Below are 57,671 nucleotides of genomic sequence, written 5' to 3'. Positions count from 1 at the left end.
GCGCGAGAAAGAGCTTGAGAGCGAGCATCGCGCGGAGCAATATGTCCGCGCAATCCGGCTGTTCTACAACAAGAACAAGACCTATCCGCCCTCCATTGACGCACTCGAGAGCACCAACAACGTGCGCTATCTGCGCAAGCAATACATCGATCCCCTTACTGGCAAGAACGACTGGCGCATCATTCATGTCGGCGAGAACAAGACGACGGTTAAGGGCTTCTTCGGCCAACCGCTCGGCGGGCTGAACACGACCGGCGCAGGCAGCCTGGGTTCTGCATCTTCGATGGCCAGCGGCGGAATGGGATCAAACACCGCCGGATCGGCGAGCAGCACAGTTAGCGGAGGATCTCCGCTCTCGGCTGGCTTCTCCGGCGCGACGATTGGCGGATCGACCTCAGGTTCTTCAACGAGCGGGGCATCCAGCTCCACAACTTCGTCCAGCGGGTCGGGTGGGATTGGTCAGATCATGGGTGTCGGTACGTCCAAGACCGGCCAGAGCATCCTGAATCCGAACGGGCAGAGCACATATGAGACCTGGGAGTTTATTTACGATCCCAGGATCGAATTGCTTTATAAACAGGCGAACATTCTCGGCGGTGGCTCCAGCGTAAACTCGACGTCTCCGTCGAGTCTCGGATCACCGGCCGGCACAACGGGGCAGCCGAATACGCAGGGCGGGTCGAGCGCGACGCCACCGGCTCCCACGGCACCGCAGTAAATGTTCTAGTTAGTGCTTGATGGCGTACATCAGCCAGCTTGCGACGATGACTGCACCCACAAAGAGCACGAAGCAATAAGCTCCGAAGCGGATCATCATCTTCGGTTCCGCGCGCATCGTGATGCCGAAGACCACGGACGTGAAGAGCGAGAAGAGCAGCACTGCGCTGAAGTGGCTGAGCATCACAGAGATGCCTTTCGTCCGTTGGCGAGCGAGTGTGCATCGACGGCTGCGATGTAGTTCAGCAGACCGGCGCAGACGATGAACTTCGTTCCGTAATCCGCAAGCGTGTTCACGGCCGAACTAGCGCCCCAGCCAACCCAGTGCGCTAGACCGCAGAGTAGACCGAGGCCGAGCTGTGCGGCGAAGCCGAGGATGTCCAGGATGTCGCCGGTTCCGGGCTGATAGATCTTGCCCTGCAGGCCAAGGCCGATCAGGAACATACCGGCAATCGAGATGAAGAGCAGCAGAGCGCGGATCCACTTGCCGAGGATCAGGTGACCAAGACCAGGAATAAGCCAGCCAGCGACCAAAACCATCGCGGGCAGGCTGGATTTTTCTCCGGGAATGCGCTGGGAAATCTGCTGTGCGTCTGCAGCCATTGCCTCGATTGTATCAGCGCGCCGGTGCCGACTATTGCCGGCTCAGATGCGCAGGAGCTCCGTCTGGCGCGGGCCGGTGACCACCGCTTTTCCCGGACGCGTGATCATATTCACTTCGCTGCGTATGCCGAACTCGCCGGGGAAGTAGATGCCGGGCTCGACGGAGAAGCAGGTGTTCGGCAACAGCAGGCGCTCGTCGTGCGTTTCGAGGTTGTCGAGATGCGCTCCGTTGCCGTGCAGCTCGGTCGCGATGTTGTGGCCGGTGCGGTGCGTGAAAAATTCATCGAGGCTGGCGCGGCGGACCACGTTGCGGGCGGCGTCGTCGGCCTCCCAGCCGCAGATGGGGCGGCTGGCGGCATAGGCCTGCTCGACTGCGGTGATCGCGGCGTCGCGGGCTTCACGAACGACCGAGAAGATATGGCGCTCGCGGTCGGTGGGTTCGCGGTTGACGACGCCGGTCCAGGTGATGTCGTACCAGACGGCGCCGGGGCGGCCACGGCTGGTGTCGTGAGGCTCGGAGAGCTTGGCCCAGATGTCGATGAGGACGAACTCGCCGTGCATGATGGGGGCGTGGCGCTCGCGCGTGGGCTCGTAGTGGGAGTCGGCGGAGTTGGAGCCGGCGGAGACGTTGGGGCCGTGGTCGGTCCAGAGGCCTTCGCGTTCCATTGCGTGCTTGAGGAACGTGACGACCTCGAACTCGTTGGTGCGGTCGTCGCGGCGGATGCAGTCGGCGATGTGCTTCCAGCCGGCGGCGAGGACGCGATCGAGGCGTTCCTGCGCGGCGTAATGGGTGGCGATCTGGTCCTCGGTGAGGACCGCCTCGAAGAGGCTGACGAGGTCGGCGGAGCTGACGACATCCTTGCCGAAGGAGCGGATGAGCTCGACGGTTCCGGCGTCGACCATCGCGACGTACATGATGGCGTTGCGCGGCGAGTACTGCATGGCGATGTTGGTCGCGCCGTCGAGCATGTCCTCGAGATTTTGTTCGAGTTCGTGCCAGGAGGAGTACTGGGTGGTGGCGCCGGGGAGGGTGTCGAGCTTGCCGGACTCGATGCGGTGGACGAGCTTGCGGGGCGCGCCTTCGGCGGGTACGAAGTAGAACCAGCGGCGCGAGACGAAGGAGTCGGCGGGGAGACCGAGGATGCGGTAGGCGATGGGGTCGCGGTGGTGGTGGTCGTAGAAGAGCCAGCCGTCGAGGTGCTGATCGCGGAGAGCGGACTGGATGGCGGAGAGGTTCATGGCATACAGTATCCCCCCTCCCCCCCTGTTTTTGCGCAAAGTCTTCAGAAGAATGGACTTAGGCCTGGACTTTAAATGCAAAGTCTTGATTCCAGAGACTTTAATTTTCAAAGTCTTGAAAACAAATAACTTGGCGGGAACGGAAACGCGGGCGCTTGAAGTTCGGCCCCTCTGGCGAGGGTCCGCACTGTCAAGTCGCCCGCGTCTGGTGCGCTGTTGCGCTTAGCGAACAAACTCGCCGGCGACCGAGCCCCGTGCGAGCTCTCCGTCTTTGACCAGAGGCTTTGCGGCCAGGATCTCTCTGAAGCTGGCGCGGTATTGCAGGAAGACCAGGATCCAGAGCACGGCTGCTAACAGCGCCGGAGCAATGCTTGCCGGAGCGAGTGTCAGATGAAAGGCGAGGATGTTGTACAGTTCCGCGGCGAGTATGGTGAGTGCGAGCGGCACAAAGTAGCCTGAAAGCAAGAGCAGGCCGCCAAGCAGCTGCGCGGCGAAGAAGAACGCGGCGAAGTGCGAGGCGCCGACGGCGATGAAGAACTGGATGGCCAGCGGGTTCGACGGTGGCGGCTGGTGGATGAAGTTGAGGAAGCCGTTCAGGCCGAAGACGGTGAACATCAGCCCGAGTAGATAGCGTGCAATAACAGAAGCAATTTTCATATGCCTTCTCCTTTAGATCGCCTGCGCGTGCGTTTGAACGGCGTGAAGATGCGGGGCGAGAAATGCCTCGCGGTCCTGGCCCTGGTTGAGCGCCGCGGTGCCGCCTGTCGTGAGGAAAGTCACGTTGGCCACACCGAGGAAGCCGAAGACCGAGCGCAGGTAGGGCTCGACAAAGTTGAACGAGGCCATCTGAGTCTGCGGATCGTAGATCCCGCCGGTCGCGATGATGAACGTGGCCTTCTTGCCGGTGAGCAGGCCTTTGGGCGTTCCGGTCGCATAGGAAAATGTTCTGCCCACGCGGGCGATCTGGTCGATCCAGAGCTTCAGAACGGAGGGCACGCTGAAGTTGTGCATGGGCACGCCGAACACGTATTCATCCGCCTGCTCCAGTTCGTCGATCAGCGTGTCCGAGAGCGCCAGCAGTTGGTTCTGTTGCGGGGTGCGGGAAGACTCGGGTGTGTAGGCCGCGCCCACCCATTCGACAGTGACGGGCGGGATGGGGGTCGCGTTGAGGTCGCGGTCGATGACCGTGCCGTCCGGGTGGGAGGACTCCCATTCGGTGACGAACGCGCCGGTGAGCTGGCGCGAGACGGATCGACCGTAGAGGGGGCTTGAGTCGATATGAAGAAGCTTAGGCATGGCGAAAAATCTCCTATGCGACAATTGATGTGTAATTGACAAATGTCGATTCAAAATAAATCGACAAATGTCGTTTAGACATCTAATGCTGTGGAAGAGCTAATTTTGGACGTGGCTATGGCGACGGCAGTTCAACCCGGCAAGACAGCGGACAGCACAGATCCCCGTGTCCTGCGCAGCCGCCAGATGTTGATGGAGGCGCTGCTCAGGTTATTGAATCGCAAGGAGTTCGACGACATCTCCATCCAGGAGATCACCGATGAGGCGACGTTGAACCGGGCCACGTTTTACCTCCATTACCCGGACAAGAACGCGTTGCTGCAGGCGATGACAGCGGACCGGTTCCGCAGCCTCATTGCGCGACGCGGTCTGTCTTTTACGAACTGCGACGGGGCGCTGCGAGCTATTGCGCTGGGCGTGTGCGACTATCTGGCCGAGACTGCGGGCTGCCCTACGCAACTGGCGAAGATGCCGCTGGAACGTTCGATCATTCCAGCAGTGGAAGGCATGTTCATGGAAGGCGCAGAGAGGCACACAGCGGCGCCTGGAACTGACCCGAAACTGCTGGCGACCGCGGCGGCCTGGGCCGTCTTCGGCGCGGCGCGACTGTGGCACCAGACTCCTGACCGTGTTCCTGCCGAAGAGATGGCTGCCACGATTGAAGCGCTGGTGAAACCGATCTTCCTTAGCGCTTCGGAGCGTTGAATCCCACCCATGACGACGATGGAGCCGCCACCCGAGCGAACAAGGTTCGGAGGCAGTTCAAGCCCATTCATGCCGACGATAAAGCCGTCGTCATGAATGGGGCACCCCGGCCTGCTGTACTCTTGAATTCTTCACCGGGCTCCCGTCGCGATCGTTCCTCCGGAGACCTGTCATGCACGTTCTTGTTGCTGCTCTGCTGCTTGGCGTTATCGCGGGCCTGCGAACTTTCACTGCGCCTACTGCTGTGAGCTGGGCCGCGCGGCTGGGGAGGATTCCGCTTGCCGGAACGCATCTCGGCTGGGTGGGCAATATTGTGACGGCGTGCATTCTGACGCTGCTGGCGCTGGCGGAGATTTTCTTCATCGACCCGAATCCTAAGACGCCCAGCCGTAAAGGGGCGCAGGGGTTCGGAGCGCGCATCGTGATGGGCGGTTTCTCGGGTGCGGCGATCGGTTTGAGCGGGGGATCGTTGTGGCTGGGGCTGCTGCTGGGCGTTGTCGGCGCAGTGATTGGGACGTACGGCGGAGCGGCGTTTCGTGGAAGACTCGCGGCGGCGTTCGGAAGAGATCTTCCTGCGGCGATTACCGAGGACGCGATCGCGGTCGTCGGCGCGTTCCTGATCGTGGCGTATCTCGCATGAAAACTTTCGACGCGATCATCGTGGGCGCGGGCCAGGCGGGACCGCCGCTGGCGGGGCGGCTTACGGCTGCGGGCATGTCGATCGCGTTCGTCGAGCGCAAGCTGTTTGGCGGGACGTGCGTGAATACGGGCTGCACGCCGACGAAGACGATGATTGCGAGCGCGTATGCGGCGCGGATGGCGCAGAGGGCGGCGGAGTACGGTGTGACGCTCGGTAACGCGTCCATTGGTATCGATATGGGGGCGGTGATCGCGCGGCGCGAGGCGATTGTCTCGGGCGCGCGCAACGGTGTGGAAGCATCGCTGCGGAATAACCCGCGCTGCACGGTGTTTACCGGCACGGCGAGTTTCACCGGACCGCATACGATGCGGGTGGGCGAGGATGAGATCACGGCGAAGCAGATCTTTCTCAATGTCGGTGCTCGCGCTATGATTCCGGATTTTCCGGGTGTGCGCGATGTTCCGTTCTTCGACAACTCGTCGATGCTGGCGTTTACCGGGCTTCCGAGGCATCTGGTGGTGGTGGGCGGGAGCTACATCGGGATTGAGTTTGGGCAGATGTATCGGCGGTTCGGCAGCGAGGTAACGATTGTGGAGCGCGCGCCGCGGCTGGTGTGGCATGAGGACGAGGACGTGTCCGCGGCGATTCGCGACATTCTGGAGCGCGAAGGGATCACGGTTCGCGTCGATGCCGAGTGCATCCATCTGGCGCCGCATGCGGAGGGTGTGCTGGTGGGCACGAACTGCAACACTCCGCCGCCGGATATTCCGGGATCTCATGTGCTGCTGGCGGTGGGGCGCACGCCGAACACGCAGGATCTCGGCGTGGACCGTGCGGGAATTGCGGTGGACAGGCGCGGCTACATTGTCGTGGACGATGAGCTGCGCACGAATGTTGAAGGCGTGTATGCGCTGGGCGATTGCAATGGGCGCGGTGCGTTTACGCATACTGCGTATAACGACTACGAGATTGTCGCGGCGAATTTGCTGGATGGCGAAGCGCGGCGGGTTTCGGATCGAATCATGTGCTATGCGCTGTATTCGGATCCTCCTCTGGCGCGTATTGGAATGAGTGAAACGGAGGTCAGGGCGTCAGGCAGGCCGGCGCTGATGGGCACGCGGCCGATGACTCGCGTGAATCGCGCGCGGGAGAAGGGCGAGAGCCTGGGCTTCATGAAGATTCTTGTTGACGCGGAGACGAAGCAGATTCTCGGCGCCTCGCTGCTGGGCGTAGGTTGCGATGAGGCGGTTCACTCGCTGCTGGACGTGATGTACGCGCGGGCGCCGTATACGACGGTGACACACGCGATGCATATCCATCCGACGGTGTCGGAGCTGCTGCCGACGGTGCTGGAGGATTTGAAGCCGTTGCAGTGAACCCACTCTTCCGCTGCGCGTACGAATGGGGCGCCCGGTTTAGTGGTGTTCCGGGACGACGACGCCGTGGAAGAACTGGGTGCCGAAGTGCACGGTGGCTGGGCCTACGAACTGCAGGCTGAGATTGGAGTAGGGGATTTGGGTGCCGCCGGCGAGGCATATCCAGAGGGTGGAATCTCCCATGGATTGGAAGGGCGCGGGGCTTCCGTTGCCGGTGAGGATCTGCGCTGGGCCGGTGACGACGATGACGGGGCCGCTGGTCGCGGGGCTGTAGCTGGAGCAGTGGCTGGTGTCGTTGGAGAGAGAGGCTCCGGTCATCACGATGTTGTGGGTGTGGGCGGAGCGGGTGGCGGTGTTGGTTGGATCGACGACGCCGGTGGTGACGCCGTAGTCAGAGGTTTCCATGGTGAGGACGGCGGTGAAGTCGGCGTGCTGGGTGGCGTTGTTGATGTCGAGGGTCCACTTGCCGCGGACCTCCCAGGGGCCACCTTTGATGTTGGAGGGGGTGTAGTCGTTGAGGATGCCGGCGAAGTGTTGGATGGGTTGTGGGAACCAGGGGAGCTGGCTGTGGGCGGTGGGCAGGGCCGCGAGATTCAGTGCGGCGAAGATGGCGAAGAAAAGCCGGGTGATGCGAGACATGGGGAAGCCTCCGGGCTAGAGATGTTGAACAGCGTGGGCCGGGCTGACGGCGTGGGGCAAGAGGTAAGTCGCTGGAAGGCGGGCGTGCCGTCTAATGCTGTCTATTGCAGTGCGGAGTAGAATCGTGGCGTTCGTGACAGGGCCCGGGCTTTCCAGGAGAGCGCGATGGGATCCTCGGTGCGGGCGCCGGCCGTTGAGGGGAAGCGGCTGGATTCGTGGAAGGAGATCGCGGCGTATCTGAACCGCGATGTGACCACGGTGCAGCGCTGGGAGAAGCGCGAGGGCATGCCTGTCTACCGGCATGTGCACGACAAGCGCGGCTCAGTGTATGCGGTGGCGGCGGAGCTGGATGCGTGGCTGGAGAACCGGCGGCCGGAGGTTGCGGAGCAGGCGGCCGGCGAACCCACGTCTTTGACGAAACCTGCGGCACCCGGTGTCCTTCGTGACCGGGGACGGGTGTGGTGGTGGGTGGTGGTGGCGGTGGTGGTTTGTGCGGGGCTGGCGGTGGCGGGATATATCGCGTGGCGGGCGCATGAGAGAGCGACGGCGGGACCGCAGATACGGTCGCTGGCAGTGTTGCCACTAAGGAATCTGTCGGGGGACGCTTCGCAGGATTATCTGGCGGATGGGATGACGGAGGAGTTGATTGGGCGGCTGACGGGGATTCGCGAGCTGAGGGTGACGTCGCATACGTCGGTGATGCGGTTCAAGGACCCGAAGCAGACGGTGCCAGAGATTGCAAAGGCATTGGGAGTGGACGCCGTGGTGGAGGGGTCGGTGATCCGGGAGGGAAGCCGGATTCGGGTGAGTGCGCAGTTGATTCGGGCGGCGACGGATACGCACATGTGGTCGGAGACGTATGACCGCGACGTGAGCGATGCGCTGACGCTGGAGAGCGAGTTGGCGCAGGCGATTGCGGAGAAGGTGCGAGTGACGGTGACGGGTGAGGAGCAGCAGCGGCTGGCGGCGGCGCGACCGGTTGCTCCGGAGGTGTACGAGAGCTATCTGAAGGGCAGATATGCGTTTGACGGGGCCAATGGGAGGCCGGAGCTCGCGCAGGCGATTGCGTACTTCGAGGATGCGATTGCGAAGGACCCGACCTTTGCGCCGGCTTACGTGGGTGTGGCGGAGTCCTACACGGAGATGGGGACGGTATTTGTGGGCCAGTCGCCGGAGGGGACGCGGCCCAAGGTGATGGAGGCGGCGCGAAAGGCGCTTGAAATTGATCCGACGCTTGCGAGCGCTCACGGGGTGCTCGCGAATGCGCTGCAGCAGGAGTGGCAGTGGGCGGAGGCAGACAAGGAGTACAGGCGCGCGCTGGAACTGAACCCGAATGACGGAGTGACGAACGCGGAGTATGCGCTTTGGCTTTCAGACCAGGGAAGAGCCGATGAGGCGATTGCAACGATACAGCACGCGAGGGAATTGGACCCGGTGTCGGTGTCGGGATCAGGGGTATCGTGGGTTTTGTTTCAGGCGCATCGGTTTGATGAGGCGATTCGGGAGTCGCGTGATTCGGCGGCGGTTCATCCGGAGAACGCGTTAGTGCTGATGGGATTAGGGTTCGCTCTGCTGGGAAAGGACGAGGCGGCGGAGGCGGTGAAAGTGTTGGAGAAGGCGGATGCGGTGTCGAAGGGAAGCCCGGCAGTGGAAGGGATTTTGGTGCGGGCGTATGCGCATGCGGGGCGGCGCGCGGATGCGGAGCGGGTGCTCGGGAATTTGAAGCGGAGAAGAGAGACGGGATATGTGCCGGCGGCGGCGTTCGTGAATGCGTACCTGGGGATGGGTGATAAGGAGCAGGCGTTCGTGTGGCTCGAAGAGGCGTACAAGGAGCGGTCGAACATACTGCAGTTTGTGAAGACGCATCCGTTCTTCGATCCGATACGGGGGGACCGGAGGTTTGTGGATCTGGAGCGACGGATTGGGCTGAAGTAGGGCTGGCTAGAACGAGAAATTGGTGAAGAAGAGGATGGTGCGGTTGCCGGGCGTGGGGCCGGAGTAGGGACCGCCGGCAAGGGACTGCGTCTGTCCAAATAGTCGCGAGTCGATGACGCCGTTGGGGGGCGCCCAGTTCACGACGTTGAAGACATTCAGCGCGATGGCAACGAAGGTGATGTTGTACTTGCGCGGGACCTTTTCGTCGATCTTCACGCCGCCGCCGTTGCCGCTGAGACCGCGGCCGTTGACGCTATTGTTCACGTTCTGGCCGGAGAGATCGCCCTCCTGCTTGATGTGCGGGCCGATGCCGATGGTTTTGCTGGCGCGCATGTGAAGGACGAAGTTGGCTGGGCCGGTGCCGAGGTTGTAGGGGATGATCTTCTCGTTTTTTCCGTAGGGATTGGCGTCGAGGCAGCCGTAGGGGGTGGAGACGACGTTGGCGTTGCCGGGGCTGCAGGTTGCGAAGGTGGGGCGTGCGTTGAACTGGTTGTTCTGGGTGAGGTCGTTGCCGATGGTGATGTTGTAAGGCGTGCCCGATTGCGCTGAGAGCAAGGGCGCGAAGATGACGCCGCCGGGAGCGGTGTAGGTGAGCAGGAGAAACGCGCGGTTGCGTGTGTCGAAGCTGGCGCGGCCGTAATCGAATCCCGGATTTTGATCGATCATGGGAATCGATGTTGCGCCCTGGGTGTCGCTGTTGGCGTAGTTGAGGGTGTAGTTGGAGTCGAAGCTGAGATGCTTGAAGTGGCCTTTGGCTGTGAGGATTAGTTGCTGCTGACGGTAGAAGCCGCCTGATTGAAATTGATAGTTGTATGCGGCGGGAGTGGGGCCGTTCACGGTGTAGGTGGATGGGTCGAAGTCGGGGGAGGTGACGTTGTCGGTGAGGTACTGATGCACGCCCTGCGTGTAGAGAAAGGTGATGTTTCCGGTGAGGGCTTTGGTGAGCTGGCGGTCGACGCCGAGGCCTCCCTGCATATCGAGCGCGGCATGAAAGTGCGGATCGATGGTGTGGTATGTGGGAGTGGATTGAGGGGTGGAGGCCAGCAGCGATGCGGGAATCGGCGCTGGTGCGGAGGCGTTGAATTGATTGTTCGGGAAGGCGGCGTTCGGATTGGTGACGGTGTAGCTCTTCTCGTTGACCAAATTGTCGTGGATGGTTTGGATGACGTAGGGCGTGCCCGAAGACTGAAACGAGTTGGGCACAGTGAAACGGTTGTAGAACCAACCGTAGCCCGCGCGGACGACGGTTTTTGCGGCGCCCTTGCCGGTGAATCCGGGACTCCAGGCGAAGGCGAGGCGCGGGCCCCAGTCGGCGTGATCGTTGATCCAGTTCTGGGCTTCGTAACGGAGGCCAAGGCCGACCACGAGATTATTGCGCGGACGCCAGTCGTCCTGGAGGAAGAGCGCTGCGTCGAACAGGGTGGCGCGTGCGACTGGATTGTTGACGACGGTTTGCGAGTAGAGCGTCGGCGTTTGCGCCTCATACTCGGCCAGCGTGCTGAAACTGTAGGTTCCGTTTGTTCCTGAGGTGGAGGAGTTTACGTCATGCTCGGCGCGGAGGCGCGTGCCGAAACGCAGCACGTGTTTGCCGACTGTTTCGGTGGAGTAATTCTGCAGCTCGAAGTCGTCCTGGTGGTCCTGCACGACGCCTGTAGATGAGCCGCCGTCAGTGAAGGCGCCTTGCACGGTGACAGCGGGCGTTGAGTTTGCGGCGGTTTGATCGTTGCGAATGCGACGCCACTGGAAGTGCGTTTCGTTGACGAGGTGCTCGTTGATGACGATGGTGTCGCCGATCTGGAGCGCATTTTCTGTGTCGTCGGTGCTGGTGGCCTGGCTGGGCAGGTTGAGAATGCCGACGCCTCCGCCAGAGGCAACGGAGCGGAAGAATCCGTCGCGGATGCTGATGTTGTGCGGACCAAGCTGGAAGTCGACGCGCGGGCCGATCTGGAAGATGCTGGATGGATTCGGGAAGGCTTCAAGGATGTTTGTGGATGGATCCGCAGGGTTCAGCGCATTGATGATGCTTTGGGTTTGGCGCTGCATGTCGAAGAGATTGAAAAAGTATGCGGCCTTCTTGCCCAGCGGGCCGCTGACATTGGTCATGGCGGAATAGAAATCGTAGAAGGGCGTATCGGGCACCAGGGGGTTGGCGGTGTTCAGGGGCGAGGCGGTACCAAATCCTCCGAACGATCCCTTGAGCTTTTGCGAGCCGGGTTTGGTGATGATCTCGATGCGGCCGTAGCCGATGCGATCGAACTCAGCGGAGAAGGGATTCTGGTTCACGCGAATTTCAAGGATGGAGGACTTGGGCGGGATCTGTCCGCCCTCGAATCCATCGATGTAGATCTGGCCGCCGTTAGGGCCGGCGGCGGGGCCTGCCAAGGCCTGGAGCTCATTCTGAAGCTCGTCGGGGTCGTCGGAGAGGGCATCGAGATCGCCGCCCTTGATGACCAGGGCGCTCGAGTTCTGGTCGGGGCTGAGGCCGACGTTTTCGCTTTGATCGTCGACGGTGACGTGTTCCTGTTCCACGGCGATGGCGAGGGAAACTTTGAGGTCCTTTGTTGCGCCAGCGGCAAGGATGACGTCAGGAGTTGTGAACGGCGCAAATCCTTTGGCGGCAACGGTCACGGTATAGGTGCCGGGCGGGAGTGAATTGAAGGCGAAGGTGCCGGCAGATCCGGAATTTGTGCGTTGCACGCGGTCGTGGCCGGCGAGCGAGACGGTGGCACCGGGGATGACGGCGCCGCTGGGGTCGGCGACGGTGCCGCGGATCGTTGCGGGCTCCTGAGCAGATGCAGCCGAGGCCAGCAGAAGGCAAGACAATGCCGCAATCGATAGAGCCAGGGCCTTGAGCTTTGCGATCATGTGTCCCTCTGTCAGATCCATCAGCGTCGGCGGTGGTCAGGCGGGCGTTGCGCTTGCTGTTCTATATACGGTCGAGGCAGAGTGCCGGGATGCAAGGAGTTTAGTAGGTCATCGATCCACCGGGGAAGAATGATCGACCGTTCTGAGCACAGTTTGTCAATCTTTTGATTCAGTGAATGACAGACGACTGTGCATTGAGGTCAGGGAACCGGAGAGAAGGGAATCGCGTATGTGAGGGAGGAAGAAGAGTTGGAGAGGTGAGTTGGTTTGGGTGTAGGCAGGTTCTTTCGGGTGCGTATGTGGGCGGCGGGTGGGCTGGTTGTCGCGTTGTTTGGGATTGCAGCAGGGGCCCAGGTGAATCAGGATCGGCAGGGCAAGCCGACGGTAACGCCTGCGGTGCCTCCGCGGATGGAGAGCACGCGAAGCTCTGATGTGACGGTGCCGGAGCTGGATCATGGACTGACGCTGGCGGACTTTGAGGGGATGGAGCCGCGGCCGGATCTGCGCGCGCGGCTGACCCACGTTGGCGGATTTATTCAGAACACGCCGACCGATGGGGCTCCGGCGACGGAGAGGACCCAGGTGTGGCTGGGGCGCACCAGAACGGAGTTGTACGTGGTGTTCCTGTGCTTCGACAAGCATCCGGAGTTGATTCGGTCGCACCTGGCGCGGCGCGAGAACATCACGAAGGATGACTATGTGACGGTGAACCTGGATCCGTTTCAGGATCGGCAGCGCGGGGTGGAGTTCCAGGTGAACCCGGCGGGCGTGCAGGCGGATGCAGCGTGGACCGAGGCGAATGGTGCGGACTACAGCTATGACCAGGTGTGGGATTCGGAAGGGAAGATTACGAGCAAGGGATGGATGGCGGTGCTGGCGATTCCGTTTCGGAGCCTGAGGTTTCCGGCGAGCGGGACGACGTGGGGTGTGGTGTTCTGGCGCAATCTGCCGCGCAACAGTGAGAACGACTGGTGGCCGAGGGTGTCCGCGAATGTGAGCGGAATGCTGAGCCAGGAAGGAACGATGCATCTGCCTGGCATGGAGGGCGTGAGCGGCTCACACAATGTGCAGATCAACCCGTACACGCTGGGGCAAAGCGTGCACACGCTGGAGACGCTCGATCCGATGAATCCGTACTTCAGCACGCGGAACGCTGAGGCGACGGCGGGCGGAGAGGCGAAGGCGGTGTTGAAGGATGCGATCGTGTTCGACGCGACGGTGAATCCGGACTTCAGCGATGTGGAGAGTGATCAGCCGCAGTTCACGGTGAATCAGCGCTACCCTGTTTATTTTCCGGAGCTGAGGCCGTTCTTCCTGGAGAATGCGAGCTACTTCCAGACGCCGATGATGCTGCTGTACACGCGGGACATTGTGCACCCGGAGATCGGCGGGCGTGTGACGGGGAAGGTGGGACATACGAACCTTGGCTTGCTGGCGATTGATGATCGTGAGCCGGGTGAGACGGTGCCGGATGGCGATCCACTGTTTAAGCACAAGGCGCAGGCGTATGTGGGGAGGGTGTCGGAGGATTTGGGTAAGGGATCGAATGTGGGGTTGATGTACACGGATGAGGAGTTTGGCGGCGGGTGGAACCGGATTGGCGGGGCCGATTTTACGTGGAGAGCGAACGATCACTGGACGGTGCTGGGGCAGATGGTGGCGAGCTCGACGCGGCCGACGAAGATGAGCAGTGCGGCGGCGATCTTTCCGGCGAAGTATGGATCGGGACCGGCGACGGATGTGCAGGTGCAGAGGAATGGGCACTCGTTCTCGCTGTTCGACGAGTATCAGGACATCAGCGCGGGGTTCGACAGCCTGCTGGGATTCTTCCAGACCTCGAATATCCGCAGCGACCATCTGCACTCGGAGTATCAGTGGTTTCCGAAGCATAGCGTGGTGCAGAGCTATGGGCTGGAGACGGACCAGCATGTGGCGTATGACCATGCGCACAATCGGGTGTATCACTACTCGACGTTTGATCCGTTCTGGCTGCTGCCGCGGAATGTTGTGGTTGCGCCGATCGGAGGAGAGAACTCGGACACGGTCGGGCCGCAGAATGGGTACCCGCTGGCGGCGAGCGAGAACTTTACGGAGAACTTCGGCGGGTTTGTGGCGCGCGGGCAGCCGTGGGCGCAGTTGAACTTCAATCTGACGGCGCTACGGTCGGGGAATGTGAACTATAACCCGCCGGCAGGGCAGACACCGTTTCTGTTGAATCAGGAGACCGTGTCGGCGCTGGTGAGTGTGAATCCGCTGCGGCAGTTGACGGCAGACAACACGTATCTGCTGGATAGGGACTTCAACGCGCATACGAATGCGTTTGTGTATGAGACGCAGACGTTCCGGACGAAGCTGAACTATCAGTTCACGAGGGCGTTTTCAGCGAGGATGATTGTGGAGTATGACACGACGCTGGCGAATCCGATGATGACGACATTGCAGCGGACGAAGCAGGTGCAGACGCAGGCGCTGCTGACGTGGCTGCCGCATCCGGGAACGGCGATTTATGTGGGTTGGAACAGCGATCTGCAGAACTACAACCACACGCTGTGCTCGCGGATGGGCGGGACGTGCGACCCGACGCAGCCGATTCTGCCGCGCGGGCCTGGGTATTTGAATGATGGACGGCAGTTCTTTGTGAAGGCAAGCTATCTGCTCAGATTTTAGCGGTCGCGGCAAATCATGAGGCGTGTGCCTGTCTGGGACAGTGGGTAGATAATACGAACTCCGCCATAAGTGGCATTGGCGCGGAATCTCCGTAATGCGAAACTGTGGTTGACTGCGGCAAATCAGAAATCGGGGCCACGTACTTGCTGGTGCATCACAGAGAGTTGTTTACGGGGACGGGGTTGGCGGTTCTCGTCCCGCTGCGGTCGCTGGTGTTTGGGGCGGTATTCTTCGGTCTTTGGTGGTGGCAGAGGCGGCTGCGATACCTGTTGTATCTGTCGGTGTCGTTCACACTGTTTACGGTTGGGACGTGTGCGCAGACGGCGGGGATCCCGCGTGACATCGCGTGGAACTTCATGCTCTCGGCGATGGTGTATACGGGTGCCGTGATTGCGTTGTTGAACGGATGCTACAAGCGGGTGAATCTGAGGCCGCGAGTGGCACGGTTGTGGATTGCGGGGCTGGTGCTGCTGGGGATTGCGTACTTCTGCTTCGCGGATCCGAACCTGAAGGCGCGAATTTATGTGATGAACTTCGGGCTCGGCGCGCTGACGCTGATTGATGCGGTGTATCTTGGCCGCGCCGCGAAGAAGCCGATCGACCGCATGGTGTTCGGGGTGGTGCTGGTGCTGGGCATCCAGGGATTTCCGCGTACGCTGTTGTCTTTTGGAACGACGGGACAGAGCCGGGACATGATGGCGTTCGCCCATTCGAGCTATTGGCAGTGGATGAATGCGACGTACGCGGTTCTTGTTCTGGTGGTGGGCTTGACGTTCGTGACCGCGGTGGTGGTCGACGTGATTGAGGAACTGCGCGGACGAGCGATGGAGGATCCTTTGACGGGTCTGCTGAACCGGCGCGGCTTCGAAGAGGCTGCCAGACGGCAGATCGCCAGGGCGAAGGGAACATGCTTCAGCGTCGCGGTGTGCGACATCGACCACTTCAAGGCGATTAATGACTCGTGCGGCCACATGGATGGCGATGCGGTGCTGGTGAAGGTTGCTGAGCTGCTGCGAGAGAACCTTCGTCGCGGTGATGAGATGGCGCGGTTTGGAGGAGAGGAGTTTGTGATGCTGCTCTCGGACATTCATCGCGAGGATGCGCGGGATTTGATTGAGCGGCTGAGACTCGCGATCGAAGCAACGCGATTTGGGAGCGGAAGCCTGCGGCAGCGGCGGATTACGGCGAGCTTCGGGATTGCGGAGTATCGAGTGGGAGAGGATCTGGCGGACGCGATCCGGCGCGCGGATAAGTTGCTGTACGCGGCCAAGCGCAATGGACGGAATAACGCGCTGGTGGACTGGTTGCGTATCGAGCTACAGGTGGAGACGGTGGCAAAGGGCGCGGCAGTGAACTGACGCTGCGGTTTTGAGATCTCCGGGGATTCCACATTCGATATCGCGTGCCTGAGTGCGGGAACAATGAAGGCGGGAACGTATCCTTCCGGCAGCTTCATTCTCGGCGCTTCTGTGGGCCTCGAATTTGATACCAGCAGCGGCAGCCTCACGTTTCTCGGCACACTGGACCCGAATACGAATGAGATTACCGGGAACTACGCTGTCTCCGGCAGCAGTTGCAACCAGACCGGAAGTGCAGTCGTAAGTATTCCAACTGGCTGCCCTGGCTGTTGGGATTATTGAGCTCGGGTTGAGCCGCCCCTGAAACATCACACAGAAGGTAAAGGCCGGGACAGAGTCCCGGCCTTTGGTGTTGCGTGAGTGGGTTGGCGCTAGACGGTAACGGAGGCAGCTGCATCCGCGGCTGCGGCTGCATCGGCGGCGGCGATCTCGTTTTCGCGCTCTTTGGCGACCTTGAGCTCGGCCATCTGCTGGCGCTTGAGCTCGGCGGTGTTCTGGCCGAGTTCGGCGGCGAGCTTCTCGGTGGTGAAGGCTTCGATGACGTCGCCAACGCGGATGTCCTTGAAGCCGGCGAGGTCGATACCGCACTCCATGCCGCTGCGGACTTCGGAGACGTCGTCCTTGAAGCGCTTGAGGCTGGCGATTTTGCCCTTCCAGACCTCGGCACCTTCGCGGGTGACGCGGACCTGGCTGTCGCGCTTGATGAGGCCGTCGCGAACGGTGCAGCCGGCAATCTGACCGACCTTGGTGATCTTGAAGACGTTGAGCACCTCGGCGCGGCCCTGGTAGACCTCCTTGAAGACGGGCTCAAGGAGACCGAACATGGCCTTGGTCATCTCGTCCTGCAGCTCGTAGATGATGGAGTGGAGGCGAACTTCCACCTTCTCCTGATCGGCGAGCTCCTGGGCCTTGCGCTCGGGCCGCACGTTGAAGCCGATGACGACGGCGTTCGAGGCGGAGGCGAGCAGGATGTCGGACTCGGTGATGGCACCGACGCCGGCACGGAGAACGCGGACGCGAACCTTCTCGGTGGACATGCGCTGGAGCGAGTCGGCGAGAACTTCGACGGAGCCCTGCACGTCGCCCTTGAGGATGAGGTTGAGGTCCTTGACGCCAGCCTGCTTGATCTGCTCGGCGAGACCTTCGAGCGAGATGCGGGAGGACTTGGCGAGCTGGGCTTCGCGCTCCTTCATGGTGCGGTAGCGGGCGATTTCCTTGGCACGGTCGCGGTCGGCCATGACGAGGAAGGTGTCGCCGGCGTCCGGGATGGACTCAAGGCCAAGGATCTCGACGGGGGTCGATGGACCGGCTTCGGTAATCTGCTGGCCGCGGTCGTTGAACATGGCGCGGACCTTGCCGAAGGTGTTGCCGACGATGTAGCTGTCACCAGGCTTGAGCGAGCCGTTCTGGACGAGGACGCTGGCGACGACGCCGCGGCCGCGGTCGAGCTTGGCCTCGATGACGGTGCCGACAGCTGGACGCTCGGGCGTGGCTTTCTGGGGCTTGAGGTCGGCCTGGAGGCAGATCATCTCCTCGAGGCCGTCGAGGTTGATGCGCTGCTTGGCGGAGACATTGACGAAGGGTGTGTCGCCGCCCCAGTCGTCGGGCTGCAGGCCGCGCTCGGCGAGCTGCTGCTTGACGCGATCGGGGTTGGCGTCGGGGCGGTCGATCTTGTTGACCGCGACGATGATGGGAACGTTGGCGGCGCGGGCGTGGTCGATGGCCTCGATGGTCTGGGGCATGACGCCGTCGTCGGCGGCGACGACGATCACGACGATGTCAGTGATCTTGGCGCCGCGTGCACGCATGCGGGTGAAGGCCTCGTGGCCCGGGGTGTCGAGGAAGACGATCTCGCGACCGAAGGCGGGCGAGTCTTCCTTGGTGATGCGGACCTTGTAGGCGCCGATGTGCTGGGTGATGCCGCCGGCTTCGCCCGCGGCGACTTCGGTGGAGCGGATGGCGTCGAGCAGCGAAGTTTTGCCGTGGTCGACGTGGCCCATGACGGTGACGACGGGCGGGCGAACGATCTCGACGAGACCTGTGGTGTCCTCGAGAAGACCTTCGATGGCCTCGTTCTCGATCTGCTCTTCGACGGAGATGACCTGGGCGTCGGCGCCGAACTGGCGGGCGACGGACTTGACGAGCTCGGAGTCGAGCGACTGGTTGACTGTAACCATCACGCCGCGGAGGAGCAGGGTAGCGATGAGATCCTTGCCGCGGACTTCCAGCTTCTCGGCGAGGTCCTTGACCGAGATGCCTTCGGTGACGGTGATGGTGCGGGTGATGGGGAGATCACCCTCGGGAATCTGCGCGGCGCCCTGGCGCGGAGCGTAGCCCTTGAGAGCGACTTCCTTGTCCTTGACGTAGCGCTGATTGCCACGGCCGCGAGGGCCGGGACGCGCGGGACGGCCGGGAGCCGCCGGGGCGTCGGTTGGGGGAAGCAGACCGCCGGGGCCGACACCCTGACGTCCACCAAAGCCGGGACGGCCACCAAAGCCAGGGCGACCGGGGAAGCCGGGACGACCGCCTGGGCCGCCTGGGCCTCCGGGACCACCAGGGCCGCCGGGGAAGGTGCGAGTGGGGTGCATGGGCCGGCGTGCGCCGGGGGCGAGGGGACGACTGCCAGGGCCGCCGCCGGGGCCACCGGGACCACCAGGACCACTTCCTGGTGCTGTGGGGCGCGGGCGCTCGAAGATGGGGCGACGGGCGGCATTGGCCGCGCCGGGAGCGGCGGTGTAGGTCGGGCGCGGGCCGGTCTGCGGCATAATGACGCGGCGGACAGGCGGCGCGGGCGCTGCAGGAGCCGCGGGCGTCTCAGGGACTTCAGGAGCGACGGCTGCGGGCGCGGGAGCCGGCGGCGGAGTTGCGGCGGCCGGCGCGGTGGGCGCAGGGCTGGCTGCAGAAGCGGCAGCAGCGGCCGGGGCCGGGGCCGGCGGAGGGACAGCCGAAGGCTTGACCACGACGGGAGCTGCGGGGGGCGTCGATGCGACAGCGGGGGCCGGTGTCGCTGGCCGGACTGCGACAGGACCTGGGGTCGGGCGGGCAGCGCCAGGACGCACCAGCCCAGTGGGAGAGCTCACAGGAGCGCCGGGACGGGGCGTCACGATGTTCGCGGCGGCGCGGGGCTGCGGCACGATGCGGCGCGGCGCCGGCGGCTGATTGGACGTGGTCGCGGGCTGAGGAGTGGCGCTGGCAGCGGGTGCGGAGGCTGGTGTGGAAGCGGCCGGGGCTCCGGGACGGGGTGCGGTCGGCGCAGGGCGCGCGGCGGCTGCGGCGGCCGGGGCGGCGACGGTGGGACGCGCGACGGGCGCCGGCGGGCGGGCCTTGGCGGCGGCTTCGGCCTGCTTGCGCTCGAGGATAGCCTTCAGGGCGTCGCCGGGCTTGGAGACGTGCGAGAGGTTGAACGCAGGCTTCGTCTCGGCGGCAGGCCTGGCGGGCGCAGCCGGACGAGAGCCGCGGGCGAAGTAGCCGCGCACCTGCTCGGCCTCATGTTCCTCGATGGAGGAGGAGTGCGTCTTTTTCTCTGTGACGCCGACGGCCGTGAGAGCGTCAAGAATGGACCTGCTCTTGACCTCCAGTTCCCGTGCAAGATCGTTGATTCGAACTTTGCTCATTCAATCCTTTTGTTGAGGGCGGCGGTTATCCGCGGCCCTGATCACCGCGCTTAGCTGGTCATATCAGCCTCGATCGTAGTGAGAGTTAATCCAAGTTTATTAGAGCATTTTTCCAGATACTTTGCCCTTGGACAATTCATCGAGAGTAGTTTTCTTTGCCGGAAAACGCCGCCCACTGTTGTGTCTCTGCGCCAGACCCTCAGGAAAATGCTGTATCTCCTGAAAGCTTGAAAATTTCAGCCTGTAACCGCAAATTCATGCGGCTACAGGCTGGTAAGAACCGAACGAGCGTCAGTCACGCCCGTGACCGGCGTCGTCGATGCCCTCGTCGGAGAATTCCTGGGTTTCGTCGACAAGGTTGTCGACGGTGTCGTTGTTGAGCTCGATGGCCTCTTCGCGGGCATCGGCAGCGTCGTTGGCATCGGACTCCGAGATCTGCTCCTCAGCTTCGGCGATGTCCTCGGCGGAGTATTCGCCGACCTCGCGGGCGGTGCCGGATTTTGCAGCCTCGCGGGCCAGTATCTCTTCAGGTGTGAGTGTCATAGAGTGTTCCTCGTCTCCAGCCACATCTGATGCTGCTCCTGCAGCGACCGCTTCTTCACCGAGGGCGAGCGCGGGTTCGGGAATGGTGGTCGGGTTTTCTTCGCCTCCGGCGCTGGCGGCGGCCAGCTCAAGACGGCCAAAGTAATCGCGGACGGCAGCAGCAATTTTTTCGACGGATTTTTCGCCGATGCCCTGGACTTCGCCGAGTTCCTCTTCGGTCATGTCGGCGAGCTGCTCGACGGTGGTGATGCCGGCGGCGATGAGCTTTTCCATCACGCCGTCGCCGAGCTCGGTGATCTGCTCGATGGGCGTGGTGGCGGCGCCCTGCATGGCCTGCATCTGCTGCTCGACCTCCTGACGCTTCTCCTCTTCGGACTTGATGTCGATCTTCCAGCCGAGGAGTTTGGCGGCGAGCCGCACGTTCTGGCCCTTCTTGCCAATGGCGAGGGACAGTTGCGTGTCGTCGACGATGACCTCGAGCTGCTTGTCGCCGAGGTCGGTGATGGAGACGCGGGAGACCTTGGCGGGCTGGAGGGCCTTCTCGGCGAAGGTGGTGACCTCTTCGGAGAACTCGATGATGTCGATCTTTTCGCCGCGCAACTCGCGGATGATGGACTGCACGCGCATGCCCTTCATGCCGACGCAGGCGCCGACAGGGTCGACGTCCTTGTCGCGGGACATGACGGCGATCTTGGTGCGCTCGCCGGCCTCGCGCGCGATGGCGCGGATGATGACGGTGCCGTCGTAGATCTCAGGGACTTCCGATTGAAAGAGCGACTGCACGAGGGCCGGCGCGGCGCGGGAGACGATGACCTGCGGGCCTTTAGCGGCGCGGTCGACGCGGAGAAGGACGACGCGCACGCGCTCGCCGATGGCGAACTGCTCGAGGCGCGACTGCTCGCGCTTGGGCATGCGGGCTTCGGCCTTGCCGAGGTCGAAGATGACATCCATGGGCTCGAGCCGCTTGACGGTGGCGGTGAGGATCTCGCCGGTGCGGCTGCCGTATTCCTGGAAGACGGTGTCGCGCTCGGCCTCGCGGACCTTCTGGAAGATGACCTGCTTGGCCATCTGGGCGGCGATGCGGCCGAGCGGGGAAGTGTCCTTGTAGAAGCGGAGCTCGCCGCCGACCTCGACCTCGGGCGCGAGGGCGCGGGCCTCCTCGAGGGTGAGCTGGTTCTCGGGGTCTTCGACCTGTTCTTCGGCGTCGACGACGGTCTTGTAGACGTAGGCGCGAATCTCGCCGGACTCGCGGTCGAGCTCGCCGCGCATGGTCTCCTGCGTCTTGTAGAACTTGCGTGTGGCGAGAGCGATGGCGTCTTCAACGGCGCCGACGACGATCTCGGGGTCGATGCCCTTTTCGCGGCTCAGCATTTCGATGGACTGGTAGAGTGCGCTTGCCATTGTGAGGATCTCGTTTCGTTCGGTGTTTTTGCGAGTGGTTAGTCGTTAGTGGTTAGTGAAAAACTCCCACTAGCCACGGATCACTAACTACTCAGATTTCTGCGACTAAGTTGGCTTTTTCTACGTTGGCCAGGTCGATGGTTACGGTCTGGGTGGTGAGGGTCTTTTTTGCCTTGCCCTTCTGTTTGACGGCCGACAGGTCGAGGGTTAGCCGGTGGCCGTCAAAAGCCGTGAGTCGGCCAGTGAAGTGACGGTTATTCTCGACGGGCGTAAAGGTCTGGAGTTTGACGAGGCTGCCTTTGAAGCGCTCGTAGTCGGCGGCGCCGCGGAGCTTGCGCTCGAGGCCGGGGGAGCTGACCTCGAGGGTGTACTCGGAGCCGGGGACGAGATCTTCGACATCGAGAACGGTGCTGAAGTCGCGGGCGAAGTGCTCGCAGTCTTCGTGGGTGACACCGGAGAGGAGCTCGACCGGGACGCCTTTGGGAAGATCTTCGGTGTGCTCGGCGAGGACTGCGCGGGCTTCGGCATTCTTCTCAACAAAGACGCGGAGGGCGCGGTGTTTGCCGCCGCCGGCAAACTCGATGTCAACGACCTCGAGGCCGTGAGAGCCGGCGACGCGGTCGGCGGTGGCGCGGATTGTGTCGAGTGGAAGGGCCATGATGGTCAGGGTTAGGCCGGTTCTGGCGAATGCCGGGCCGGATTTTGGAGCAAATAAAAAGTGGGCTCTCGCCCACTCCTCCCTTCCGCCACTTGCCGGTGCGCTCACGGCTGCAAAGCGCGGCGGAATGATTCGTCGCTTTTTCTATCTTAGGCGGTTTGGGGTGGGAGGGCAAGGAGACGGGCATCCTGCAAGCCGTGAGGCTCACCTCAGGGGCTAAAGCCCGCTTTTCTCCGTGGTGGCTTTACGGCACGGCTGAAGCCGTGCCCTTAACGAAGCAGCTCTAAAGGGCGGTTGAATCCGCGCCTTAGCGGGAAAAGCTAGAGTTCAGCGTTCCCGAAGTGCTTCAGGCGACGGAAGAGAGGCCGGGGGATGAGGAGAGTTCGATGGAGTCGAGGGAGAGGGAGTGGCGCTTGAAGAGTTCTTCCGGCCAGATGATTTCGGGGAGGGACTCAAAGGTGGGTTTGGCGAACAGGTAGCCCTGCAGGAGGGTGATGCCGCAGGACAGGAGGATGTCGAGCTCGGCGCGAGTTTCGACACACTCCCCGACGATCTGAATGCCGAGGCGGTTGGCCATGGCGGCGGTAGAGCGAACGATCTCCTGGGCGCGGGGCTGGGAGTCGATGCCGCGGACAAGGCGGCCATCGAGCTTGAGCACCTGAACGTCGATGTCTGCGAGAAGGTTGAGTCCGGAATTGCCGGCTCCGAAGTCGTCGAGAGCGACGGTGAGGCCGTGGCGGCGGTACTCGGTGGCGATGGCACGGAGGCGCTCGGTGTCTTTGAGGGACTCCATCTCGGAAATCTCGAACATGAGAGAGGTGACGGGGAAGCCGGTCCACTCGGCGGCCTGGACGGTGCGCTGGAAGCAGTCGGCGGCGGAGTAGCGGGTGCCGGGCATGAAGTTGACGGAGAGCAGGGCGCCCTGCTCGGCGATGCCGAGCTGCTGAGCGAGGATCATGGCCTTGATGCGGCAACTCTGGTCGAAGGCGGCGCGGGTGTCTTCGGTGACCTGGCCGAGGATGTCGGTGGCGGACTCCTGTTCGGTGCCGCGGACGAGGGCCTCGTAAGCGAAGATGGTGCGGCGCCTGATATCCACGATTGGCTGGAAGGCCATGGATAAGGGGAGATGTGCTACCGAACCGTCGCGGCGGCGGCCCAGCCTCGCCGAAGAGGCGTCTCTACGATGGGTCGAATCCAAGGTTTTACCTCGCACCATTTTTTATCGGCCATGACGGAAATCCCTTCAATGCTTCGGATTGGGGATTTGTCGCACAGCAGTCGGTGGCGTTGTACAACTTTCGGGACAGGAGGGAATAGAATCGATGGAACCGCATGATTTCACTCCCTGTTTTAGACGCCCTGACCTTTGATGATGTGCTGCTTGTGCCAGCGTACTCCGATGTAATTCCAACACAGGTAAGCACTCAGACGAGACTAACCAAGAACATTACCCTCAATACACCTCTGATGTCGGCGGCGATGGACACGGTCACGGAGTCGCGGCTGGCGATTGCGATTGCGCAGCAGGGTGGAATGGGCGTGGTGCACCGGAATTTGACGATCGAGCAGCAGGCGGGCGAGATCGACAAGGTGAAGCGGTCGGAGTCGGGGATGATTGTGGACCCGGTGACGATTGAGCCGGAGCGGCCGATTTCGGATGCGCTGGAGGTGATGCGGCGCTACAAGATCTCAGGCGTGCCGGTGACGAAAAACGGCAAGCTGGTGGGAATTCTGACAAACCGCGACCTGCGGTTTGTGTCCAGGACGGATATTCCGATTGCGGATGTGATGACGAAGGAGCACCTCATCACGGTGCCGGTGGGGACGACCCTTGAACAGGCGGAGGAGATTCTGCATCAGCACCGGGTTGAGAAGCTGCTGGTGGTGAATGATGCGTACGAGCTGAAGGGCCTGATTACGGTCAAGGATATCCAGAAGAAATTGAAGTATCCGAACGCGAGCAAGGACCAGCAGGGACGGCTGCGTGTGGCGGGTGCGATTGGGGCGACCGGCGACTTTCTGGAACGTGCGGTGGAACTGGTGAAGAACCGTGTGGATGCGCTGGCGATTGATTCGGCGCATGGACACTCGTCGCGCGTGCTGGAAGCAGTGCGGGAGTGCAAGAAGCGGTTTCCGGATGTGGACCTGCTGGCAGGCAACGTGGCGACCTATGACGGCACGATCGCGCTGGTTGATGCCGGCGCGGATGCGGTGAAGGTCGGGATTGGGCCAGGGTCGATCTGCACGACACGCATGGTGACGGGTGCGGGCATGCCGCAGATCACGGCGATCTCGGAGGCGTATCGCGCGGCTACGGAGCGCGGCGTGAGCGTGATTGCGGACGGCGGGATCAAGTACTCGGGCGATATCACGAAGGCGATTGCGGCGGGTGCAAGCATTGTGATGATTGGCTCCTTGTTTGCCGGTGTGGATGAGAGCCCGGGCGAGACGATTCTGTACCAGGGACGCAGCTTCAAGGCGTATCGCGGCATGGGGAGTTTAAGCGCGATGTCGCAGGGCTCGGGCGAGCGGTACTTCCAGGGGCCCGGCGAGGCCACGGAGACGGAAGAGCGGCGCGACCTGACGGCGCGCGAGCAGAATGGCGCGAACAACCGGTTGGCGAAGTTTGTCCCGGAGGGCATTGAGGGACGCGTGCCGCATCGTGGACCGCTGGAGGCGATGGTCTATCAGCTGGTGGGCGGCCTGCGGTCCGGGATGGGGTATCTCGGGTGCGGGACGATCGAGGAGCTGCAGAAGAAATCGAAGTTTATTCGGATTTCGAATGCAGGTCTGAGAGAGAGCCACGTGCACGATGTGGTGATCACGCGGGAAGCGCCGAATTATCACGTGGAGTAGAGCGAGTCAGCAAGTCAGCAAGTCAGCAAGCCAGCAAGTTAGCGCTAGACGGCGGCGGAGATGCGCAGGTCTGATTCGCGGATGCGCTGGTGGGTGGGCTGTGTCTGGTCCCAGACCATGGCATCGAAGCAGTGAGCCGTGCGGAAGCCGAACTGCTCGTAGAGACGGCGGGCGCCGTCGTTGCTTTCGGTGACGGTGAGTGAAAGGCTCTTGACGCCGGCGGCTTCGAGGCCGAGAAGGCAGTGACGGAGCAATGCGGGGCCGAGGCCGAGGCCGCGGAGCGTGGGGCTGACGCAGAGCTGGGTAATGTGCGCGGAATCCTGGCGGACGCGCGAGCAGAGGACCATGGCGAGAAGATCGGTGTTCTGTCCGTTCGCGGAGCGCGTGTTGCGCAGGACCCAGGAGCTCTCGGGGTCGAAGATGCCGCAGCCGGGGAAGCGAACGATGTTGTGCAGGAAGCGTTGCGCGCCGTGGACGCTGCGGTACTGATCGTTGATGCCGCTGTCGACGTGGCCGACGTAGGCGAGATGGATGAGGTCGGCGGCGGCGTCGTAGAGTGCGGGCTGCCAGGGCTCAAGAACGACGCCTGCGGGAAGGTCGCCGGCTGGCCGTGATGGGCGACCGGGCGCGGTGAGGTCGACGACCATGAAGAGACGCGGGTGGGGAAGGAAGCCGCGCTCGGAGAATTGCCGGCCGAGGGCACCGGTGGGGAACATGAGCAGTTGCGATTCGATGCGATCGACGCCGGGGGCCGACTGCAGCATCTCGAGCAGGTGCGTGAGCAGAGTTTCGCAGACGGGGTTGGATGAACCTTCGCCTTCGCCAAAGGCGTAGACATCGCCGAGGACAGCCTTTGCGGCCTCAAAGACGGCAAAGGTGTAGCCGGCGACTTTGCCGCGGCGGAGCGCGACGAAGCCGGGAAGGACGCGGCTGTCGAGGTACTTGAGGAGCACGGAGGTTGATCCGGAGTAGTCCCAGAAGAGGCGTCGCTGCCAACGGTCAGCCTCTTCCATGAGCAGCGGCTGGAGTTGCGCCGCGGAGAAGTGGCGCAGGTCGAGCACTTCGAGCTGTGAGGAAAGAGCCATTCTTTTGGACGCCGCGGTGTACCCGGGACCATTAACCGCGCGGATAAACCTTATACACCGAGAGACCCTGCGTGTTGTAGAGGAAGAGCTGCTGGTAGGTGCGGCCGGCTAGAAGTTGCGGCAGATCAGCGGCTTCTTTGGTGGGAATGACGAGGACGTGGCCCTCGTCGGGGATGCCGTCAGTGTCATAGTGAACCATGTCCTGGTCACGATAGAAGGCGAGGCCATAGTCGAGATCGCGACGCACGTCGTGTACAGCGACAACCTGGTCGGAGGGATCAGCCTTCTGGATTTCGCGCGCTAGCGGACGCGCGGAATAGTTGAGATCCAACAGATGGCCGTGCATCCCGAGCAGGAAGAACATGAGTGCGACGAGCGGCACGAGTGTGACGGTGCGCAGACGGCGAACGCCGTAGATTCGAACGACAACGATGATGAGCAGAGCGGCGAGAATGCCCCATATCGCAGCGATGATGAGCGAGCGTGGAGCTGGGATGATGCGCTGGTAAATCATGTACTGCGGACAGAGCAGAATGACGAACGTCATGAAGCCGGTAAGGCCGGCGTGCACGTTCAGGAGCCAGTTCGGGATGCCGTTGCGGCGGATGCGGAAGAGGTAATCGCCAGCGAGAATGGCGAGCGGCGGCATGGAGGGAAGGATGTAGCCGGGGAGCTTGGAGACGGAGAAGGAAAAGAAGACGACTGGAAGCAGAGCCCAGAGGCAGAGGAACTCGGGGAAGGCGTCGCCGGCGCGGACGTGGCCGACGTAGCGCTGCGGCTTGTGGCGGACCTTCCACTCATCGATGGAGAGTGCCATGCCGTCCCATAGTGCGCGAACGGCGAGGGCTGTCCAGGGCAGAAGGCCGATGATGAGGACGATGGCGTAATAGAACCAGTGCTGCGAATGCTGGTAGCGGTCGGTGGCGAATCGCTCGAGATTGTGCTCGAGAAAGAAGATATGGAAGAAGCGCGGGTTCTTGCGCTGGACCTCGATGTACCAGGGCAGCACCATGAGCAGGAAAAGTCCGAGGCCGGGGAGCCAGAAGCTGCGGCGGATGGCGGACCACTCACGGCGCAGGCCAAGGAACAGAAGGATGGTGCCGAGCATCAGGAAGATGGCGATGGGGCCCTTGGCGAGTGTGGCAGCAGCGCCAAAGAAGTAGAGATCGAAGAGCCAGAATTTTTTGCCGGTCTCATACCAGGCGTACCAGCCGAGCAAACCTATAGATAAGGGCGCGGCGAGCTGCATATCTGTAGACGCACCACGGGCAAAGCCCACCATTCCAGCCATGGAAACCATGATGAGTGCGGCGTCGAGATGGCCTCCAGGGCGGAATCGTCGGAGGTGAAGGAAGGCGAGGATGATGAGCGCACCTGCGCCTGTGGCGGAGGGTAATCGGGCCGACCAGTCATAGACGCCGAACTCCTTGAAGAAGCTCATCGCGCGCCAGTAGTAGAGCGCGGGCTTTTCGAGCCAGGGGCGCCCGTAGAGGATGGGTGTGACGGTGCCGCCGACGAGGCATTCGTAGCTGGCGTGGAGGTCCTTCCCGCGAAGGCTATGCGGAGTGATTTTGGCGTGAAGTTCGTGGCAGTCGGTGGAGTGGGCGGCGAGCATCTCGCGAGCGATCTGCGCGTAACGCGGTTCGTCGGCGCCTACGAGGCCGATTTGATCTCCGCCGGTGAACGGGGTGAGGCCGTAGAAGAGGAAGTAGGCGCAGACGATGAGGAGAATGACGAACTCCCAGAGGGAGCGGCCCGTGTCGGAGGGAAGACGGTCGCGCCAGCGCCGCCAGAGGGAGGGGCGCTCGGAGAGTGCGACGGATTGGGTGTTTTCGATCAACTGCGCTTTCTGGCTGGGCCTCGTTTCGCTCACGTGATGCCGAGCGTTCCCTAGGCTAACAGAGTGGCGCACGCCGACCGGCAGGCGAGGTGCAGCTCATTGACTAACACGGGGATAGCCTGTGCGAGCGGGCCATCGATGGTGCAGCCGCTGGCGTTGCGGTGACCGCCGCCGCCGAAGCGCTCGGCGATCTCGGCGACGTCGACGGCGCCCTTGCTGCGAAGGTTGAGGCGGAAACGATCGCCGGTCGGGATCTCGCGAAGAAACACGGCGGCACGCACGCCGAGGATGCTGATGAGGTAATTAACGATGCCTTCGCAGTCCTCGACGATGGCGTTGGCGCGCTCCATGTCGTCGAGGGTGACGAAGGTCCAGGCGACCTCGCCGTCGACCTCGAGATTGGAGAGCGCGGCGCCGAGAATGCGGACCTTGCTCTCCGGGTGCGAGAAGTAAATGGATTGCGCGATGGCGGTGGAGTCGGCGCCGCGCTCGAGCAGGTGTTCGGCGAGGCCGAAGGTGGAGGCGTCAGTGCAGGCGAAGGTAAAGGCGCCGGTGTCGGTGAGGATGGCAGAGTAGAGGCAGCTCGCCATCTCCGGCGTGATCTCTTCCCCAGACGCGATCGCGAGCTGATAGACCATGGCGCCGACGGCGCAGGCAGTCGGGTCAATCCAGTTGAAGTCGGCGAAGTTGCGGCCGCTCTGGTGATGGTCGATGTTGACGAGCATGCCGGCTTCGATGGCTTCGAAACCGCTGCGCTCAATGGAGTCGCACTCCAGCAGGATGGCGACGTCGTGAATGTCGATGGGCAGATCGGGAACTATGCGCTCGATGCCGGGCAGACAACGGTACATCGTAGGAATGCGGTCAGCGAACGCGACGGTAACGCGCTTGCCCATGGACTCGATAAGGTGCATGAGGCCGAGCGCGGACCCGATGGCGTCGCCGTCAGGGCGGGCGTGCGATGTGATGAGAAACGTCTCATGGTCGCAGACAATTCGAAGAATTCGGGCAATGGCGTCGGCGCGCATCATGGGTTAGCGATGGCTCTCCTGTGCGGCAGCGGCTACTTTGCGCTGGATCTTTTCGCGATGCTTGCCGACGCGGCCCAGAAGCTCGTCCATCCGGGCGCCAATTTTTTCGGAGCGATCGATGGCGAAGGTGAGCTCAGGGACATGACGGACGGCCATACGCTCACGGATTTGGGTGCGGATGTAGTTGCGCGCTGCCATGAGGCCGGCCAGGGTGTCGTTCTCGGCTTTCTCATCCCCATACACGGCGATGAAGACACGGCAGCTCTTACCACCGGGAGCGAGGACCACCTCAGTGACGTAGCAGGGGGCGATGCGAGGGTCGGACAGCTCGCCTTCAAGCATCGCGGTGATCTCCTCGGTGAAGGTGCTGGCGACGCGGTCACGGTGATATTGTCTGGCTCTCTGCTCGGGCATAAAGGTGACTGTGCAGGATAGCATTCCTGACGCGAAGACGCGACATGGCTCAATCGGGTGACTCGAGGTGCACATCTGAGTCGAGCCAGGACTCTATTATGTCGCATCCCAGACCAACGGCGAGGCGACGGGCGGCGGATTCTACCTCGCGGAGCTGACCGGCGAGGTAGCTGGCAGAGTTGGAGATAGCGGCGATGCCAAGGGTGGCCCGGTTCCAGATCATGGCGTCGTCGAGCTCGGCGATGGAGATGTTGAAGCTGTGGCGGAGTTTTTCCTTGAGCGAGCGGACGACCTGGCGGCGGTCTTTGAGGGACTGCGCGTGTTCGATGGCGAGCTCGAGGGTGAGGGTGGCGAGCGGCATGGAAGTGAGGGTACTGCAGTGAATAGTGAAGAGTGGGTGCTATAACGGGCGGTATTCGCGGTTGATGGGTTGGATGTGTGGAGGAGGCCGATGGGACGTTCGCGGCGGGAGTTTCTTGCGCAGAGTTCGATGGGATTGATTGGTGCCGTAGTAGCAGGTGAAGCGGAGATCGCCGAGGGGCAGGCGTCTGGGAGTCCGCAGACACCGACGACGCCGGGAGCTCCGCCGGCGTTTGGCACGGCGGCTCCGGTGGGGCCGGAGGTGACGCCGGCGACGTTTGCGGAAGCGGAGAAGCTGGTGCAGGTGACGATGTCGCCGGCGCATCGTGCGGAGGTGGCAGGGAACTGGCGGGAGTCGATGGCTGCGGTTTACGAGCGCAGGACCGGGCCGCGGAAGGTGGCGATTGAGTATGGGGATGCGCCGGCGACGGTGTGGAATCCGCGATTGACTCTGATGGAGCCGGAGCCCGCTGCGGATGAAAAGCGTGTGCGAACGGAACTCGGCGTCGGGTACGTGCCACTCTCTGGAAGCGAGCAAGACATTGCATTTGCCTCTGTAAGGCAACTTGCGGCGATGATCGCAGGCAAGATGATTACGTCGGAACGACTGACGAAGATTTACCTGGAGCGGCTGAAGCGCTTCAATCCAAAGCTGAACTGCGTGATTACGTTGTGCGAGGAGCACGCGCTCGAGCAGGCACGCGCGGCGGACAAAGAGATTGCAGCAGGCAAATATCGTGGGCCTTTGCATGGGATTCCATGGGGGGCGAAGGATTTGCTGGATACAGCGGGGATTCGGACGACGTGGGGAGCGGAGTTTTATCGCGACCGCGTGCCGACGAAGGACGCGACGGTTACGCAGCGCTTGAATGAGGCTGGCGCGGTCTTGGTGGCGAAGTTGAGTCTGGGTGCGCTGGCGTTAAATGATGTGTGGTTCGGCGGGCAGACGAAGAATCCCTGGCTGCTGGAGGAGGGATCGTCTGGGTCGAGCGCGGGACCGGGTGCGGCGGTGGCGGCGGGACTGGTGGGCTTTGCGATTGGGAGCGAGACGCAGGGATCGATTATTTCGCCGAGCATGCGCTGCGGTGTGACCGGATTGCGGCCGACGTTCGGACGCGTGCCGCGGACGGGTGCAATGACGTTGAGCTGGACGTGCGACAAGCTGGGGCCGATGGCGCGCAGCGTCGAGGACACGCGGATGGTGCTGAACGTGATCTCGGGATTTGATCCGAGCGACACGGGGAGTGTGGCCTCGCAGCCGATTGGCGGGGGCGCAGACGTGAAGTCGCTGCGTGTGGGGTACATCGAGAGCTGGATGCATGAGGCGCCGGCGACGGATGTGGATCGGCATGCGCTGGAGGTGGTGAAGCAGCTGGGGATGACGGCGGTTCCGGTGACGCTGCCGAACTGGGCGTATGACTCGCTGAACATCATCCTGTTTGCGGAGGCTGCGGCGGCGTTCGAGAAGATCACGCTGGATGGCGAGGTCGATCAGTTGAAGATGCAGGTGCCAGACGCGTGGCCGAATACTTTCCGGCAGTCGCGCTTTTTGAGTGCGGTTGACTTTGTGCAGGCGGACCGGCTGCGGAGAAAGGTTGCGCTGGAGATCGCGAGAGTGTTCAAGGATGTTGATCTGTTGCTGGTGCCGAGCTTGCGTGATGAGCAGCTGGTTATCTTCAACTTTACGGGGCACCCGTCGCTGACGTTGCGTGCGGGATTTGTAGAGGTGAGCGAGGCGCGGAGCGACTGGGCTCCGGACCCGAAGCATCCGCTGCCGAAGTTCAATCCGCCGCGCAGAGTGCCGCATGGCGTGACGCTGGTTGGAAGACTGTTCGACGAAGGGACGCTGTGCGCGGCCGGTGTCGCGCTGGAGAAGGCGTTCAATGTTGCACAGGAGCGGCCGGCCGGGTTCTGACAAGATGGAAGTGGCGCGTCGAAAGGTCGCGCGCGTCGATGAGGTGAGCGTGAAGACGATTCTGTTTGTGGGTGCGGCACTGTTGTTGCCGGTGGGTGTGGCTTCGGCGCAGAGCGGCAAGGTATGCGCGGTCCAGCAGTATGGCGCGAAGGGGGATGGGTCGACTCTGGACACGGCGGCGATTCAGAAGGCGATTGATGATTGTGCGGCGAGCGGCGGTGGTGTGGTGCGGCTGGCGGGTGCGGCGAATTTTGTGAGCGCGCCGCTGGTGCTGAAGAGCCATATCACGCTGGAGATTGCTGCAGGGACGACGCTCGAGGGGAGTACGAATCACGATGACTATCTCGAGATTGAGCAGTTTCATGACAAGGGCCGGCAGAGTCTCTTGAGCGCGATGAATGCCGAGGACATCACGATTCGCGGCGGCGGGGTGATTGATGGACGGGGCGAAAGCTGGTGGGTGAATCCGCACCAGACGCGGCCGCGGCTGATTGTGTTCGATCACTGCAAGCATGTGGTCATGGAGAATGTGACGGTCGAGAACTCGCCGATGTGGCAGATCGTGCCGTACTACTCGGATGATCTGACGTTTCGGAACATGAAGGTTCTGGCGCCGCTGCCAGCTGGGCACAACACGGACGGGATCGATCCGTTCAGCTCCGGGAACATCCTGATCGATCATGTGACGATCGACACGGGTGATGACAACGTGGCGATCAAGAGTGGACAGCCCGGTTCTCCGGGGCCGGATGCGCCGTCGCATGACATCACGATCCGGGATTGCGTGTTTTTGAAGGGCCACGGGATGAGCGTCGGCAGTGAGGTCGCAGGCGGCGTGCAGCATGTGCATGTAGAGCGCGTGCAGTTCAAAGGGACGACGCAGGGTATCCGGCTGAAGAGCGGGCGCGATCGCGGCGGTGACTTGAGCGATTTCAGCTACAAGGACATCACGATGGAGGGCGTAGGGACTGCGATTCAGATCACGGACTACTACGGTGGCGATCGTGCGGGTGCTGTTACCGCCACGACGATGCCGGTCACGAGACTGACGGCGCGCTTTGATGGCATTCACATTGAGAACTTGAAGGTGACCGGAGCGAAGGTGGCGATGGACGTCGAGGGGCTGCCAGAGGCACCGATCAAAAATCTAGTGTTGGACAACGTGCAGATCCAGGCAGCGAAGGCCGGCAAGATCTTTTACGCGCAGGTGCAGAGCCGGGGGCTGAAGATCATGTCCGCCGACGGAGAGCCGCTTACGGTTGGCACGGGTGTGACAGGAAGCCTGAAGTAGCGGGGCTACTCGCCGCCGCCTGTTCGGATGAAGTTGATGGTCAGGTCAACTAGGTGCGTCTGTGAGTCGGCTGCAGCCTGAAAGCTGGCGGTGTATCCGGCGAGGCTGCGCAGGGCGGTGTTGTTGGTCAGAAAGGTTGCTGTGTAGAGCGGATCATAGGCGGCTCCGGGCTTTAGGAGCCAGCCGAAGTCGAAGTCCTTTTGGGCGGCCGCGGAGAGGTTCAGCGGCGTGATGGACTTGACGTGGTAGATCTCGCCGGGCGTGATCGCGAGCGAGTAGCTGACGGTGTGGGCGGATGCGTCCTTCTGTGGGTGCGCGTCGACAAATGCGTCGAGATAGCCGAGGTGAAGATAGGCGTTGAGGATTGCCTGCTCGGTTTCGAGCAGAGACTTTTGCGAGGCGAGATCTCCGGAGTGCAGCTTCGCATCGTGGGTGAACGCGTCCTGGGCATAGATGGAAGTGGGCTGCCACGTGATGGAGTTCACACGAAAGATATCGCCGGGCACGATGGTTGCTGAGTAACGTACGGCGTAACCAGAGGAGGCGGGTTCAAGGGTGGCGCTGACGTTGGTGAGTTCCGCGTCAATGTAGCCGGCGTCGTGCAGCGGAGCAAGAATCTGGTCGGCTACGGTGCGATCGTTGAAGCGTGAACCGCTGAGGTGCTGCGCGATCCGCTGCATTGCGGGAGCGAAGGGGGCAGGCGTGCCGCGCAGCGAAAGGGAAACCAGGCGCACGGCGGGGTCGTCCAGGTGGAACTCCCAGGCGAGCTGCGGGTGAAGATTTGTGGCCGGGATGGAGGCGTTCGAAACGGTAGCGTGGATGCCTTTTTCGGCGAGCATGGCGGTGAGCGCGGCGTTGACGCTATCAGGAAGATTGCCGGCCGGCGGGATGCCGCCGCGATAGAACGGGACGCGCTGCCGGATAGCCGCGTCGAGCTCAGAGGTCGTCCACCACGGGAAGTTTGCGAAAGTGGCGGCGGTGAGGGAACTAACCGGGAGCGGCTTGAGCGTGATGACCACAGTGCGTGCCATGCCGGTGCCGGTGAGCTCGATGCTCGCGTCGGCGAAGACGCCGGTGTCGAGCAGATGTTGTGCGGCGTTGCCGAGGCTGTCGTGGGACATCATCTGGCGGGGCTGCAGGCCAGAGACCTCGAGGACTTCGGTTTCGGTGTACGGAGCGACGCCGTGGATTTCAATCTTCTGGATTGAGTATTGCGCGAGCGCGGCGGTTGAGAGGGTGAAGGCGAGGAACGTGACGAAGGAAACGAGACGCAGATTGCTTGTGCGCATGGGCCTATGGGTATTGAGTCGTTGGAGTTGACGGCACAATCATACTCGCTGGATCGCCAGCGCTGGAGGGACCGGAAGTTTGAAGTAGAGGCTATGGCCTGGGGTGCCGTGGTGGTTGTGGAATCGGGATGGGGGGCGATGGCAGCTCGGGTGAAGGCACGGAAGACGGAATTGGAGTGCCAGGATCCGCCGGTTCAGTGGATACTCCTGGAAGTTTGCGGAGTTTGAGGAAGATCACGACGGTGTGGGCTACCGGATCAGATCTCGCGCCGACGAAGACACCGTAGCGAGTGTGCAGCTTTTCGAGCGCTTCGCGAAGATTACTTTGGAATTTCTTGTCCACGAGTGCACCGGGGGTCGCATGCCAGAACGCGGCAAGCTCCTGCTGGAGGTCCGTGGGCAGATCGGACATGTCGATTGAGGCGAGGTGGAACTGGGCGCCTGGTGAGAAGGTGAAGCTGTACGCGACGGTCGCATTCGAGACGTTTTTCTCGAGGTTGGCGGACGCCTGCGCGCGGAGGTAGCCGTAATCACCATAGACGCGGGCAAGCTCGGTGAGGGCCGTGCGAATGCTCGATGAGGAAGCGGGGTCGCCAGTCTTGAAGGGAATGACATCGCGGAGCTCGGGCTCTGTTGCCGGAGGCTCGGCATGGATGGCGATGCTTCCGACGCGATACAGATTGCCCGGATGCAACGTCACCTTAAGATCGACGACGTATCCTCCGAGATCTTTCCGTGGCGCGGCCAGTGTCGGCGGGTCGATGGTGCTGTCGAGATAGCCTGCGTCCGCGAAGAACTCATGAACGTTGTCGTGGATGCTTGTGTTTACCTCGCGAAGGTCGAAGTTGCGGTCCGTAAGCTGGCGGCTAAACGTCGTGAGGTCGTCCGCGACGGCGGCAACGGCGCCATCAAAATGTATCTGGCCGACGAGTATCTCCGGTGAGGTAATGGAAAGCGCGACGGCGTCCATAGGTCCGTTGAGGGTGCTGGAGGAGGGTGTCGCGGTGATGCGTGCGTCCGGAACGCCCTTTTCATTGAGCAGCGCGACGAGTGCGTCTTCGATCTCCCCGGTCTGGTTGCCCTGCAGGGGAAGCGTCCCGTGGAACAGCGGAACGCGTCGTTGGAGTATGGCGAGGAGGTCCTCCGGCTGCCACCATACGAAGTTGGTGAAGCGAATGGGAAGCGGCTCGCCACCAGGGACGGGCGTCAGTCGGATGGTCAGCGCGGTCTTGTTGACGGTGTAGGTGAGATTGCTGAAGTCGCCACTGTCACCGAGCTTCTGAAGCGCAGCTTCGATGTCGGGCTTAGTGAGGGGCACACCCTCCTGCAGGCCGGTGATGCGGAGCAGTTCGCCGACGTCGAGATGCTGCTTCGGGTCGGTGGACTCGAACTGAATGGATTTGGGGTTGTAGGTTTGGGCACGTACCGGCAGCGCGGAGGTTCCGGAGAGAAGCAGGACGGCGATGGAGAGACAACACGCAGCCCGACGCATGGTTACCTGCCAGGGAGTGTACTGTGACCCGGCGGGACGACAAATAAATTGTATTGCGGATCGCAGTCAGCGCCGCGAATTTGCGGTTATGAGTGCGGTGTTTCCCGGGCGTGGATGGTTATCTTGCCGGTGTGGTTGGTGGTGTCCAGCGCATCCTGCTCGGTGACATGGAGGGACGACGGGAGCCCGTGGAGAGCGTTGAAAAGTCCCATTCGAAGCGATTGATCCATGAGGGTGCCGGGAGCAGGATGCCATGCTCTCGCCAACTCGGATTGCGCGGCGGGCGGAAGCGCGCTCGTGTCCACCGAAGCGAGGCGGAACTGCCCGCCGGGGACGATGGTGAACGTGCAGGCGACGGTGTGGGTCGAGGGATCTTTATGCAAGTCGGCATGCGCCTCGGCCGTTAGATAGGCGCGCTCCCTGTAAGGCTGAGCCAGATAGCTTTCAGCGAGCCGGAGATCCACGGCGGAAGCGACGCCGCCAACCTTTACGTTGAGTGCCTTGGTCAGATCGGCGGTGCTCATAGGGGGCGCGGCCTGGAGATTGATGCTCCCGATGCGATAGATCTCACCGGGATGAAAGGTGACCTCCTCGTCGATTACATAGTGGTCGAGCTCCTTACGTGGAGGAGCGAAGACGGGAGGGTCGTTGGAGATGTCGAGATATCCGGCGTCTTCGAAGATCTCGGCGGAGGTTTGGCGGACGGTTTCGGATGTGGTCAGGCGGTCGAAATCTTGCCCGGCGAGCTTGCGGCTGAAGGACGTCAATTTTGGCTGGAGAGCCGGAATCGCGCCGTTGAACCGGGTGTCGCCGACGAGCACTTGCGGCGATGTGATGGAAAGGGCGACTGAATCGATTGGACCGCCAACGCGGCTGGTGGAGAGCCCGGAGGTGACCTTCGCGTCGGGGATTCCTTTCTCGCTGAGAAGGTCGACGAGCGCGGCCTGAACCTGGTCGGTGAGACTGCCGGTCAGCGGAAGATTGCCGTGGAAGAGCGGCACGCGCGCTTCGAGAAGCTGCAGGAGTTCGTCTGGCTGCCACCAGACGAGGTTGACGAAGCGCACGGGAAGGGCCTGACCGCCGGCAGCCGAGGTGAGCTTTATGGTGAGAGCTGCGTCGTTCACAACGTAGCTGAGCCCGGTGAAGGCGCCGGTATCGGCCAGCTTCTGCATCCCGGCTTCAATCTCGGCCTTGGTGATCGGTACGCCTTCATGCCAGCCACTCAGGCTCAGCAGTTCGGCGGAATCGAGCCCTGGCGAGCCCTCAAAGTGAATGGCCTTCGGTGTGTACGTCTGGGCTGCAGCTGGCGACAGCGCGCACAAGCACAGCGCGGCAAGAACGAGAAGAAGACGCAAGTCCCGGGTCATGATGGATGCAGCGAGTCTACGATGACCCGCTGCATCCGCCAATAACAAAAATGGTGGGATCGAGCGTTAGGCGTTCTCGACCTTGCTCTTCCACGGGGTTGCACCCTGGAGCGCGCGGTTGACGTTGTCGATGTTCTCAACGCCGGTGGTGTTCAGCCAGTCGCGGAAGGCCTGCTCGCCCTTGGTGGCGTAGATGGGGATGCCATCCTTCCAGGTAGCGCGGCCGCAGAGCACGCCGTTGTAAGCGACGCCCGATTCGTTGCACAGCTCGAGAGTCTCGATGAATACGGGGTTGGAGACGCCGGCGGAGAGATAGATGAACGGGAGGTTGGTGACGGCGGCCGCGTCGCGGAAGTGCTGCATGGCCTCGGCACGAGTGTAGGCGCTCTGGCCCTTGTTGGCCTTTGAGCCGCCGACGAACTCCATCACGATGGGCACTTCAACCTTGAGGACGTCGATGCCGTACTTCGGGTTGGAGAACTCCTTCATGGAGCCTGCAACGATGGACGGCTTCTTGCGGGCGTACTCAACGCTCTTTTCATCGCCGCCATCGGCGTCGTAACCGACGAACTCGCAGAAAAATGGGATGTCAAAGGCGCGGCACTCGGCGCCGATGCGCTCAATGAACGCGTGCTTGACATCGTTGATCGCGGGGGGATCGAAGGGAGTGTAGTAGAGCAGGATTTTGATGCAGTCGGCGCCGGCTTCCTTCAGGCGGCCAACGCTCCAGTGGTCGAGCAGATCGGGGAGCCGCCCGGGAGTGGCGGCGTCATAGCCGGTCTTCTCGTAGGCGAGTAGCAGGCCCTTGCCGTGACGATGCTTGCTGGCGGGCAGGCCGAACTCGGGGTCGAGAAGAATCGCGGAGGCGCGCTGGGTGAGGACGTCCGTGACGAGCGTCTTGAAGACCTCGAGGTCATGGGCGTCTGCCTGGGCGCCGCGTGCCTGGCCGAGCGATTTCTGCAGCGACCCACGCTGATCCATGGCCGCTGCGGCGATGACGCCGCGCGAGTCAGATACTGCGTTGAGGCCGGCGAGCTTTCCTGGTGTGAGCTTCATCGAATCGTTTCTCCCTGTTCAAATGCGCTGGATGCGACGCTTTGGTGTAGAGAGCGATTGTACCGAACTCGATGAAGCACTGGCGCGGGTATGGATGTCAGACGTCGGAATCGGTGAGCTCGTATTCCTTGAGCTTGCGATAAAGCGTGGTCTTTCCGATGCCGAGCAGCTTCGCCGCCATCAGCTTGTCACCGTTCAACTGACGCAGCGTGGTGAGGATGGCCTGCTTCTCCATATCGGCAATCGAGCGAACCTCGATGGTGAGCAAGTTCTCCGGGGCTGCGATGGCTTGTGGCTGGCGGTGGTCGCGTTCGATGCGGGCGTTCTGGAGCTGAGTGGGCAGATCGCCAAGGTGCAGAACTGGACCACTGGAGAGCGCGAAGGCACGTTCGAGCGCATGCTGGAGCTCGCGAACATTGCCCGGCCAATCGTAGTCGACAAGAAGCCGCAGAGCGTCCTGCGCGATGGTGTGGTAGTCCTCGCTCTCAATATGCAGTCGCTCGAGAATGCTGGCGGCGAGCAGCGGAATGTCTTCCTTGCGCTCGCGAAGGGCCGGCAGGCGCAGGTTGACGACGTTGAGGCGATAGAAGAGATCATTGCGGAAGCGCCCGGTTGCGACCAAGCGTGTGAGGTCGCGCGTTGTGGAAGCCAGCAGACGGCCGGCGAGCGGTACGGAGTCGGTGCCGTCGTGGGTGGAAATCTGGCGGGTTTCGAGCGCGCGCACCAGGCGGGCCTGGAGATCCAGCGGCAACTCGGAGACCTCGTCGAGAAAGATGGTACCGGCACGGCCGAGCAATGGCGGCTCGCCTGCAGAGCCAAAGAGCTGTGCGTCCATAACCGCGGGCGTGAGGACAGTGCATTCAAGGGTGGTAAAAGGCTCTGCGGCGCGAGGACCGTTCAGGTGAATCGCCTGCGCGACGACGCTCTTGCCTGTGCCTGACTCGCCCACGATGAGGACCGGATGCGTGGTGAATGCGACCTTGGAGAGGATGCGATAGAGCTTTTCCATGCCGGGAGAGCGGCCGGTGAGCCGGCCCTCACCTTCTCCTGTACGTAGACGCTCGCGTAACTCTCGGGACTCCACGTCGAAGATGCGTCGCTCGGCCGCGCGCTCCAGCGTTAAGGCGAGGTCGTCGACAGTGAAGGGCTTGGAGAGATAGTCGCCGGCACCGGTTCGAAGCGCCTCAACCGCAGAGTCGACTGTGGGGTAGGCGGTCATGATGATGACGATCGCGGAGGGGTGCTTCGCGCGAATGTCGTCCAGCAGCGAAAGGCCCTCGCCGCCGGGAAGGCGGACATCAAGCAGCACAACATCCACAGGCTGGGGAAGAACCGCGCGCGCAGACGGTATCGAATCCGCGAAGGATGCAGCAAACCCCATCTGCTTTCCGATCTCGAGACAGAAGTCCCGGAGCACAGGGTCGTCCTCGATGACCAGCAGCGAGAGAGGATGGGTGGCGCAGCTCCTGGTGACGGGCGAATCAGACGGTACGACAACATTGCTCTGCGAAGGGGCCGACATTACTGCTCCGATCTTTCAGACGCGGGCCGGGGCAGGCCCGCAGTCACGTTGCACGATAGCGCAACGTTGAGCTGCGAACAATCCACTAACGTGGGAGTAGAACTGCCGCCAGACACGTGCTGCATGCGCAGCGGCTACAATCACCGGATGGCGAATGGGGAAGAGATCTTCCGGAGTGGAGGACGAGGAGCAACACAGGCTCGCGAACTGCGGCTGACTGCGGGTTTTGTCGCAACGGCGGAGGGGTCGGTACTGATTGAGGTGGGCCACACGCGGGTTCTGTGCAATGCGACGGTGCAGGAGGGCGTGCCCGGATGGATGCGGAACTCGGGGCGTGGATGGGTGACCGCGGAGTACGCGATGCTGCCCCGGGCGACGCTGACACGCACGCCGCGCGAGAGCGAGCGCGGCAAGATTGGCGGCCGCACACATGAAATTCAACGACTCATCGGGCGAAGTCTGCGCAGCGTGGTGGACACGAAGCTGCTGGGCGAACGGACCGTCATCCTGGACTGCGATGTCCTGCAGGCGGACGGCGGCACTCGGACGGCGGCCATCACGGGCGCGTGCGCGGCGCTGGCGATTGCATTGGGCAAGCTGCTCGCGGCGGGGACGCTGAAGCAGTCGCCGTTACGGGAGATGGTTGCGGCGACGAGCGTAGGAATTGTGGACGGGCGCGTGCTGCTGGATCTCGCGTACGAAGAGGATGCGCGCGCCGAGGTGGACATGAATGTAGTAATGACGGCGTCCGGTGGGCTCGTGGAGACGCAGGCGACGGCTGAGCGAGGGACCTATACGCGCGCGCAGATGGACGAGATGCTGGATGTCGCCGAGCGGGGAATTCGCGAGTTGTTGATTGCGCAAAAGGGATGCCTGACGACGGGCTAAGTTCATTTTCAAAATAGAGGAGAACGAGCGATGGCGTGTCATCACTTCGATCACCTGAACCTGCGGGACGTGCCGAGTGCCTCAGCCAGTTACGCGAAGGGCTGCGAGGAATGCATCAAAATGGGCGACACGTGGGTGCATCTGCGTGAATGCCTCGTGTGCGGGAACGTGGGCTGCTGCGATTCCTCGAAGAACAAACATGCGACGAAGCATTTTCATGCGACGAAGCATCCCATAATGCGCTCGGTAGAGCCCGCCGAGCGTTGGGGATGGTGCTATGTGGATGATGCGATGGTAAGTCTGTAAGTAAGTTGCAGCGCCCGCGGTTGAAGCATGTGCCCACTGCTATCCTTGCCAGATAAGGAGCAACAAATGGCAGATGACGCAGTGCGCATTACAGTTCGGCCAAACGGGCCACTTCGGGTGGAGGGACACATCCTTCTTCAGGACGCAGACGGTAAAGAGTGGGATCTGACAGGAAAGCCGGCGGTGAGCCTCTGCCGGTGCGGGATGAGTGAGAAGCGGCCTTTCTGCGACGGCTCGCACGCACGGAATAACTGGCAGTGCATGGCGACTCCTGGGAATCTGACGGGACAGTAATAGAGAGTGGTTAGTTGTTAGTGGTTAGTAGTTAGTGAAAACTGACTGCGAACGACTGACTGCTAACCACTAGCTACTTGGAGGCTTCTCGATGCTCAAACTCTTCGGCTGTTCGATCGTGCTGTGTGCGACGGTCGTTGTGGCGCAGACGAATCCGCCTGCGGCAAGCACATCAACCGCGCAGACTCAGCAGGCACGAGCGCAGCGCAGGGCGGAACTGCTGAAGGACTATCACGGACCGAAGTACGTGCGCTCGGAGGTTATGATTCCGGTCCGTGACGGCGTTGAGTTGCACACGGTCATTCTTCGTCCTGAGGGAAGTGACACGAGCGGACCGCCGCTGCCGTTCCTGATGACCCGCACGCCGTATGGTGTGGCAGGCAATTCGCCTGACACGCCGGCAGTCTCTAAGCCTGAGCTCGCGACCAGCGGCTACATCTTCGTCTACCAGGACATCCGCGGGCGCTATAGCTCGGGCGGCCAGTTCGTGATGAACCACCCGATCGTCGCGCATAACTCGAAGACTGACGTCGACGAGACGACGGACACGCGCGACACCATTGATTGGCTGCTGAAGAATGTGCCCAACAACTCGGGCAAGGTCGGTGTGCTCGGTGTCAGCTATCCGGGATTCCTCGCGATGATGGCCGGCATCGACGCACATCCGGCGGTGAAGGCCATCAGTCCGCAGGCTCCGATGACCAACATCTGGAAGGGTGATGACTTCTTCCACAACGGAGCGTTCCGCGAGACGTACGGCTTCGATTACGTGCAGCAGCTTGAGGCGCAGAAGACCGATGTTCCGCAAAGCTCGAAGGAGGACCAGTACAACTTGTTCCTCGAGCATGTGAATTTTGCAGGTGCGGCGGCAGCGGCCGGGATGAGCAATCTGCCGACGGCAAAGGTGTTTCTCTCCGAGCCAAGCTACGTGAAGTTCTGGCAGGACATGGCCGTCGAGCCGCATCTTGGCAGGCCGGAGGTTCCGACGCTCGAGGTGGGCGGCTACTGGGACCAGGAGGACATGTGGGGGACGCAGGCGGAGTACGCCGCGCTTCGCCCGCACGAGGACGCCAATGACCCGCTGCACCGCGTCTATCTTGTGCTCGGCCCGTGGAACCATGGCGGATGGTCGTTTGGCCCCGGTACAGAGTTGATGAGCAAGTACGGCGGGATCAGCTTTGGCGGCGAGAAGACCGGAGCCTACTACCGGGCGACCTTTGAGGCGCCGTTTTTCGAGTTTTATCTGAAGGACAAACCCGGATTTGATCTGAAAGATACAGCTAGCTTCCGCACGGGAGAGAACCGGTGGCATCGTTATGACGTCTGGCCGCCGAAGCAGGGGTTTCATACGACGAACGTGTATCTCGAGCCGGGTGAAAAGCTGAGCGTGGCGGCGCCGAAGGGCAAGGATGAGTTTGGCGCGACGTACATTGCCGACCCGGCGAACCCGATTCCGTATCGCCACCGGCCGATTCAATCCACCTACGGGCAGGGTTCGCTGTGGCGGCAGTGGCTTGTAGAGGACCAGCAGTTCGTATCCGGCCGCAAGGACCTGGCGAATTTTGAGACGCCAGTGCTGGCGAACGATGTGACCGTGACCGGTGATGTGAAAGCCGACCTGTTCGCTGCCACCACGGGGTCCGACACTGACTGGGTCGCCAAGCTCATCGACGTTTATCCGGATGGTTACGAGCTGATGGTCGCGGAGGAGATTCTCCGTGGGCGCTATCGCAACGGCTTCACAGAGCCGCAGCCGGTGAAACCCGGCGAGGTCGCGGAGTACAAGTGGAGTCTTCACGGGGCGGACCACACGTTTCTTAAGGGTCACCGCATGATGGTCGAGGTGCAGTCGAGCTGGTTCCCGCTCTACGACCGCAATCCGCAGACGTGGGTTCCGAACATCATGGACGCGCCGGAGTCTGCCTACAAGCCCGAGACTCTGACGATTTATGCATCGCCGAAGTTCCCTTCGCATGTGGAGCTTCCAGTGACCGATGGGTCAATCCTGCCATAGATTTGGGTTCCCAACGTCGTTTTGCGATACTAGTTTTGGCAAGATCGAATTCTTGCTCGAAACTTTTCCGGCATGAAGTCGTATCCCTTAAGGAGTGGTTCCACTGGCCATCTCCCAAGATCACTCGGCTGGCCGGGATGCCGTGCTTGGAACGTTTCAAATTACGCATAAGCGAGCCTTGACTCTTTCAACTCAATGAAGCCCTTTCAGATCAGATTCCTCCGCTCCCTCGTACGGTGGTTGTTCGTGGCTGTGCTCGCGCTCGGATGCGCAGCGACCCTCTATGCTCAAGCAGGCGCTGCACCGCGCCAGAGCGGAACGGTAAAGTCCACCAGCAGTGACAGCTTCGTCCTGACGACCGCAGGCGGACAGGACGTGACCGTGGCAGTTCCGGCTGCGGCGAAGGTGCTGATTGTGCCGCCCGGGGCAAAGGACCTGAGCTCGGCGACCCCCGGCTCTATCAGCGATGTGCAAACGGGCGATCGGGTTTTTGTGACCGGGTCAGCCGGTGACAGCGGCACTACGCTCACCGCTGCACGCGTCATTTTGATGAAGTCCACGGCCATTGCGGCGACGCACGCCGCGGAAGAAGAGGCCTGGCAGCGGGGCGGGGGCGGAATCGTGAAGTCGGTTGATCCGGCGACGGGCACGATCGTCATCTCCAGCGGTCTTCACACCGTGACAATAACCACAACTCCGGCAACGATCGTCCGCCGTTACTCTGGCGACTCGGTAAAGTTCGAGGATGCCGTCAGGAGCGACATCGCATCCATCCGGCCTGGCGACCAGCTTCGCGTGCGTGGAACGCGGTCGGCAGACGGCAGCACGATTGCGGCGGACGGGATCGTTACGGGAACCTTTAGGAACTACTCCGGTCTGCTGACCGCGGTTGATCCAACAGCAGGTACGGTCACGCTGAAGGACCTGGCAACCAAGAAGGTCGTCACGGTCTCTGTCACGCCGAACAGCGACGTTCGGCGGCTTCCGCCGACGGCTGCGCAGATGATTGCCGCACACATGCGCGGCGGGGCGGGTGCACCGGGCGGAGCAGGCGTGCCGGGCGGCGGAGCAGGGCAGAGACCCGCCGGCGCGGCGGCGGCAGGTGGCGAGCAGCAGGGAACAGCCGCAGGTGCTCGCCGTGCGGGTATGGATCTCTCTCAGATGTTGTCGCGTCTGCCCACCGAAACCATTGCAGGGTTGAAGCCAGGTGAGGCAGTGATGATCGTCGCTACATCGCCATCGGAGCAGTCGTCCAAGAGCTCCGCGGTGACGTTGCTGGCTGGAGTTGAACCGATCCTTACCGCCGCACCCACCGGCCAGGGGATGACACTCACACCCTGGAGTATGGGCGGTGACGCGGCGGCCAGCATGGGTGACGCCGGGGGGCCCGGCAAGTAGTGGGCCCAGCATCCAAATTAATGCGCGGCGGCAGCGGCCTTCTGATCAACTAATGCGCCCTCCCTATTCGCAGTACCTGAAGGTTATTTGTTGAACGTTGAGGAGTGATGATGTCGGCTGGAAAAAGTTTGATTGCAGGATTGGTGTGCTTGCTGCTGTTATCGCCCGGGAGCCGCGGTCAATCGGCCGCGCCACCGCCGCAGGCTGCGCCTGCCGGCCCGGCAAATGCCTCCGCGCAGGTTTCCACCGGCGGAACAAAGGTTCATGGAACGATCACGGATCCGGACGGAGAACTGATTCCTGGAGCCACGGTGACGTTTACGCCGGCGAAGGGACCGGGCCGCACGGTCAAGTCCGGCTCTGATGGCACGTACAACATCACCATCACGCCAGGCAGCTACACGATGCTGGTGTCGATGCCGGGATTCGCCTCGTACCTGATGACCAACCTGAGGGTCCCGGCGGTTGCGAGCACTACGCTCGACGCAAAGCTGAAGATCGGGCAGGAGAACACGGTCATTAACGTCGAGGCCAGCGCCGTGCAGCTCAGCGTCGACCCGGATTCCAACGCGAGCTCGACGATCCTGCAGGGCAAGGACCTCGAGGCGCTCTCGGACGATCCTGACGAGTTGCAGAGCGAGTTGACCGCTCTTGCCGGCCCATCCGCGGGACCGAACGGCGGACAGATCTACGTTGACGGCTTCACCGGCGGACAGCTTCCGCCGAAGTCGTCCATCCGCGAGATCCGCATCAACCAGAACCCGTTCTCGGCCGAGTACGACAAGCTCGGCTATGGGCGCGTTGAGGTGTTTACGAAGCCGGGCACAGATAAATTGCACGGCAATTTCCAGATCAACGGGAACCCATCCCAGTTCAATTCGGGAACACCGCCTTCGTTCAGCTCGACTCCGATCATTCAGCCGCCGTACCACACGATGTTCATGTTCGGGAACCTGACAGGCCCGTTGACCAAGACTGCCTCGTACAACCTGGGCGGAACGTTCCGGCAGATTCAGGACGATGAATATACGACGGCTCAGATACTGGCTACATCGCCGGGATCTCAGGCGCTCTGCAACCCGGGAGCCACCGGCTGCAGCCTCAGCACTTTCCAGCAGGAAACGTACTATCCGCAGCTGCGTGTCGACGTGAATCCGCGCCTGGATCTGGCGCTGGGTGAAAAGAACGTGATGACGATGCGCTATCAATTTGTGAGAAACACTTCAACGAATGGTGGCATCTCGAACCGGACGATTCCCACGGCCGGCTTCAATTCGAGCAGCATGAGTAACATCCTGCAACTCAGCGATACCGAGACCTTCAGTTCGAAGTTGGTGAACGAGACGCGGTTTGAGTATGAGCGCGAGCATGTAGCCACGAATGCGCTGAACAATCTTCCAACCGTGACCGTCTCGGGAGATTTCACGGCCGGCGGGTACTCGGGTCAGAACCTGTCGGATCATCAGGACCACTACGAGTTTCAGAACTATACGTCCCTGCAGCTGAAGAAGAATTTCATTCGGATGGGCGCGCGGTTGCGGGCCACAAGGGAGGCGGAGAACACTGAAGGCAACACAAATGGCGAATTCGTATATTCGACTTTGACTACCTGTGTGCCTTCCTCGACAACGACCTGCCCGACGATAGACAACAGCTACCAAACCGGAAGTCCGCGCGAGTTCACGTATACGCAGGTGAACAATCATACGATCGACGATACCTACACCGACCTCGGTTTATACGCGGAGACGGATTGGAAGCCGCGTCAGAACATGACCGTCAGTTATGGTGCGCGGTACGAGACCCAGAATCATCTGCGCGACCACCATGACTTTGCCCCGCGCGTAGCGATCAACTATGGATTGTTCACCGGGCATGGCGCGCCCAAGACAGTGTTGCGCGGTGGGTTTGGTATCTTCTATGACCGTTTCGCGCAGGGCAGCATTCTGACGCTGCAGCAGGAGAACGGTACGAATGAGACTGTGTACACCGTAGAAAATCCAGGGGGCACGTGTACGCCAAATTTGAATCAGCCGATTACCCAGGCGCTGATTAGTGCTTGCATTGGAAATGCATCGGCAAGCACACAAACGACCTACAGCGCTGCATCGAATCTACGCACACCGTACACGATGGAGAGCGCGGTAGGTGCGGACCAGCAGGTTGGGCGGTTTGGAACTCTCTCCATCAACTACGTACATTCCCAGGGTGTTCATGAGTTTGCTACACAGAACATCAACTACGACCCGACGAAGCCTGGGCCATTGAGTGCTTCAACGGGTCCTCAATACCAGTTCTTTTCCGGGGGCATTTTCAATCAAAATCAATTGATTTTGAACGGAAGAGCGCAAACAACGAAATGGCTGTCGATCTTCGGCTATTACTCGTTGAACTCGGCTCACGGCGACACATCGGGCGGATTTGTCACGACGCCGTTCAACATCAAGGCGGACTACGGTCGCACAACCTTCGACGTGCGTAACCGGTTCTTCGTGGCAGGCTCCATCACACTGCCCCACTACATCCAGTTCAGCCCGTTCATGATCGGGCAGAGTGGAACTCCGTTCAACATTACGACCGGAACCGACAACAATAACGATTCGATTCTGAACGACCGGCCATATCTGGCAAATGGCGCAACACCGAATGGCAGAACCATCGAATCAATTCCGGGTTGCGGCACATTCGCACAGCCGGGTACGCCCGGGCTGCCCGCGAACTCGTCGATTGTCCCCATCAACTACTGCACGGGACCGTCACTGTTTACGCTCAACTTCCGCCTTACGAAGACCTGGGGATTCGGCGGGTTGCGCAACGCGCAGGCGGCTTCCGCCGGTGGGCAAGGCGGCGGTCCGGGTGGCTCTGGCGGAGGAGGACATCACGGTGGTGGTGGTGGTGGCGGTGGTCGCGGTGGACCGGGCGGCGGTCCTGGCTTCTTCGGCGGCGGAGGTTCGAGCACTGGCAAGCGCTACAACGTCGCGCTGGGTATGCAGGTGCAGAACCTTTTCGGCAACAATGATCTCTCCACTCCCAACGGCGTCCTGACCTCGCCGCAGTTTGGTCAATCGACGGCGTTGCAAGGCGGTCCGTACACGACACAGTCTGCAATCCGGCGTATTTTGCTGCAGGCCTCGTTCAACTTCTAACCGTTGGAGTCCATCAATCGAAGCGGCTGCGAATCTTATCGCAGCCGCTTCGATTTTGTGCGGGTCAGTGGCCGAGCGTGAATGTGTTGTTGCTGCGGTCGACGTCCGGCACAACGTGATCCGGATCGATGGTTACCGAGTTTGCAGGTCCGGTGATCGAGACCACGAACGTGTGGCTGGTGTTCTGCATCCATGTCTCCGCCGGCACGGCGACGTCCACCTGCCCTCCGCTCGCAAGCTCCACTCGCAGCGTCGAGGGAAGCACGAGCTTGTCGTGGTTCTCAACAGTCACGCGCAAACCTTTCGCGGGGTCGTTCGCGTCAACATACGTCGCGGCGGTTACCGCCAGGTCGAGCTTCCAGTTGTTGAAGTACCATCCCCGCCAGAAGTAGCTCAGGTCTTCGCCACCTTCGGAATCCATTGCACGGAAGAAATCCGACGGGCTCGGATGCTTGAACGCCCAGTCGCGGATGAACTTGCGAAACGCGAAGTCGAATCGTTCCGGCCCAAGAATGTCATCGCGCAGCAGCACGAGCCCGAACGCCGATTTGAAGTAAGTCACAGGATGACGATAGGTCTCGCGAATTGCATCCGCCCGCGTCATGATCGGCGGCGCGTCGGGGTCGTTCAACACTTTTACAATCTGATCCGCCGGCGGCAGCTTCGGATCAGGCGCGAACTCCGCGTCCCGCTTCGGCCCATAGACTCCGTGCTCAAATTCATCACTTTCGAAGATGTCGATGAACGTATTGAAGCCCTCATCCATCCACGCATCGCGCCGCTCATTGAAGCCCACCACCATGGGAAACCATGTGTGCCCGATCTCGTGCGCCGTCACCCAGAACAGCGGCGCGCCCTTGTCGTTGATGCCGTCGAACAGCACGCCGGGGTACTCCATGCCGGAGGAGAAGCCCGCTACATTGATGGCGTTCGGGTACGGATACGGATACCAGCGGGCAGAAAAGTGCTCGACCGCGTCCTTCAGGTATTCGGTTGAACGCCCCCACGCACCGTCACCGGCCGACTCGATCGGATACACGCTCTGTGCCAACGCTTTATGCGCCGCGTGCCCGGCTCCCTCAGGTACATTGATCGCCGCTGCATCCCACAGGAACGCGGCCGACGCCGAAAACACCACATCGCGCGTCGAATCCATGGTGTAGTGCCACGTCTTCGTCTGCGTGGTCGTGGATGCGACCGCGCGATCCACGTCCTCAGCCGTGCGGATCATCACCGTCTTGTCGCTCGTCCGCGCTTGTGCGAGACGCGACTGTTCTGCGCTCGTCAGCACCTCGTTCGCATTCACCAGCGCTCCGGAACCAGCCACGATCATGTTCGCCGGCACCGTGACGTAGTAGTCGAAGTGCCCGTACTCGAGGTAAAACTCGTTCGCGAGATACGGCAGCGTATCCCATCCGTGCAGGTCGTCGTAGACGCACATGCGCGGGTACCACTGCGCGATGTCGTAGATCTCACCCTGCTGCGCCTTGCCCCAGGACGTGCGTCCGCCAAACAGCCCCGGGATCGTGTAGTGATATCGGATGCGCACTCGGATCTGCTCGCCGTGACGTAGCGCAAACGCCTCCGGCAATTCAATCTGCATGCGCGTGTCTGCAATAACCGCCGCAGCTTTGATCGCCGCCTGGTGCGCCTTTCCGAGCGGCTGAATTTCAACGGACTCGAGCACGTACCCCTCAGTGTTCGTAGGTCCGGTGATTGCCGGCCCGCGCCGGCGCCGAAACTCCGACGCAAACGCGGATGAGCGTGAGTCCTTCCGATAAATGTTCTGCTCGAGATGCAACCACAGTGACGTCAGCGTGTCGGGCGAGTTGTTCGTATACGTAATCAGCTCGGTGCACGTCAGCGTCTTGCTCTGCGTGTCGATCGCAGCATGCAACTCATAATCGGCGCGATTCTGCCAATACTGCGGCCCCGGAGCACCATCGGATGAGCGGTAGACGTTGACCGGGTCCGGCAGTGTCAGCGGTGCAAACGTCTCGAGCGGCTTGTAATTGGAACTCTGCGCAGTAGACGCTGGCGTCTGTCCGTTGCACGCAACAGTGAAAAGAAGAACGGCAGCAAGAGTGGGAACGATCGGGGAGCGCACGAGCCCATCGTACATGCTGCGGACTGCCTACTCGTCGTTGCGCTCCGTCAATCCGAGCGTCGCAATTCCGCCGCGCGCCTTGTTCTTCTTCGCCTCAGCTTTCGCTGTCATCAGCGGCTGCTCGCGCACAGGTAAAACAAACTTGGCCTCTTCGCCCTGCTTCGGACCCGCTGGTCGCGCAGTCGCGGCGACCACCACGGTTTTCGCGTTCATAAACTCACGCATCCCGGCCGCGGAGAGCTCACGCCCATAGCCGCTATGCTTGATGCCGCCGAACGGCAGCCGCGGGTCGCTCGCGACCGGCGTATTGAAGAACACCGATCCGCTCTGCAACTCCAGCGCGAGCCTCTGCTGCTCAGCAGTTTCATTCGTCCAGCAGCTTGCTCCCAGCCCGAACGGCGTATCGTTCGCCAGAGAAATGGCCTCGTCGAGCGACGGCACCTTGAACAGAAACGCGAGCGGCCCAAATGTCTCCTCGCGCGCCACTTGCGCGGTGCGTGGCAACCCCACAATTACCGTTGGCGAAAAGAAGTTTCCGTCTCGGCTTAGGCGCCTTCCGCCTGTAAGCAGCCGCCCGCCGGCGTTGATCGCGGCATCCACCTGCCTCTGCAAGTCCTCCGCGATCTGCTGCGTCGCCAGCGGTCCAATCTGCGTCGCCTCCGCCATCGGGTCGCCAACGACCTGCGCCGCCATCTGTTCGACGAAGCGCTCCTCGAAGGTGCGATACACCGACTCATGCACAATGAACCGCTTGGCAGCGATGCAACTCTGGCCGTTGTTGATGCACCGCGCCTGCACCGCGCTCTTGATTGCCTCAGTCAGATCCGCCGACGGCATCACGATGAACGGATCACTGCCGCCAAGCTCAAGCACACTCTTCTTGATGAAGTACCCCGCCTGCGCTCCCACCGCCCGGCCCGCAGCCTCTGAGCCTGTCACCGTCACCGCAGCCACGCGGTCATCCGCAAGCACCTTCTCCACCTGCTTGGCTTCGATCAGTAACGTCTGAAATACACCGCGCGGAAAGCCGGCGCGCCGCACCAGCGCTTCGATTGCCAGCGCACACTGCGGCACGTTCGAGGCATGCTTCAGCAGTCCGACGTTGCCCGCCATCAGCGCCGGCGCCAGAAACCGGAACACCTGCCAGAGCGGAAAATTCCACGGCATGACTGCCAGCACCACGCCCAGCGGATCCCAGCGCACATAGCTGCGCGCATGCTCGGTCGCGATAAACTCCGGCGCCAGCATGGCCTCGCTATTCTCGGCGTAATGCCGGCAAGCGCGCGCACACTTTTCCACCTCGGCACGAGCGGCCGTGATGGTCTTACCCATCTCCGTCACCATCATCGTGGCCAGGTCGGTCTGCTCAGCGTCCAGCAGATGGGCCAGCCGTCGCATCCAGAACGCCCGCTGCGCCAGCGGCTCAGAGGGATAGCTGCGGCTGGCCGCGTACGCAAGCGCCAGCTTTGCATCAAGGCCTTGAGGCGTAAGTGGCTCGAAGCTGCGCAGCAGCTCACCGGTCGCGGGATTGATGGTTTGAATGGACATGGCGTCACGTCGTGCAGGACGCAGTACTGCTGACAGTGTAGCCGTGTCGCCGATTTATGCGATAGAGAGTTTTGCGAGTGTCCGGGCGAGCACTCGCGTGCCCAGCGCAATCGCCTCAGGCGTGGCGTACTCGTCAGGCCGATGAGAGACGCCGTTTCGGCAGGGAATAAACAGCATCGCCACAGGCGCAATCGGCGCGATGAAATTCGTGTCATGGTACGCGCGCGACACCATCCGCCTGAAACTCGCACCCTCTTCCCGGCACGCCTCCTCGAGCGCCGCAACGATCTGCGGGTCGGACTGCGCCGGCTGATCCGCGTTGATCAACTCCTCCGTCACACGCACTCCGCGGCGTTGCTCGATCATCCGAATATCAGCGTGCAGCGCATCCATCACCGACTCCCGGCGACCGACATTCGTGTCGCGGATATCGAGCGTCATCTGCACACGCGAGGGCACCGAGTTAACCGCTCCGGGATGCACCGACACCATTCCGACCGTCGCGACAGTATCTACGCCGCTTTCCCCATCGGACTTCGCTCGCGCATTGGCGCTCAGCGCATGCCGTTCCACTGCGAGGATGATCTCGGCAGCCGCGCAAAGCGCATCCCGCCGGTCCGGCATCAGCAGCGCTCCAGCATGTCCACCAAAGCCTTCGACTGTGTACCGATAGCTCGCCGGCGCGGCGATGTTCGTCACAATCCCGAGCTGAATGTTGCCGCGCTCGAGCAGCGGCCCCTGCTCAATGTGCAGCTCCACCCAGGCGTCGTAGTAGTGCGCCGGCAGCTTCACACTAGCAAGCGGACCAGTGAAACCCGCCGCCGCTCGCACTTCGCGTAGCCGCAGCCCTTCGGGAGCGTTTGGATCTGTCTCACGCAATCGATCAGGAAGTACATCCGCAGCCTGCGCGTCGATCACACCGCCGAGCAGCCGCGACCCCAGGCATCCAATGCCAAACCGCGTCGGCTCCTCACTGGTGAACATCAGCAACTCGAGCGAACGCTTCGGTCGAAAATCCGATTCCTTCAATGACCGCAACGCTTCCAATCCGCCCAGTACGCCCACCGTGCCGTCGTACATGCCCGCATGCGGAATCGCGTCCGTGTGGGATCCCGTCCCGACCACGCCCGCTGCCTTATCGCTCCCCTCCCACCGCATAAACGTGTTGCCCACAGCATCCTCGCGCACGCTGAAGCCTGCATCCTTGGCGAGCGACTTCAGCCACGCGCGCGCTTCGAGATCCCGCGGCGTGAAGACGATTCGCGTGACCGCCTGCGTCGGCTCCGGGAGCGATGCGTCCTCAGTTGGCGGACAGTCGGTGATGCGCGCGAGTTGATGCAACTCGGCGAGAAGACGATCGCTATTGATGCTGACGTTCATCCGAGCGTGTGCCTGTTGAAGTTTTTGTAGATTAGATACTTCGCAGGCTGCTTGCCGATCGCGCCGAACCACTGCGGACAAAATGGCGCCATCCAGATGAAGTCACCAGCCTGTGTGGGATACCAGTCATCGCCGAGCCGATAGATTCCACCGCCCTCCAGCATCAGCAGCCCGTGCTCCATGTAATGAATCTCCACCTGCGAAAGAGCCGCGCCGGGCGCATAGGTCATCGTGTTGCAGGCGAAATCAAAGGCCAATGAATCCGGCAGCAACGAACGCACCTGCAGCCCTTCATCGCCGTTGAGCGGAACTGAAGCAACCTCCTCCTCGCGTCCGATCAGGAACCACGGCCACGCCTCCTCTGGCTCCTCGCCACGCAAATGCGGCAGCGGCAGGAATGGCTTATCGATCACCGCGACCCGCGCTCTCGTTTCAGCCTTGAGCGTGTATTCGAGCTCCGCCGGCAGATAGGCATAACCTCCAGCGCCCATCGCATGTGGGTCCACGCTTCCGCGCTCCGTCAGAGACAATCCGCCCTCGACCACATACAGGAATCGCTGCGTCGGTCCTTCGGTAAGCGTGCCGCCTGGTTCGAGTTCCACGGTCATCATCGTGAACGCCGCGCCAGCTTGCGGAGCGACATGCACAATCGCCACGCCATCGGTCAGGCCAGGCAGCGGCGTGCGGATGAACGTGTCCGGCGTCAGAAGCAGGTGGTCGCGTCGATTTGCGCTGCGTGTCAATCCAAGTTGATGCATAAGAGACCCTGATTCTACCTGTCCGAAGGCTTTACGCCGCGCAGGAATTCGAGAACCGTTGCCAGGGCGGCCTCCACGTCATCCACGCGCACTGCCTCATCAGGATGGTGGCTGAGGCCGCCCGGCGAGCGCACAAACAGCATCGTGGTGGGCACGCGCGACGCCAGAATCATCGCATCGTGGCCCGCGCCCGAGAACATCTGGTGCGTCTCATATCCGGCACGTTCCGCGGCCTGCTGCAAAGCCACTGTGAGCCCGCGATTCATCACCACAGCCGCCTGTTTCGAGAGCGCCTTCGCGCTCACCCGGACTCCGCGCTGCGCCGCCGCGAGCTCTGCCTTGGTCAGCAGATTCGCCACCGCCGCATGCCGCGACTCGTCCTTGGGATGCCGCACATCCAACTTCGCGCGCACATGGCCGGGCACGACATTCACCGCGCCGGGCGAAACCTCGAGCTGACCCACCGTTGCGACGAGCTGCTGATAATTCGCCGCATAACGTTCCACCTCTGTCACCCACTGCGCCGCTGCCGCGAGCGCATCATGACGCAGCCGCATCGGTGTCGTGCCCGCGTGATTCGCCTCTCCTGTAAACGTCAGCTCGAAGCGCGACTGCCCGACAATCGCCTCCACTACTCCAAGCGAAAGATCCTCAGCCTCCAGCACCGGCCCCTGCTCGATGTGCACCTCCAGCGCCGCGAATGTCTCTGCCGCCAGTGCACAGCTGTGCACTATATTTTGTGGCCGCAATCCAAACCCATACAGCGCCTCTGCGACAGAGACGCCATTCTGATCTCGCCGCTCCAGCGTCGCCGGGACGACCTGCCCCGTCGCAGCCATCGACCCAAAGAACGGAAACCCGAACCGCACGCCCTCTTCCTCGCTGAACGCAATGACTTCGACGCTGAAGGGAAGCGGCTCCTCGGCAAGCATCTCCAGCGCTTCTATTGCGAGCACCACGCCCAGCGGCCCGTCAAATGCCCCCGCATTAGGGACGGTATCAATGTGCGAGAACAGCACCACTCGTGCCGCAGGATCTCCCGTCGCCAGACGAACGCCCCGCAGATTCCCGGCATCGTCTACGCGCCCCTCGAGCCCCGCATTCCGCATCCACCAAAGCAGCAGCGTGTGCGCATCGCGTGTCGCCGGCGAAAGAAAAAGTCTCGTCGTCTCGCCAGGGACGTCGCTTATGCGCGCGAGTTCCCGGCATCGTTCAATGATGTTCTGCGCGCGTTTGTGAAGCACGGGATCGCTCATCTTACGCGCGCCGCACCGTTGCTTCGATCGTTCCATGCGGCTCATCCGTCGGAACGAAGATGTGGTTCGGATTGTCCCTCCCAAACCGCCCCATATCCACCAGCAGATTGTGCTTGTTCGGCATAAGCAGGTAAACCTCATCGATGATGTCCGTGTGCGCCAGCGCCGCCTCGCCCATCGCGAACAGCGTTTGCTGCACCGACAGTGAATCATGCTTCGCGAAGGTCGCCAGCATTGTCTCGCGCAGATGCCGCCGCACCTTGTTGAAGTCAATGCCTTCCGCGACGGCGCGCGCCGTGTATGGCCACTCCGCCTTCACCACCGTGCCGAACAGCCGGTCCTTCGTCTCCGGCAGCGTCGTCAGCTCGTCCTTGATATAGCCGAAGAACGCAGACTGCGCCGTCTTCAAAATGTTTAACCGGTCCAGCCCGCTCACGATCTCAAATGCCTCGCCCTGTCTGCGCGAGACCCTCGCAGTCTGCCGCTCATCCGATCCATGCATAAACGCCGTCGGATGCGGCTGCCCATCGACCGTCAGCCGCTTCCACAGATGCGACTCAATTGACACTTCTACGCCGCTCACCTGCGGATTCCGCGCGAGCAAGAAGTTAATCAACTCCTTTGCGTACTCCTCCATGCTGTCGGCTTTGGACTCGCGCGCCACGAAGTACACGGTGTTTTTCATCGTGTCTGTCGGCAGAATCTTCGAGTTATCCCCCAGCGTATGCGCCGTCTCAAAGTCGCCCGAGAGCAGCACCTGCACCGTCCACTCATCGAGGTCATGATGCGACTCATGCCGCGTCACGCGCATCAACCGCACGCGCGACTTCCCATACCGATTCGCTGCGAGCTTACAGGTCGTTCCCGGCATCAGCTCCCTCTATAAGTCGTGTATCCATTCGCCGAAATCAGCAGTGGAATGTGATAGTGTTGCGACGCATCTGTAATCGTGAACGCAATCTCCACATACGGGTACAGGCAGCTGATCGTAATACTCTGTGCAGAAAAATACGGTGCTACCTCGAAGCGCAGCTTGTAAGTGGCACGCTCCAGCTCCCGCGCGCCGAGCAGCGTACGGCATCGCCCGTCAGCATCCGTTGAGTCGCGGCCGATCTCGTTCCACCCGCCGTCGCTCTCCTGCAGCAGCACAACGTCAATGCCCGCCGCCGGCCGGCCTTGCGATGTGTCGAGAATATGCGTTGAAAGCCCCATCCTAAGCCGCCTCCCCAGGTGTCTCGAACCGATCAGCCGCGCTCTCCGCCAACTCTGCGCAAGTCAGCCCCGGCATCTCGAGCCACTTCCGCAATCGAAGCCGCGTGATCAACCGCTGCTGCTCCGCCGCCTCACGCAACTCAGTCTCCGCATCGTTCTGCAACCGCTGTCGCAAAATCGTCAGCATCTCCTCCGCACTCCGGCCCGTCGCACACAGCAGGAAGATCCGCCCAAACTTCGCCTCATACTCGCGATTACCATCCGCCAGCGCCTGTCGCACAGCATCGTCAGGATCCGCCGCGCTCTGCTCCTGCGTGCTCCAACTCAAGCTCTTCTCCGTCGCCGCTTTTGCCTTCCGCTCGCCGAGCCGCGGATGCGAATCAAACGCTTCCTGCCAGTCTTCTTCCGGAAGTGACATCCAAATCTCATCGGACACGGCGAAAAGGGATGCGGGCGAGTCGAAGGGTCGATTATAGGCAACCAGCGTTGCCCAAACCGGCGATCCATTGCACGGCAGAATCACTTCGGCTGCATCGTCCAGGCCAAGGCCATTCCACTCGGAAAGAATCGTGTTGGCAGTAGACGTTGTCATTACGAGAGGGAACAGGATAACGCGTACTCTTGCCCGCGGGGAGTATCGGCAAACGTTACTTTGCCGTCCCGATTCGCATACACCTGTTCGCCGCGCAGCCACGTCCCCCAAACAACCCCACGCAGCGTCTCGCCCATGTATGGTGAGATCGCATGCCGGTAATGCAAATGCTCCGGCGCCAATGTGAACGTCGCCTCTGCGTCGAACACCACCAGATTCGCTTGCATTCCCGGCGCAATCGCACCCACCTGTGCGCTCAGGCCCGCCAGTGTCGCCGGCTTCGTCGACATCCACTGCACCAGTTTTGTCAGCGGAACGCCTCGCTTCACACAGTCAGTCCACAACAGTGGCAACGCCGTCGACAATGACGGAATCCCGCCCCAGGCCTCGTCGAATCGTCCAGCCTCTTCTCCTGGCGCGTTCGCAGTCAGCCGCTTCATTGCGGGTGGGCACGGGGAATGGTCGGTCGCGATGAAATCAATCTCGCCATCGAGCAGCGCACGCCACAGCAGTTCACGATTCTCCGCCGAACGAATGGGCGGCGCGCACTTGAACAGTGTTGCTCCATCTGGAATCTTCTCCGCCGCGCAGTGCAGATAGTGCGGGCAAGTCTCCACTGTCAGCGGCAGCCCTTCCATCCGGGCGGCCCGAATCATTGGCAGCGCCTTCGCCGTCGACAGATGCACAATATGCAGCCGGAACCTGTGCGCGCGGCACAGATCCAGCATCATCGCAATCGCCTCCAGCTCAGCATCGTCCGGCCGCGACGCAAGATACGTCGCATATCTCCGCCAGTCCTCATCCCCGCTGTTCAGCCGCGCTACCGCCGCATCCACCGGCCCTGCAAGTTCCGCATGCACCAGCAGCGGGAGCCCAGTGCGCGCAATGTGTGGCACCGCGAGCTCCAGGTTTGCCCGATCGATCTCCGTGAACCCGTCCGTTCCCGGATAGATCAGGAAGCACTTGAACCCGGCCACACCTGCGATGGCCAGCGGCTC

The 57,671-nt window shown here is 61.9% G+C and carries 47 protein-coding genes (1 of these 47 running past the window's edge); 17 read left to right on the top strand and 30 right to left on the bottom strand.

What is annotated here, in order from left to right:
- A protein-coding gene (locus VGU25_14030) for a type II secretion system protein (GenBank protein ID HEV2578322.1) crosses the window boundary here: on the top strand, nt 1-718 show its 3' portion. It extends 146 nt beyond the left edge of the window; only the last 718 of its 864 coding nucleotides appear in the window; its start codon lies off the left edge, out of view; the stop codon is at nt 716-718.
- A 9-nt stretch (nt 719-727) separates the two neighbouring features.
- Here VGU25_14030 and VGU25_14025 read toward each other — a convergent pair whose 3' ends face one another.
- From VGU25_14025 to VGU25_14005, 5 genes are all read right to left on the bottom strand, one after another.
- Nucleotides 728-901, bottom strand: coding sequence for a hypothetical protein (locus tag VGU25_14025; GenBank protein ID HEV2578321.1), 174 nt, complete (start codon nt 899-901; stop codon nt 728-730).
- Nucleotides 901-1,320, bottom strand: a complete 420-nt coding sequence (locus tag VGU25_14020) for a DUF6677 family protein (protein ID HEV2578320.1) — start codon at nt 1,318-1,320, stop codon at nt 901-903. The genes VGU25_14025 and VGU25_14020 overlap by 1 nt, the downstream gene beginning before the upstream one ends.
- Before the next feature lie 42 nt (nt 1,321-1,362).
- Nucleotides 1,363-2,559 carry a M24 family metallopeptidase gene (locus VGU25_14015; protein ID HEV2578319.1) on the bottom strand — a complete coding sequence of 399 codons (1,197 nt, stop codon included), beginning with the start codon at nt 2,557-2,559 and terminating at the stop codon, nt 1,363-1,365.
- Between the two features lie 222 nt (nt 2,560-2,781).
- Complete coding sequence (locus VGU25_14010) at nt 2,782-3,216, bottom strand: hypothetical protein (GenBank protein HEV2578318.1); 435 nt, start codon at nt 3,214-3,216, stop codon at nt 2,782-2,784.
- A gap of 12 nt (nt 3,217-3,228) precedes the next feature.
- A complete protein-coding gene (locus tag VGU25_14005; GenBank protein HEV2578317.1) occupies nt 3,229-3,855 on the bottom strand; it encodes an NAD(P)H-dependent oxidoreductase in 627 nt (208 codons plus the stop codon).
- 117 nt (nt 3,856-3,972) lie between these two features.
- On the opposite strand from VGU25_14005, the gene VGU25_14000 reads away from it, so the two are divergent.
- From VGU25_14000 to VGU25_13990, 3 genes are all read left to right on the top strand, one after another.
- A complete protein-coding gene (locus VGU25_14000) occupies nt 3,973-4,560 on the top strand; it encodes a TetR/AcrR family transcriptional regulator (GenBank protein ID HEV2578316.1) in 588 nt (195 codons plus the stop codon).
- Nucleotides 4,561-4,732: 172 nt separating this feature from the next.
- Nucleotides 4,733-5,200, top strand: coding sequence for a DUF4126 domain-containing protein (locus tag VGU25_13995; protein ID HEV2578315.1), 468 nt, complete (start codon nt 4,733-4,735; stop codon nt 5,198-5,200).
- Nucleotides 5,197-6,576, top strand: coding sequence for an FAD-containing oxidoreductase (locus VGU25_13990; GenBank protein ID HEV2578314.1), 1,380 nt, complete (start codon nt 5,197-5,199; stop codon nt 6,574-6,576). Before VGU25_13995 ends, VGU25_13990 begins: the two co-directional genes overlap by 4 nt.
- A gap of 39 nt (nt 6,577-6,615) precedes the next feature.
- Here the strand turns inward: VGU25_13990 and VGU25_13985 are convergent, their stop codons facing one another.
- Nucleotides 6,616-7,215, bottom strand: coding sequence for a hypothetical protein (locus VGU25_13985; GenBank protein ID HEV2578313.1), 600 nt, complete (start codon nt 7,213-7,215; stop codon nt 6,616-6,618).
- 165 nt (nt 7,216-7,380) lie between these two features.
- On the opposite strand from VGU25_13985, the gene VGU25_13980 reads away from it, so the two are divergent.
- Nucleotides 7,381-9,150, top strand: coding sequence for a tetratricopeptide repeat protein (locus VGU25_13980; GenBank protein ID HEV2578312.1), 1,770 nt, complete (start codon nt 7,381-7,383; stop codon nt 9,148-9,150).
- Nucleotides 9,151-9,156: 6 nt separating this feature from the next.
- Here the strand turns inward: VGU25_13980 and VGU25_13975 are convergent, their stop codons facing one another.
- Nucleotides 9,157-12,015 (bottom strand): carboxypeptidase regulatory-like domain-containing protein, encoded by a 2,859-nt coding sequence (locus tag VGU25_13975; GenBank protein HEV2578311.1) that lies wholly within the window; start codon nt 12,013-12,015, stop codon nt 9,157-9,159.
- A gap of 267 nt (nt 12,016-12,282) precedes the next feature.
- Here VGU25_13975 and VGU25_13970 point away from each other — a divergent pair, with 267 nt between their 5' ends.
- From VGU25_13970 to VGU25_13960, 3 genes are all read left to right on the top strand, one after another.
- Nucleotides 12,283-14,682, top strand: a complete 2,400-nt coding sequence (locus VGU25_13970; protein ID HEV2578310.1) for a carbohydrate binding family 9 domain-containing protein — start codon at nt 12,283-12,285, stop codon at nt 14,680-14,682.
- 182 nt (nt 14,683-14,864) lie between these two features.
- Nucleotides 14,865-16,040 carry a GGDEF domain-containing protein gene (locus VGU25_13965; protein HEV2578309.1) on the top strand — a complete coding sequence of 392 codons (1,176 nt, stop codon included), beginning with the start codon at nt 14,865-14,867 and terminating at the stop codon, nt 16,038-16,040.
- A 63-nt stretch (nt 16,041-16,103) separates the two neighbouring features.
- The gene (locus tag VGU25_13960) at nt 16,104-16,322 is read left to right on the top strand and encodes a hypothetical protein (GenBank protein ID HEV2578308.1); all 219 of its coding nucleotides are present in this window, start codon (nt 16,104-16,106) and stop codon (nt 16,320-16,322) included.
- 89 nt (nt 16,323-16,411) lie between these two features.
- Here the strand turns inward: VGU25_13960 and infB are convergent, their stop codons facing one another.
- The 4 genes from infB to VGU25_13940 form a co-directional block, all read right to left on the bottom strand.
- Complete coding sequence (infB, locus tag VGU25_13955; protein ID HEV2578307.1) at nt 16,412-19,654, bottom strand: translation initiation factor IF-2; 3,243 nt, start codon at nt 19,652-19,654, stop codon at nt 16,412-16,414.
- A gap of 291 nt (nt 19,655-19,945) precedes the next feature.
- On the bottom strand, nt 19,946-21,598 hold the full coding sequence (nusA, locus tag VGU25_13950) for a transcription termination factor NusA (protein ID HEV2578306.1): 1,653 nt from the start codon (nt 21,596-21,598) through the stop codon (nt 19,946-19,948).
- Nucleotides 21,599-21,689: 91 nt separating this feature from the next.
- Nucleotides 21,690-22,256: a ribosome maturation factor RimP gene (gene rimP, locus VGU25_13945; protein HEV2578305.1), complete on the bottom strand. Its 567-nt coding sequence runs from the start codon at nt 22,254-22,256 to the stop codon at nt 21,690-21,692.
- Between the two features lie 346 nt (nt 22,257-22,602).
- The gene (locus VGU25_13940) at nt 22,603-23,370 is read right to left on the bottom strand and encodes an EAL domain-containing protein (GenBank protein HEV2578304.1); all 768 of its coding nucleotides are present in this window, start codon (nt 23,368-23,370) and stop codon (nt 22,603-22,605) included.
- A 218-nt stretch (nt 23,371-23,588) separates the two neighbouring features.
- On the opposite strand from VGU25_13940, the gene guaB reads away from it, so the two are divergent.
- On the top strand, nt 23,589-25,112 hold the full coding sequence (gene guaB, locus VGU25_13935; GenBank protein ID HEV2578303.1) for an IMP dehydrogenase: 1,524 nt from the start codon (nt 23,589-23,591) through the stop codon (nt 25,110-25,112).
- A 44-nt stretch (nt 25,113-25,156) separates the two neighbouring features.
- Here guaB and VGU25_13930 read toward each other — a convergent pair whose 3' ends face one another.
- From VGU25_13930 to VGU25_13910, 5 genes are read right to left on the bottom strand one after another with little or no spacing between them, the layout of a single operon-like run.
- Complete coding sequence (locus VGU25_13930; protein HEV2578302.1) at nt 25,157-26,197, bottom strand: GNAT family N-acetyltransferase; 1,041 nt, start codon at nt 26,195-26,197, stop codon at nt 25,157-25,159.
- A gap of 31 nt (nt 26,198-26,228) precedes the next feature.
- Entirely contained in the window at nt 26,229-28,070 is a 1,842-nt protein-coding gene (locus VGU25_13925) for a glycosyltransferase family 39 protein (protein ID HEV2578301.1), read from the bottom strand.
- Nucleotides 28,071-28,087: 17 nt separating this feature from the next.
- Nucleotides 28,088-29,068 carry a bifunctional oligoribonuclease/PAP phosphatase NrnA gene (locus tag VGU25_13920; GenBank protein HEV2578300.1) on the bottom strand — a complete coding sequence of 327 codons (981 nt, stop codon included), beginning with the start codon at nt 29,066-29,068 and terminating at the stop codon, nt 28,088-28,090.
- Between the two features lie 3 nt (nt 29,069-29,071).
- On the bottom strand, nt 29,072-29,482 hold the full coding sequence (gene rbfA / locus VGU25_13915) for a 30S ribosome-binding factor RbfA (GenBank protein ID HEV2578299.1): 411 nt from the start codon (nt 29,480-29,482) through the stop codon (nt 29,072-29,074).
- A 49-nt stretch (nt 29,483-29,531) separates the two neighbouring features.
- Nucleotides 29,532-29,843, bottom strand: coding sequence for a DUF503 domain-containing protein (locus VGU25_13910; GenBank protein HEV2578298.1), 312 nt, complete (start codon nt 29,841-29,843; stop codon nt 29,532-29,534).
- Nucleotides 29,844-29,933: 90 nt separating this feature from the next.
- Between VGU25_13910 and VGU25_13905 the strand changes: the two genes are divergently transcribed.
- Both VGU25_13905 and VGU25_13900 read left to right on the top strand, forming a co-directional pair.
- Complete coding sequence (locus VGU25_13905; GenBank protein ID HEV2578297.1) at nt 29,934-31,757, top strand: amidase family protein; 1,824 nt, start codon at nt 29,934-29,936, stop codon at nt 31,755-31,757.
- Nucleotides 31,726-33,048, top strand: coding sequence for a glycoside hydrolase family 28 protein (locus tag VGU25_13900; protein ID HEV2578296.1), 1,323 nt, complete (start codon nt 31,726-31,728; stop codon nt 33,046-33,048). Before VGU25_13905 ends, VGU25_13900 begins: the two co-directional genes overlap by 32 nt.
- Nucleotides 33,049-33,053: 5 nt before the next feature.
- Here the strand turns inward: VGU25_13900 and VGU25_13895 are convergent, their stop codons facing one another.
- The 5 genes from VGU25_13895 to VGU25_13875 form a co-directional block, all read right to left on the bottom strand.
- Complete coding sequence (locus VGU25_13895; GenBank protein ID HEV2578295.1) at nt 33,054-34,337, bottom strand: POTRA domain-containing protein; 1,284 nt, start codon at nt 34,335-34,337, stop codon at nt 33,054-33,056.
- 91 nt (nt 34,338-34,428) lie between these two features.
- Complete coding sequence (locus VGU25_13890) at nt 34,429-35,829, bottom strand: POTRA domain-containing protein (GenBank protein ID HEV2578294.1); 1,401 nt, start codon at nt 35,827-35,829, stop codon at nt 34,429-34,431.
- An 86-nt stretch (nt 35,830-35,915) separates the two neighbouring features.
- Nucleotides 35,916-37,196 carry a POTRA domain-containing protein gene (locus VGU25_13885; protein ID HEV2578293.1) on the bottom strand — a complete coding sequence of 427 codons (1,281 nt, stop codon included), beginning with the start codon at nt 37,194-37,196 and terminating at the stop codon, nt 35,916-35,918.
- A gap of 66 nt (nt 37,197-37,262) precedes the next feature.
- Nucleotides 37,263-38,252, bottom strand: a complete 990-nt coding sequence (locus tag VGU25_13880) for a tagatose 1,6-diphosphate aldolase (GenBank protein HEV2578292.1) — start codon at nt 38,250-38,252, stop codon at nt 37,263-37,265.
- A gap of 97 nt (nt 38,253-38,349) precedes the next feature.
- Nucleotides 38,350-39,774: a sigma-54 dependent transcriptional regulator gene (locus VGU25_13875; protein HEV2578291.1), complete on the bottom strand. Its 1,425-nt coding sequence runs from the start codon at nt 39,772-39,774 to the stop codon at nt 38,350-38,352.
- Between the two features lie 123 nt (nt 39,775-39,897).
- Here VGU25_13875 and rph point away from each other — a divergent pair, with 123 nt between their 5' ends.
- From rph to VGU25_13845, 6 genes are all read left to right on the top strand, one after another.
- Entirely contained in the window at nt 39,898-40,662 is a 765-nt protein-coding gene (rph, locus tag VGU25_13870) for a ribonuclease PH (protein HEV2578290.1), read from the top strand.
- 30 nt (nt 40,663-40,692) lie between these two features.
- Entirely contained in the window at nt 40,693-40,968 is a 276-nt protein-coding gene (locus VGU25_13865) for a UBP-type zinc finger domain-containing protein (protein ID HEV2578289.1), read from the top strand.
- 66 nt (nt 40,969-41,034) lie between these two features.
- The gene (locus tag VGU25_13860) at nt 41,035-41,262 is read left to right on the top strand and encodes a CDGSH iron-sulfur domain-containing protein (protein HEV2578288.1); all 228 of its coding nucleotides are present in this window, start codon (nt 41,035-41,037) and stop codon (nt 41,260-41,262) included.
- A 91-nt stretch (nt 41,263-41,353) separates the two neighbouring features.
- Nucleotides 41,354-43,276, top strand: a complete 1,923-nt coding sequence (locus VGU25_13855) for a CocE/NonD family hydrolase (protein ID HEV2578287.1) — start codon at nt 41,354-41,356, stop codon at nt 43,274-43,276.
- 246 nt (nt 43,277-43,522) lie between these two features.
- Entirely contained in the window at nt 43,523-44,674 is a 1,152-nt protein-coding gene (locus VGU25_13850; GenBank protein ID HEV2578286.1) for a hypothetical protein, read from the top strand.
- A gap of 143 nt (nt 44,675-44,817) precedes the next feature.
- Nucleotides 44,818-47,820 (top strand): carboxypeptidase-like regulatory domain-containing protein, encoded by a 3,003-nt coding sequence (locus VGU25_13845; GenBank protein HEV2578285.1) that lies wholly within the window; start codon nt 44,818-44,820, stop codon nt 47,818-47,820.
- Nucleotides 47,821-47,884: 64 nt separating this feature from the next.
- Here VGU25_13845 and VGU25_13840 read toward each other — a convergent pair whose 3' ends face one another.
- From VGU25_13840 to VGU25_13800, 9 genes are all read right to left on the bottom strand, one after another.
- Nucleotides 47,885-49,942, bottom strand: coding sequence for a M1 family metallopeptidase (locus VGU25_13840; protein HEV2578284.1), 2,058 nt, complete (start codon nt 49,940-49,942; stop codon nt 47,885-47,887).
- Nucleotides 49,943-49,954: 12 nt separating this feature from the next.
- On the bottom strand, nt 49,955-51,475 hold the full coding sequence (locus VGU25_13835; protein HEV2578283.1) for an NAD-dependent succinate-semialdehyde dehydrogenase: 1,521 nt from the start codon (nt 51,473-51,475) through the stop codon (nt 49,955-49,957).
- Between the two features lie 54 nt (nt 51,476-51,529).
- Nucleotides 51,530-52,855 (bottom strand): M20 family metallo-hydrolase, encoded by a 1,326-nt coding sequence (locus VGU25_13830; GenBank protein ID HEV2578282.1) that lies wholly within the window; start codon nt 52,853-52,855, stop codon nt 51,530-51,532.
- Nucleotides 52,852-53,613 carry a (S)-ureidoglycine aminohydrolase gene (allE, locus tag VGU25_13825; GenBank protein HEV2578281.1) on the bottom strand — a complete coding sequence of 254 codons (762 nt, stop codon included), beginning with the start codon at nt 53,611-53,613 and terminating at the stop codon, nt 52,852-52,854. Before allE ends, VGU25_13830 begins: the two co-directional genes overlap by 4 nt.
- 14 nt (nt 53,614-53,627) lie before the next feature.
- Entirely contained in the window at nt 53,628-54,869 is a 1,242-nt protein-coding gene (locus VGU25_13820; GenBank protein ID HEV2578280.1) for an allantoate amidohydrolase, read from the bottom strand.
- A 1-nt stretch (nt 54,870) separates the two neighbouring features.
- Complete coding sequence (pucL, locus tag VGU25_13815) at nt 54,871-55,740, bottom strand: urate oxidase (protein ID HEV2578279.1); 870 nt, start codon at nt 55,738-55,740, stop codon at nt 54,871-54,873.
- Entirely contained in the window at nt 55,740-56,081 is a 342-nt protein-coding gene (gene uraH / locus VGU25_13810) for a hydroxyisourate hydrolase (GenBank protein ID HEV2578278.1), read from the bottom strand. Before uraH ends, pucL begins: the two co-directional genes overlap by 1 nt.
- 1 nt (nt 56,082) lies before the next feature.
- Nucleotides 56,083-56,673 carry a 2-oxo-4-hydroxy-4-carboxy-5-ureidoimidazoline decarboxylase gene (gene uraD / locus VGU25_13805; GenBank protein ID HEV2578277.1) on the bottom strand — a complete coding sequence of 197 codons (591 nt, stop codon included), beginning with the start codon at nt 56,671-56,673 and terminating at the stop codon, nt 56,083-56,085.
- The coding region (locus VGU25_13800; GenBank protein HEV2578276.1) for an amidohydrolase family protein at nt 56,673-57,671 on the bottom strand (999 nt) is incomplete at its 5' end. The genes VGU25_13800 and uraD, both read right to left, overlap by 1 nt.

The sequence above is a fragment of the Acidobacteriaceae bacterium genome (assembly GCA_035944135.1).
In the GTDB taxonomy this organism is placed as follows: Bacteria; Acidobacteriota; Terriglobia; order Terriglobales; family Acidobacteriaceae; genus Granulicella.
Note: the sequence above shows the minus strand (reverse complement) of the source record. Positions and strands in the feature narration are given on the sequence as shown.

Excerpts from the sequence above, each read along its gene's own strand:
- VGU25_14025 (HEV2578321.1), bottom strand. The coding sequence starts at position 901 with ATGCTCAGCCACTTCAGCGCAGTGCTGCTCTTCTCGCTCTTCACGTCC.
- VGU25_14020 (HEV2578320.1), bottom strand. The coding sequence starts at position 1,320 with ATGGCTGCAGACGCACAGCAGATTTCCCAGCGCATTCCCGGAGAAAAA.
- VGU25_14015 (HEV2578319.1), bottom strand. The coding sequence starts at position 2,559 with ATGAACCTCTCCGCCATCCAGTCCGCTCTCCGCGATCAGCACCTCGAC.
- VGU25_14010 (HEV2578318.1), bottom strand. The coding sequence starts at position 3,216 with ATGAAAATTGCTTCTGTTATTGCACGCTATCTACTCGGGCTGATGTTC.
- VGU25_14005 (HEV2578317.1), bottom strand. The coding sequence starts at position 3,855 with ATGCCTAAGCTTCTTCATATCGACTCAAGCCCCCTCTACGGTCGATCC.
- VGU25_14000 (HEV2578316.1), top strand. The coding sequence starts at position 3,973 with ATGGCGACGGCAGTTCAACCCGGCAAGACAGCGGACAGCACAGATCCC.
- VGU25_13995 (HEV2578315.1), top strand. The coding sequence starts at position 4,733 with ATGCACGTTCTTGTTGCTGCTCTGCTGCTTGGCGTTATCGCGGGCCTG.
- VGU25_13990 (HEV2578314.1), top strand. The coding sequence starts at position 5,197 with ATGAAAACTTTCGACGCGATCATCGTGGGCGCGGGCCAGGCGGGACCG.
- VGU25_13985 (HEV2578313.1), bottom strand. The coding sequence starts at position 7,215 with ATGTCTCGCATCACCCGGCTTTTCTTCGCCATCTTCGCCGCACTGAAT.
- VGU25_13980 (HEV2578312.1), top strand. The coding sequence starts at position 7,381 with ATGGGATCCTCGGTGCGGGCGCCGGCCGTTGAGGGGAAGCGGCTGGAT.
- VGU25_13975 (HEV2578311.1), bottom strand. The coding sequence starts at position 12,015 with ATGATCGCAAAGCTCAAGGCCCTGGCTCTATCGATTGCGGCATTGTCT.
- VGU25_13960 (HEV2578308.1), top strand. The coding sequence starts at position 16,104 with ATGAAGGCGGGAACGTATCCTTCCGGCAGCTTCATTCTCGGCGCTTCT.
- infB (HEV2578307.1), bottom strand. The coding sequence starts at position 19,654 with ATGAGCAAAGTTCGAATCAACGATCTTGCACGGGAACTGGAGGTCAAG.
- nusA (HEV2578306.1), bottom strand. The coding sequence starts at position 21,598 with ATGGCAAGCGCACTCTACCAGTCCATCGAAATGCTGAGCCGCGAAAAG.
- rimP (HEV2578305.1), bottom strand. The coding sequence starts at position 22,256 with ATGGCCCTTCCACTCGACACAATCCGCGCCACCGCCGACCGCGTCGCC.
- VGU25_13940 (HEV2578304.1), bottom strand. The coding sequence starts at position 23,370 with ATGGCCTTCCAGCCAATCGTGGATATCAGGCGCCGCACCATCTTCGCT.
- guaB (HEV2578303.1), top strand. The coding sequence starts at position 23,589 with ATGATTTCACTCCCTGTTTTAGACGCCCTGACCTTTGATGATGTGCTG.
- VGU25_13930 (HEV2578302.1), bottom strand. The coding sequence starts at position 26,197 with ATGGCTCTTTCCTCACAGCTCGAAGTGCTCGACCTGCGCCACTTCTCC.
- VGU25_13920 (HEV2578300.1), bottom strand. The coding sequence starts at position 29,068 with ATGATGCGCGCCGACGCCATTGCCCGAATTCTTCGAATTGTCTGCGAC.
- rbfA (HEV2578299.1), bottom strand. The coding sequence starts at position 29,482 with ATGCCCGAGCAGAGAGCCAGACAATATCACCGTGACCGCGTCGCCAGC.
- VGU25_13910 (HEV2578298.1), bottom strand. The coding sequence starts at position 29,843 with ATGCCGCTCGCCACCCTCACCCTCGAGCTCGCCATCGAACACGCGCAG.
- VGU25_13905 (HEV2578297.1), top strand. The coding sequence starts at position 29,934 with ATGGGACGTTCGCGGCGGGAGTTTCTTGCGCAGAGTTCGATGGGATTG.
- VGU25_13900 (HEV2578296.1), top strand. The coding sequence starts at position 31,726 with ATGTTGCACAGGAGCGGCCGGCCGGGTTCTGACAAGATGGAAGTGGCG.
- VGU25_13895 (HEV2578295.1), bottom strand. The coding sequence starts at position 34,337 with ATGCGCACAAGCAATCTGCGTCTCGTTTCCTTCGTCACGTTCCTCGCC.
- VGU25_13890 (HEV2578294.1), bottom strand. The coding sequence starts at position 35,829 with ATGCGTCGGGCTGCGTGTTGTCTCTCCATCGCCGTCCTGCTTCTCTCC.
- VGU25_13885 (HEV2578293.1), bottom strand. The coding sequence starts at position 37,196 with ATGACCCGGGACTTGCGTCTTCTTCTCGTTCTTGCCGCGCTGTGCTTG.
- VGU25_13880 (HEV2578292.1), bottom strand. The coding sequence starts at position 38,252 with ATGAAGCTCACACCAGGAAAGCTCGCCGGCCTCAACGCAGTATCTGAC.
- VGU25_13875 (HEV2578291.1), bottom strand. The coding sequence starts at position 39,774 with ATGTCGGCCCCTTCGCAGAGCAATGTTGTCGTACCGTCTGATTCGCCC.
- rph (HEV2578290.1), top strand. The coding sequence starts at position 39,898 with ATGCGCAGCGGCTACAATCACCGGATGGCGAATGGGGAAGAGATCTTC.
- VGU25_13865 (HEV2578289.1), top strand. The coding sequence starts at position 40,693 with ATGGCGTGTCATCACTTCGATCACCTGAACCTGCGGGACGTGCCGAGT.
- VGU25_13860 (HEV2578288.1), top strand. The coding sequence starts at position 41,035 with ATGGCAGATGACGCAGTGCGCATTACAGTTCGGCCAAACGGGCCACTT.
- VGU25_13855 (HEV2578287.1), top strand. The coding sequence starts at position 41,354 with ATGCTCAAACTCTTCGGCTGTTCGATCGTGCTGTGTGCGACGGTCGTT.
- VGU25_13840 (HEV2578284.1), bottom strand. The coding sequence starts at position 49,942 with ATGTACGATGGGCTCGTGCGCTCCCCGATCGTTCCCACTCTTGCTGCC.
- VGU25_13835 (HEV2578283.1), bottom strand. The coding sequence starts at position 51,475 with ATGTCCATTCAAACCATCAATCCCGCGACCGGTGAGCTGCTGCGCAGC.
- VGU25_13830 (HEV2578282.1), bottom strand. The coding sequence starts at position 52,855 with ATGAACGTCAGCATCAATAGCGATCGTCTTCTCGCCGAGTTGCATCAA.
- allE (HEV2578281.1), bottom strand. The coding sequence starts at position 53,613 with ATGCATCAACTTGGATTGACACGCAGCGCAAATCGACGCGACCACCTG.
- VGU25_13820 (HEV2578280.1), bottom strand. The coding sequence starts at position 54,869 with ATGAGCGATCCCGTGCTTCACAAACGCGCGCAGAACATCATTGAACGA.
- pucL (HEV2578279.1), bottom strand. The coding sequence starts at position 55,740 with ATGCCGGGAACGACCTGTAAGCTCGCAGCGAATCGGTATGGGAAGTCG.
- uraH (HEV2578278.1), bottom strand. The coding sequence starts at position 56,081 with ATGGGGCTTTCAACGCATATTCTCGACACATCGCAAGGCCGGCCGGCG.
- uraD (HEV2578277.1), bottom strand. The coding sequence starts at position 56,673 with ATGACAACGTCTACTGCCAACACGATTCTTTCCGAGTGGAATGGCCTT.